This window comes from Pseudoduganella sp. (assembly GCF_041914865.1).
GTDB lineage: Bacteria > Pseudomonadota > Gammaproteobacteria > Burkholderiales > Burkholderiaceae_D > Rugamonas.
The window spans coordinates 1-53812 of record NZ_JAYSCO010000020.1 but is presented as its reverse complement, the minus strand read 5'-3'; the positions used below and the strand labels follow the sequence as shown (position 1 = coordinate 53812).

The 53812-nt window shown below is 68.1% G+C and carries 55 protein-coding genes (1 of these 55 cut by a window edge); 35 read left to right on the top strand and 20 right to left on the bottom strand.

Annotated features, from left to right (window positions below; translation table 11 throughout):
• The 3 genes in view from arsN2 to ACE3TQ_RS11830 are tightly spaced (each overlapping or abutting the next) and all read left to right on the top strand, a layout consistent with a single transcriptional unit that may run on beyond the window.
• Window positions 1-126 carry the 3' end of an arsenic resistance N-acetyltransferase ArsN2 gene (gene arsN2 / locus ACE3TQ_RS11840; protein ID WP_374582392.1) on the top strand. It extends 1767 nt beyond the left edge of the window, so only the last 126 of its 1893 coding nucleotides appear in the window; the start codon falls outside the window, past its left edge; the stop codon is at window positions 124-126.
• On the top strand, window positions 123-983 hold the full coding sequence (locus ACE3TQ_RS11835; RefSeq protein WP_374582391.1) for a sterol desaturase family protein: 861 nt from the start codon (window positions 123-125) through the stop codon (window positions 981-983). Before arsN2 ends, ACE3TQ_RS11835 begins: the two co-directional genes overlap by 4 nt.
• Window positions 980-2182 (top strand): MFS transporter, encoded by a 1203-nt coding sequence (locus ACE3TQ_RS11830; protein ID WP_374582390.1) that lies wholly within the window; start codon window positions 980-982, stop codon window positions 2180-2182. Before ACE3TQ_RS11835 ends, ACE3TQ_RS11830 begins: the two co-directional genes overlap by 4 nt.
• Here the strand turns inward: ACE3TQ_RS11830 and ACE3TQ_RS11825 are convergent.
• The 8 genes from ACE3TQ_RS11825 to ACE3TQ_RS11790 form a co-directional block, all read right to left on the bottom strand.
• Window positions 2122-2514 (bottom strand): bacteriohemerythrin, encoded by a 393-nt coding sequence (locus ACE3TQ_RS11825; protein ID WP_374582389.1) that lies wholly within the window; start codon window positions 2512-2514, stop codon window positions 2122-2124. The genes ACE3TQ_RS11830 and ACE3TQ_RS11825 overlap by 61 nt on opposite strands.
• A gap of 70 nt (window positions 2515-2584) precedes the next feature.
• Window positions 2585-3979 (bottom strand): sensor histidine kinase, encoded by a 1395-nt coding sequence (locus tag ACE3TQ_RS11820; protein WP_374582388.1) that lies wholly within the window; start codon window positions 3977-3979, stop codon window positions 2585-2587.
• A complete protein-coding gene (locus tag ACE3TQ_RS11815; RefSeq protein ID WP_374582386.1) occupies window positions 3976-4641 on the bottom strand; it encodes a response regulator transcription factor in 666 nt (221 codons plus the stop codon). Before ACE3TQ_RS11815 ends, ACE3TQ_RS11820 begins: the two co-directional genes overlap by 4 nt.
• Window positions 4642-4663: 22 nt before the next feature.
• On the bottom strand, window positions 4664-5302 hold the full coding sequence (locus tag ACE3TQ_RS11810; RefSeq protein WP_374582385.1) for a tetratricopeptide repeat protein: 639 nt from the start codon (window positions 5300-5302) through the stop codon (window positions 4664-4666).
• 19 nt (window positions 5303-5321) lie between these two features.
• Window positions 5322-6128, bottom strand: coding sequence for an SDR family oxidoreductase (locus tag ACE3TQ_RS11805; protein ID WP_374582384.1), 807 nt, complete (start codon window positions 6126-6128; stop codon window positions 5322-5324).
• Window position 6129: 1 nt separating this feature from the next.
• Window positions 6130-6804 carry a TenA family transcriptional regulator gene (locus ACE3TQ_RS11800; protein WP_374582383.1) on the bottom strand — a complete coding sequence of 225 codons (675 nt, stop codon included), beginning with the start codon at window positions 6802-6804 and terminating at the stop codon, window positions 6130-6132.
• Window positions 6801-8276 carry an AMP-binding protein gene (locus ACE3TQ_RS11795; RefSeq protein WP_374582381.1) on the bottom strand — a complete coding sequence of 492 codons (1476 nt, stop codon included), beginning with the start codon at window positions 8274-8276 and terminating at the stop codon, window positions 6801-6803. The genes ACE3TQ_RS11800 and ACE3TQ_RS11795 overlap by 4 nt, the downstream gene beginning before the upstream one ends.
• Complete coding sequence (locus tag ACE3TQ_RS11790; protein WP_374582380.1) at window positions 8254-8853, bottom strand: thermostable hemolysin; 600 nt, start codon at window positions 8851-8853, stop codon at window positions 8254-8256. The genes ACE3TQ_RS11795 and ACE3TQ_RS11790 overlap by 23 nt, the downstream gene beginning before the upstream one ends.
• 137 nt (window positions 8854-8990) lie before the next feature.
• On the opposite strand from ACE3TQ_RS11790, the gene ACE3TQ_RS11785 reads away from it, so the two are divergent.
• Window positions 8991-11525, top strand: coding sequence for a cation-translocating P-type ATPase (locus tag ACE3TQ_RS11785; RefSeq protein ID WP_374582379.1), 2535 nt, complete (start codon window positions 8991-8993; stop codon window positions 11523-11525).
• 11 nt (window positions 11526-11536) lie between these two features.
• Here the strand turns inward: ACE3TQ_RS11785 and ACE3TQ_RS11780 are convergent, their stop codons facing one another.
• On the bottom strand, window positions 11537-12883 hold the full coding sequence (locus tag ACE3TQ_RS11780; RefSeq protein ID WP_374582377.1) for a sensor histidine kinase: 1347 nt from the start codon (window positions 12881-12883) through the stop codon (window positions 11537-11539).
• An 8-nt stretch (window positions 12884-12891) separates the two neighbouring features.
• A complete protein-coding gene (locus ACE3TQ_RS11775; RefSeq protein ID WP_374582376.1) occupies window positions 12892-13545 on the bottom strand; it encodes a response regulator in 654 nt (217 codons plus the stop codon).
• Window positions 13546-13628: 83 nt separating this feature from the next.
• Between ACE3TQ_RS11775 and ACE3TQ_RS11770 the strand changes: the two genes are divergently transcribed.
• From ACE3TQ_RS11770 to ACE3TQ_RS11760, 3 genes are all read left to right on the top strand, one after another.
• Window positions 13629-14435: a hypothetical protein gene (locus ACE3TQ_RS11770; protein WP_374582374.1), complete on the top strand. Its 807-nt coding sequence runs from the start codon at window positions 13629-13631 to the stop codon at window positions 14433-14435.
• Window positions 14432-14812, top strand: coding sequence for a hypothetical protein (locus ACE3TQ_RS11765; protein WP_374582372.1), 381 nt, complete (start codon window positions 14432-14434; stop codon window positions 14810-14812). The genes ACE3TQ_RS11770 and ACE3TQ_RS11765 overlap by 4 nt, the downstream gene beginning before the upstream one ends.
• A 66-nt stretch (window positions 14813-14878) precedes the next feature.
• Window positions 14879-15406, top strand: coding sequence for an outer membrane beta-barrel protein (locus ACE3TQ_RS11760; RefSeq protein WP_374582371.1), 528 nt, complete (start codon window positions 14879-14881; stop codon window positions 15404-15406).
• On the opposite strand, the gene ACE3TQ_RS11755 is transcribed toward ACE3TQ_RS11760, so the two are convergent.
• Window positions 15378-17000 carry an FAD-dependent oxidoreductase gene (locus ACE3TQ_RS11755; protein ID WP_374582370.1) on the bottom strand — a complete coding sequence of 541 codons (1623 nt, stop codon included), beginning with the start codon at window positions 16998-17000 and terminating at the stop codon, window positions 15378-15380. The genes ACE3TQ_RS11760 and ACE3TQ_RS11755 overlap by 29 nt on opposite strands.
• The gene (locus ACE3TQ_RS11750; protein WP_374582369.1) at window positions 16997-18652 is read right to left on the bottom strand and encodes an acetolactate synthase large subunit; all 1656 of its coding nucleotides are present in this window, start codon (window positions 18650-18652) and stop codon (window positions 16997-16999) included. The genes ACE3TQ_RS11755 and ACE3TQ_RS11750 overlap by 4 nt, the downstream gene beginning before the upstream one ends.
• A gap of 114 nt (window positions 18653-18766) precedes the next feature.
• Between ACE3TQ_RS11750 and ACE3TQ_RS11745 the strand changes: the two genes are divergently transcribed.
• The 11 genes from ACE3TQ_RS11745 to ACE3TQ_RS11695 all read left to right on the top strand — a co-directional run bounded on the left by ACE3TQ_RS11745 (window position 18767) and on the right by ACE3TQ_RS11695 (window position 30264).
• Window positions 18767-19774, top strand: coding sequence for an AraC family transcriptional regulator (locus ACE3TQ_RS11745; RefSeq protein ID WP_374582368.1), 1008 nt, complete (start codon window positions 18767-18769; stop codon window positions 19772-19774).
• A gap of 139 nt (window positions 19775-19913) precedes the next feature.
• A complete protein-coding gene (locus tag ACE3TQ_RS11740) occupies window positions 19914-20567 on the top strand; it encodes a hypothetical protein (RefSeq protein WP_374582367.1) in 654 nt (217 codons plus the stop codon).
• 78 nt (window positions 20568-20645) lie between these two features.
• Window positions 20646-21872, top strand: a complete 1227-nt coding sequence (locus ACE3TQ_RS11735) for a SpoIIE family protein phosphatase (protein WP_374582428.1) — start codon at window positions 20646-20648, stop codon at window positions 21870-21872.
• 5 nt (window positions 21873-21877) lie between these two features.
• Window positions 21878-22441: a SiaB family protein kinase gene (locus ACE3TQ_RS11730; protein WP_374582366.1), complete on the top strand. Its 564-nt coding sequence runs from the start codon at window positions 21878-21880 to the stop codon at window positions 22439-22441.
• A 5-nt stretch (window positions 22442-22446) separates the two neighbouring features.
• Window positions 22447-22827, top strand: coding sequence for a DUF1987 domain-containing protein (locus tag ACE3TQ_RS11725; protein WP_374582364.1), 381 nt, complete (start codon window positions 22447-22449; stop codon window positions 22825-22827).
• On the top strand, window positions 22824-23528 hold the full coding sequence (locus ACE3TQ_RS11720; RefSeq protein WP_374582363.1) for a GGDEF domain-containing protein: 705 nt from the start codon (window positions 22824-22826) through the stop codon (window positions 23526-23528). Before ACE3TQ_RS11725 ends, ACE3TQ_RS11720 begins: the two co-directional genes overlap by 4 nt.
• Window positions 23529-23585: 57 nt before the next feature.
• Window positions 23586-23960, top strand: coding sequence for a hypothetical protein (locus ACE3TQ_RS11715; RefSeq protein WP_374582362.1), 375 nt, complete (start codon window positions 23586-23588; stop codon window positions 23958-23960).
• Window positions 23961-24038: 78 nt separating this feature from the next.
• Window positions 24039-25313, top strand: a complete 1275-nt coding sequence (locus ACE3TQ_RS11710) for a TolC family protein (protein WP_374582361.1) — start codon at window positions 24039-24041, stop codon at window positions 25311-25313.
• Window positions 25310-26788 carry an efflux RND transporter periplasmic adaptor subunit gene (locus ACE3TQ_RS11705; protein ID WP_374582360.1) on the top strand — a complete coding sequence of 493 codons (1479 nt, stop codon included), beginning with the start codon at window positions 25310-25312 and terminating at the stop codon, window positions 26786-26788. The genes ACE3TQ_RS11710 and ACE3TQ_RS11705 overlap by 4 nt, the downstream gene beginning before the upstream one ends.
• Complete coding sequence (locus ACE3TQ_RS11700) at window positions 26785-29907, top strand: efflux RND transporter permease subunit (protein WP_374582359.1); 3123 nt, start codon at window positions 26785-26787, stop codon at window positions 29905-29907. The genes ACE3TQ_RS11705 and ACE3TQ_RS11700 overlap by 4 nt, the downstream gene beginning before the upstream one ends.
• Before the next feature lie 30 nt (window positions 29908-29937).
• Window positions 29938-30264, top strand: coding sequence for a copper-binding protein (locus ACE3TQ_RS11695; protein WP_374582358.1), 327 nt, complete (start codon window positions 29938-29940; stop codon window positions 30262-30264).
• Between the two features lie 27 nt (window positions 30265-30291).
• Here the strand turns inward: ACE3TQ_RS11695 and ACE3TQ_RS11690 are convergent, their stop codons facing one another.
• Window positions 30292-30813 (bottom strand): Lrp/AsnC family transcriptional regulator, encoded by a 522-nt coding sequence (locus ACE3TQ_RS11690; RefSeq protein ID WP_374582357.1) that lies wholly within the window; start codon window positions 30811-30813, stop codon window positions 30292-30294.
• A 123-nt stretch (window positions 30814-30936) separates the two neighbouring features.
• Between ACE3TQ_RS11690 and hppD the strand changes: the two genes are divergently transcribed.
• On the top strand, window positions 30937-32004 hold the full coding sequence (gene hppD / locus ACE3TQ_RS11685; RefSeq protein WP_374582356.1) for a 4-hydroxyphenylpyruvate dioxygenase: 1068 nt from the start codon (window positions 30937-30939) through the stop codon (window positions 32002-32004).
• 5 nt (window positions 32005-32009) lie between these two features.
• Here hppD and ACE3TQ_RS11680 read toward each other — a convergent pair whose 3' ends face one another.
• Both ACE3TQ_RS11680 and ACE3TQ_RS11675 read right to left on the bottom strand, forming a co-directional pair.
• Window positions 32010-32378, bottom strand: coding sequence for a hypothetical protein (locus ACE3TQ_RS11680; RefSeq protein ID WP_374582355.1), 369 nt, complete (start codon window positions 32376-32378; stop codon window positions 32010-32012).
• A 93-nt stretch (window positions 32379-32471) separates the two neighbouring features.
• Window positions 32472-33308, bottom strand: coding sequence for a universal stress protein (locus ACE3TQ_RS11675; protein WP_374582353.1), 837 nt, complete (start codon window positions 33306-33308; stop codon window positions 32472-32474).
• A 131-nt stretch (window positions 33309-33439) separates the two neighbouring features.
• Here ACE3TQ_RS11675 and ACE3TQ_RS11670 point away from each other — a divergent pair, with 131 nt between their 5' ends.
• From ACE3TQ_RS11670 to ACE3TQ_RS11655, 4 genes are read left to right on the top strand one after another with little or no spacing between them, the layout of a single operon-like run.
• The gene (locus ACE3TQ_RS11670) at window positions 33440-33766 is read left to right on the top strand and encodes a hypothetical protein (RefSeq protein WP_374582352.1); all 327 of its coding nucleotides are present in this window, start codon (window positions 33440-33442) and stop codon (window positions 33764-33766) included.
• Window positions 33767-33820: 54 nt separating this feature from the next.
• Window positions 33821-35038, top strand: a complete 1218-nt coding sequence (locus tag ACE3TQ_RS11665) for a TolC family protein (RefSeq protein ID WP_374582351.1) — start codon at window positions 33821-33823, stop codon at window positions 35036-35038.
• Window positions 35035-36252, top strand: coding sequence for an efflux RND transporter periplasmic adaptor subunit (locus ACE3TQ_RS11660; protein WP_374582350.1), 1218 nt, complete (start codon window positions 35035-35037; stop codon window positions 36250-36252). Before ACE3TQ_RS11665 ends, ACE3TQ_RS11660 begins: the two co-directional genes overlap by 4 nt.
• A gap of 9 nt (window positions 36253-36261) precedes the next feature.
• Window positions 36262-39423, top strand: coding sequence for an efflux RND transporter permease subunit (locus ACE3TQ_RS11655; protein WP_374582349.1), 3162 nt, complete (start codon window positions 36262-36264; stop codon window positions 39421-39423).
• A gap of 80 nt (window positions 39424-39503) precedes the next feature.
• Here ACE3TQ_RS11655 and ACE3TQ_RS11650 read toward each other — a convergent pair whose 3' ends face one another.
• The gene (locus tag ACE3TQ_RS11650) at window positions 39504-42959 is read right to left on the bottom strand and encodes an indolepyruvate ferredoxin oxidoreductase family protein (RefSeq protein ID WP_374582348.1); all 3456 of its coding nucleotides are present in this window, start codon (window positions 42957-42959) and stop codon (window positions 39504-39506) included.
• Between the two features lie 124 nt (window positions 42960-43083).
• On the opposite strand from ACE3TQ_RS11650, the gene ACE3TQ_RS11645 reads away from it, so the two are divergent.
• Together ACE3TQ_RS11645 and ACE3TQ_RS11640 are read left to right on the top strand one after the other, a co-directional pair.
• Window positions 43084-43563: an Lrp/AsnC family transcriptional regulator gene (locus ACE3TQ_RS11645; RefSeq protein WP_374582347.1), complete on the top strand. Its 480-nt coding sequence runs from the start codon at window positions 43084-43086 to the stop codon at window positions 43561-43563.
• A gap of 117 nt (window positions 43564-43680) precedes the next feature.
• A complete protein-coding gene (locus ACE3TQ_RS11640; protein WP_374582346.1) occupies window positions 43681-44565 on the top strand; it encodes a hypothetical protein in 885 nt (294 codons plus the stop codon).
• A gap of 100 nt (window positions 44566-44665) precedes the next feature.
• Here ACE3TQ_RS11640 and ACE3TQ_RS11635 read toward each other — a convergent pair whose 3' ends face one another.
• On the bottom strand, window positions 44666-44995 hold the full coding sequence (locus ACE3TQ_RS11635) for a hypothetical protein (RefSeq protein ID WP_374582345.1): 330 nt from the start codon (window positions 44993-44995) through the stop codon (window positions 44666-44668).
• 76 nt (window positions 44996-45071) lie between these two features.
• Here ACE3TQ_RS11635 and ACE3TQ_RS11630 point away from each other — a divergent pair, with 76 nt between their 5' ends.
• Window positions 45072-45323, top strand: coding sequence for a hypothetical protein (locus ACE3TQ_RS11630; protein WP_374582344.1), 252 nt, complete (start codon window positions 45072-45074; stop codon window positions 45321-45323).
• 12 nt (window positions 45324-45335) lie between these two features.
• Window positions 45336-45713 (top strand): GFA family protein, encoded by a 378-nt coding sequence (locus tag ACE3TQ_RS11625; RefSeq protein WP_374582343.1) that lies wholly within the window; start codon window positions 45336-45338, stop codon window positions 45711-45713.
• A gap of 9 nt (window positions 45714-45722) precedes the next feature.
• Here ACE3TQ_RS11625 and ACE3TQ_RS11620 read toward each other — a convergent pair whose 3' ends face one another.
• Both ACE3TQ_RS11620 and ACE3TQ_RS11615 read right to left on the bottom strand, forming a co-directional pair.
• Window positions 45723-47189, bottom strand: a complete 1467-nt coding sequence (locus tag ACE3TQ_RS11620; RefSeq protein WP_374582342.1) for a DUF4832 domain-containing protein — start codon at window positions 47187-47189, stop codon at window positions 45723-45725.
• 62 nt (window positions 47190-47251) lie between these two features.
• Window positions 47252-48064 (bottom strand): ferritin-like domain-containing protein, encoded by an 813-nt coding sequence (locus ACE3TQ_RS11615; RefSeq protein ID WP_374582341.1) that lies wholly within the window; start codon window positions 48062-48064, stop codon window positions 47252-47254.
• Window positions 48065-48154: 90 nt separating this feature from the next.
• Between ACE3TQ_RS11615 and ACE3TQ_RS11610 the strand changes: the two genes are divergently transcribed.
• Complete coding sequence (locus ACE3TQ_RS11610; protein ID WP_374582340.1) at window positions 48155-48514, top strand: hypothetical protein; 360 nt, start codon at window positions 48155-48157, stop codon at window positions 48512-48514.
• Here the strand turns inward: ACE3TQ_RS11610 and ACE3TQ_RS11605 are convergent.
• Window positions 48511-48954: a DUF411 domain-containing protein gene (locus ACE3TQ_RS11605; RefSeq protein ID WP_374582339.1), complete on the bottom strand. Its 444-nt coding sequence runs from the start codon at window positions 48952-48954 to the stop codon at window positions 48511-48513. The two genes, ACE3TQ_RS11610 and ACE3TQ_RS11605, sit on opposite strands and share 4 nt — an antisense overlap.
• 85 nt (window positions 48955-49039) lie before the next feature.
• Here ACE3TQ_RS11605 and ACE3TQ_RS11600 point away from each other — a divergent pair, with 85 nt between their 5' ends.
• From ACE3TQ_RS11600 to ACE3TQ_RS11570, 7 genes are all read left to right on the top strand, one after another.
• Window positions 49040-49627: a TetR/AcrR family transcriptional regulator gene (locus tag ACE3TQ_RS11600; RefSeq protein ID WP_374582338.1), complete on the top strand. Its 588-nt coding sequence runs from the start codon at window positions 49040-49042 to the stop codon at window positions 49625-49627.
• Between the two features lie 89 nt (window positions 49628-49716).
• Window positions 49717-50757, top strand: coding sequence for an NADP-dependent oxidoreductase (locus ACE3TQ_RS11595; RefSeq protein WP_374582336.1), 1041 nt, complete (start codon window positions 49717-49719; stop codon window positions 50755-50757).
• 82 nt (window positions 50758-50839) lie between these two features.
• Complete coding sequence (locus ACE3TQ_RS11590; RefSeq protein ID WP_374582335.1) at window positions 50840-51193, top strand: hypothetical protein; 354 nt, start codon at window positions 50840-50842, stop codon at window positions 51191-51193.
• Window positions 51193-51732: a GNAT family N-acetyltransferase gene (locus tag ACE3TQ_RS11585; protein WP_374582333.1), complete on the top strand. Its 540-nt coding sequence runs from the start codon at window positions 51193-51195 to the stop codon at window positions 51730-51732. The genes ACE3TQ_RS11590 and ACE3TQ_RS11585 overlap by 1 nt, the downstream gene beginning before the upstream one ends.
• Window positions 51733-51748: 16 nt before the next feature.
• Entirely contained in the window at window positions 51749-52522 is a 774-nt protein-coding gene (gene xth, locus ACE3TQ_RS11580) for an exodeoxyribonuclease III (protein WP_374582331.1), read from the top strand.
• Between the two features lie 15 nt (window positions 52523-52537).
• Window positions 52538-53266, top strand: coding sequence for a sterol desaturase family protein (locus tag ACE3TQ_RS11575; protein ID WP_374582329.1), 729 nt, complete (start codon window positions 52538-52540; stop codon window positions 53264-53266).
• Between the two features lie 94 nt (window positions 53267-53360).
• Window positions 53361-53756, top strand: coding sequence for an ExbD/TolR family protein (locus tag ACE3TQ_RS11570; RefSeq protein WP_374582328.1), 396 nt, complete (start codon window positions 53361-53363; stop codon window positions 53754-53756).
• Window positions 53757-53812 lie beyond the last annotated feature (56 nt).

Sequence of the window (53812 nt, the reverse complement as noted above, 5' to 3'; positions counted from 1 at the left end):
GCGCCGGCCGCTGCCGATGCCTGCTGCGCGCTGGACCTGCAGGAGAAGGCCAAAGGTGCGGCCGGCTGCGCCGCCTCGCCTTCGTGCCAGCCGCGCCAGGCCGCCGCATCCGGGTGCTGCGCATGAGGGCCGCCGTGCGCCGCGCGTTCCTGCGCGGCTTCCTGCCGCTGGCGCTGCTGGCCAGCCTGGCGTCGTTCGCCTGGGCCCGCGCCAGCGGCGCCAACCTGGAACTGGCCGCCATCGCGCCCGCCGTGGCGACCCTGCTGGTGGCGCTGCTGGCCGAGCGCAGCATGCCGTACCGCGCGGAGTGGGCGCGCCCGCTGGGCGATGTCGGCACCGACCTGGCCAGCGCGCTGCTGCTGTTCGCCCTGGTCGACCCGCTGCTCAAATGGCTGGCGCCGATGGCGGGCGTGCTGCAGCTGTTCCCGGCCACGTGGCCCTTCGCGCTGCAGGTGGCGCTGGCGGCGCTGCTGGCGGAGTTTGGCAACTACTGGTCGCACCGGCTGCACCATGCCTGGCCGTCGCTGTGGTGGCTGCATGCGCTGCATCACGGCAGCGAACGGCTGTACGCGCTGAACAACTTCCGCATCCATCCGCTGAACTACGCGCTGAACTACCTGCTTGGCATGCTGCCGCTGTTCGCGATCGGTGTGCCGCAGGACGTGGTGCTGGGCTACCTGGCCCTGACCCTGCCGGTGCTGGTGACGCAGCACGCCAACCTGCCGTTGCAAAGCGGCTGGCTGAACTACGTGTTCAGCACCAACGAGGTGCACCGCTGGCACCATTCGGCGCGCGCCGGGGAGGGCGACAGCAACTTCGGCCGCGCGCTGGTGCTGTGGGACCAGGTGTTCGGCACCTTCCGCTACCGGCCGCAGCGCAACGACCCGGCCCGCATCGGCCTGTATGCGGGCAGCCGTTACCCGGCGCGCGCCCCGTTCGGCGCGCAGCTGTGGTCCATGTTCACGCCAGGGTGCTGCCGATGAAGAAGGCAACGTCAGCGGTGCTGGTGCTGGGCCTTACCCAGGTCATCTCCTGGGGCATCCTGTACTACGCCTTCGGCGTGATGGCGCCGGCCATCCAGGCCGACCTGCGGCTGGCGCCGGCCCAGTTGTACGGCGCCTTCTCATGGGCGGTGCTGGTGGCCGGGCTGGCCTCGGTGCCGGTCGGTATCGCCATCGACCGCCTCGGCGGCCGGCGCATCATGGCGGCCGGTTCGCTGGTCTCCGGCGCCGGCCTGCTGGCGCTGGCCGGGAGCCATGGCCTGGCGGGCTATTTCACCGCCTGGACCATCATGGGCCTGGGCATGGCGATGACCTTGTACGAGGCCGCCTTCGCCACCCTCAACCGCAGCCTGCGCGAGGCCGCGCGCAAGGCCATCTCCAATGTCACGCTGATGGGCGGGCTGGCCAGCACGGCGTTCTGGCCGCTCACCGCCTGGCTGCTGGGGCGCCATGACTGGCGCACAGTGTGCATCGCCTTCGCCGTTGCCCTGCTGGCAGTCTGCCTGCCGCTGCACCTGCTGCTGGAAGATGGCGCGGCGTACGCCGCGCCGGCGCGCCACCCGGACGCGCCGCAGCACTACTCGCTGCGCCAGGCGCTGGCGCAGCCGGTATTCTGGCTGCTGGCCGGCGTCTTCGCCGCGCATGCCTTCGTCTTTTCGGCGCTGTCGGTGCACATGGTGCCCCTGATCGGCAAGCTTGGCCACAGCGGGCAGCTGGCGGTCGCCTTGGCGGCGCTGATCGGCCCGATGCAGGTGGCGGGCCGGCTGCTGGAGCGCTCCCTGGCGGGGCGCGCCACGCCGCAGGCGGTGGGCGTGGCCACCTTCGCCGGCTTGCCGGCGGCGCTGCTGGTGCTCTACCTGCTGGGCGCCAATGCCTGGGCGGCGATCCTGTTCTGCGTGTTGTACGGCATGACCAACGGCGTGCTGACCATCCTGCGCGGCACCCTGCCGCAGGCGGTGTTCGGCCATACCCACTATGGCGCCATCGCCGGCGCCCTGGCCGCGCCGTCGCTGGCCGCCAAGGCCGGCGCCCCTTTGCTGCTGGCGCTGGTGCTCGAGGGCGGCGACTACCATGGCCTGCTGGCCGCGCTGTTCCTGCTCTCGCTGGCCTCGTTCGCGCTTTACGTGTTCGCCGTGCGCAGCCACGCCCGCAGCAGGTGGCGGTCCTGGGTGTCGATGTGAAACGGCAGCCATTCGCGCAAGGCTGCCAGCGCGCGCTGCGCCGGCACCGGGTCGTCCTGTTCCAGCGCGGCGGCGGCATGGTGCAGGCCGGCCAGCATGCGCGCGTGCTGCTCGCGGTGCAGGTGCGCGTCGGCGCACTCGAAGTTGTCCATCAGCCGTTCTTCGAAGCGGAAGTCCAGTTCGATGTTGGCAACCAGTTGCGCGTACGCGGATGGGAACTGGTCGGGCGGCAGGGCCAGCGCGCGCACGGCCATGTCGAGCAGCCGGTCGTGCAGCTGGTCCAGTGCCGTACCGCAGTCTTGCGCGGCACGGGATGGGTGGGTGAGGCGCATGCGGGTTTCCTTCGCGTCGGTGGTCCGCTTTCAGTCTGCGCTGGCGGCGGCGCCCAATCCATGACCTGGATCAAGTCCTGGCCAGCGGCAGGCGCACCCGCACCACCGTGCCCTGGCCATCGGGCTTGCGCGAAATTTCGACTTTCCCGTGGTGCAGGTCGACGATTTCCTGCACGATGGCCAGGCCCAGCCCGTGGCCGCCCGGCACCGCGCCCGGCAAGCGGTAGTAGGGCGTGAACAGCTTGTCGATTTCCTGCTCGGGTATCGGGGCGCCGTCGTTGGCCACCTCCAGCACCGCGCACTGGTCCCAGCGCGACAGCCGCACCTGGATCTCGCCGTGCGGCGCGCCGTGCTGCGAGGCGTTGTCGACCAGGTTCTGCAGCAGGCGCCGCAACTGGGTCGGCTCGCCCCAGACCTGGCAATCCTGCTCGGCATCCAGGCCGACGCCCTGGCCGCGCTTGTCCAGCAGCGGCTCCATGCTGCCGATCACGTCGCAGCACAAGGCCCGCATCGACAGGCTTTGCAGCTGCACCTGGTCGCCGCCGGCGGCGATCCGGCTCAGGGTCAGCAGCTGTTCCGCCAGCTTGCTGGTGCGGCGTGCGCCGGCCATGGCCTGCTCCAGCGAGGCTTCGCGCTGCTCGGGCGTGGCGGCGCGCATCGCATTTTCCAGGTGCAGCTGCAAGGCGGCGATCGGGGTGCGGATTTCATGCGCGGCGGCGTTCAGGAAGCGCTGCTCGCGCTCGAAGGCGGCGCGGATGCGGTCCAGCAGGTGGTTCAGTTCAGTGACGATGGGCGCCATTTCCAGCGGGGTTTCCGGCAGGGCCAGCGGCTCCAGCGATTCCGGCTCGCGCGCGGCAATGCGCGCCGCCAGTTCGGACAGCGGCCGCAGATTGTGCAGGATCAGGAAATTGACGGCGGCCAGCATCAGCACCCCGCCGATGGCCAGCGGCACCAGGATGGTCTTGCCGATATCGTCCGACATTTCCTGCCGCACTTCGTCCTTCTCGGCGGCCAGCACCCAGACCGCGCCGGAACGCAGGGCGAACACTTGCCAGTCGGCGCCGTCGGCATGGTTTTCCGAGTAGCCGGCGCTGAGCGGTGCCAGCGCCTGCGACGGGGCGCTGGCCGATTTGGCCAGCAGCACGCCGTCGTTGCGCCAGACCTGGAAGGCGATCTTGGTTTCGTAGCGGTGGCCGAACACTTCCGGCTCGTCGCTGGTGATGCTTTCCAGTTCGTGCGGCAGGGCGATGATGATGGGCTGGCTGACCGTGGCGTGCTCCAGCTGGCGCGCCACCAGGGCCTCCAGCACGCGCGCCGACGTCGCCAGGCGCGCGCTGAACAGTTCATCGGACTCATGCCGCGCCACGCCGCGCGCGCCAATGCCGATGCCGAGGAAGATCAGCAGCATGCAGATCAGGGTGGCCGCCACCAGGCGCCGGCGCGCCGAATACAGGTGGGTGCTCATGCGGCCAGGTCGCCCAGGCGGTAGCCGACGCCGCGGATGGTCTTGATGACGCTGGGCGTGATCTTGCGCCGCAAGTGGTGCACGTGCACGTCGATGGTGTTGCTCTCCGCCCCTTCGCCCCAGCCGTACAGCGATTCTTCAAGCTGGGCGCGGTTGAACACGCGCTGCGGGTTTTCCGCCAGTTGCAGCAGCAGCATGAACTCCAGCCGCTGCAGCTCGACCGGGCGGCCTTGCCAGGTGGCGCTCAGGCTTTCCGGGTTGAGCGACAGATCGCCCAGCGTCAGCTGGTTGACCTGGCGCCCGCTGCGGCGGCGCAGCAGCACGCGGATGCGCGCCAGCAGCTCGTCCAGTTCGAACGGCTTGGTCAGGTAGTCGTCGGCGCCCAGGTCCAGGCCCTGCACCCGGTCGCGCGTGGAGTCGCGCGCCGAGAGCACCAGCACCGGGATCGGGTTGTCGCGCGCGCGCAGGGCCTTCAGCACGGCGGTGCCGTCCAGCGTGGGCAGGCCCAGGTCCAGCACCAGCAGGTCGAACTCGGTCAGGGCCAGGGCCTGGATGGCGGCCGGGCCGTCGTCGACATGCTCCACCGTGTAGTTGGCGCGGCGCAGCGCAAGCTGCAGGCCGCTGGCCAGCGAGGGATCGTCTTCCACCAGCAATATTTTCAACGGCATCGCCTCCCATTTTCCATTACTTGCGCTTGGCGGCAATCTTCGCCAGCAGCTGTTCGATTTCCCCGCGCCGCCCTTCATCCGCCACCTTGCGGCCCGGACGCGGCGCCGCCTGCAGCGCCTTGTTCAGGGCGCGCTCCGCTTCGGCATAGTCGCCTTTGCGGAACAGGAAGTCGCCGTAGAAGTAGTTCGGGTCGATGCCGTCCGGGTTGATGGCCAGGCCTTTCTTCAGGTATTCCACTGCCTTCTTGTCGTCGCCGAAGCCGATCGGCCAGCCCGGCACCTGGTAGTACAGCGACCCCAGGCTGGTGTAGGCGGAACCGGACAGCGCGTCGGGGTTGATCGCAATCGCCTGCTCCAGCGTCTTCTTGGCGTTTTTCACGTGCGACAGCGCCCCCAGGCCGCCTTTCGCGCCGGCATAGGTCGACTCAATGATAGCGTACCAGATCAGCACGTCGGCGCTGCCGGGATTGGCGGCGGCGGTTTTCTGCGCTTCGGCCACCAGCTGTTCGTATTGCGCTTCCTGCGCCGGGGCCGGCGTCTTGTAGCGGATCTGCTCCCACTTCTGCTGCAGGGTGCTGACGTCCTCCGGTACGCCGGCGAAGGCGATGGAAGCGGGCAGCAGCAGGGCGGCGGCGAATTTGGCGAGGATGTTCATGGCTTGGTTCTCCTTGATGTTATCTGGGCAGGTATTGGCGGATCACGGCCAGCTGCTTGCGGATGGCGCCATCCGGCAGCGCTGGCAGCAGGCGGTTCAGCAGGACGAAGAGGCTCTCCTTGCGCCCCATGGTCGCTTGCCAGGCGCTGCCGGCCAGGAAGTCGGCGAAGGCGGCGGCCACGGTTTCCGGGCTGTCTTCCGCGGTGCCGAGCGCGCTGTTCATGGCGTTCACCTCGGTGCTGTTGATGGCGGTGCGGGTGGCGCGCGGCGCGAAGTAGCGCACGGTGATGGCGCTGTCGGACAGCTCGCGCCGCAGCGCCTGGGAGAAGCCTTTCAGGCCGGCCTTGCTGGCGCCGTAGGCGGCGAAGCCCGGGTAGCCGAGCAGGCCGAACACCGAGCCGATGTTGACCACCTGGGCGGCCGGCGCCTGGTGCAGCAGCGGCAGCAGGCGGCGCGTCAGCAGCATCGGCGCCAGCAGGTTGGTGTCGAGCATGGCGCGGATCGCCTCCGGCGCCTGCGTCTCGAAGCTGTGGAACTGGCTGATGCCGGCGTTGTTGACCAGCAGGTTGACGCCGCCCATGGCGCGCGCCGCCTGCTCGATGGCGTCCAGCGTGGTGGCGGCGGTCAGGTCGCCGCACACCACCTGCACCTTGCCGTCCAGCTCAGGATCCAGTTCGGCGCGCAGGGCGGCCAGCGGGGCCGGCTGGCGGCCCACCAGCAGCAGGGCGTCGGCCTGCGGCGCCAGGCGGCGCGCGATGGCCGAGCCGATGCCGCCGCCGGCGCCGGTCAGCACGGCGCGGTAGCGTTGCGAAGTGCGCGCACCCATCTCACGCCGCCTGTTCAAACAGGGCGCCGCCGTGCGGCAGGCTGCGGAACACGTCGCCGTACAGCTTGTACATCATGCGCGCCACGTGCAGCACGGCCTGTTGGTCCTCGGCGCGCTGCAGGCGGTTCACCAGGCCTTCGAAGAAGGCGACGTGGCCGATATCCAGGCTGCCGTGCGAGTTCAGGTAGCTGAACGCCTCCGGCGGCAGGCCGAGCGCGCCGCGCAGGGTGTCGGCGGCGTGCGTCGCCAGCGCCGTGCTGGTGCCTTCCAGCACGTGCACCATGCCGAAGAAGCCGACCGGGTTGCCGCGGTCGATCTGGTGGTAGGCGTAGGCCACCATCAGTTCGGTGCTGGCATGCGGCTGGCTGCGCCGCACCGCTTCCGCGTCGCCGCCGGCGGCGGCAATGTCGTTCAGGATCCATTCCTGGTGGCCCACTTCCTCCTCGATGTACTCGGCGATGGCCTCGCGCAGCCATTCGTAGTCGGGGCCGAGGCGGCTGCCGCAGGCCATCAGCAGCGGCACCGTGTGGCGCACGTGGTGGTAGGCCTGGCCCAGGAAGGCGAGGTACTGGCCGGTGGTGGCCTGGCCGCGCAGCGCGTCCTGGATGATGGGGATGGCAAACATTTGCTGGCGTTCAGCGTCGCTGCCAGCCTTCAGGGTGTCGAAAAAGCTCATGCGGGTTGCTCCTGGTGGTCATACAGTGAGGCGATCAGCGCGGCGTGCTGCTGCGCGATCACGGCGCGGCGCGGGCGGCCATTGGCCGTGGCCTGGCCGTTGGCCGGGGTGAAGGGCGGCACCAGCGTCCAGCGCCGGACCTGGGCGTAATCGGGCAGTTCCTGGTTGGCCAGGTCGACCGCCTGCTGCAGCTGGGCCAGCGTGATGGACGGCGCGGCTGGCACCAGCAGGGCCGCCAGCCAGGGCTGGCCGTCGCCCACCACCAGCGCCTGCGCCAGCAGGCCGCTGCCCAGCAGCGCCGCCTCCGGCCACTCGGGCGAGACGTTGCGGCCGTAGCCGGTGATCAGGATGTCCTTCTTGCGGCCGTCGATGTAGAGGTAGCCGTCCTGGTCCAGGTGGCCCAGGTCGCCGGTCGCCAGCCAGCCGCCGGCGCCGGCCTCCGGCTGCCCGAGGTAGTGCGCCAGCGCGCCACCCACCTCGATCTCGCCATCGGCGGCGATACGCACCGGGCGGTGCGGCAGCGGCTGGCCGACGCTGCCGGTGCGCTCGCGTCCCGGCAGGTTGAGCGCCACCACCGAGCAGCACTCGGACAGGCCATAGCCTTCGAACACCGGCAGGCCGCGCGCGCGGGCCGCCGCCAACAGGCGCGCCGGCACCTTGGCGCCGCCCACGGCGATGAAGCGCAGGCTGGCGGCGCGCTGGTCGCCGGGGCCGAGTGCGGCCAGCAGGGCCTGCAGCATCTGCGGCAGCACGATGACGCTGTGCGCCTGGTAGCGCGCAATGGCGTCCAGGCAGCGCTGCGGGTCGAACTGGCTGGCGCCGGCCAGGCCGACTTCGGCCAGCGGCGGGCAGATCGTGGTGGCGCCGCTCAGCATGGCGGTGTACGGACCGGCGATGTTTTCCAGCAGGACGGCAAAGGGCAGCAGGCACAGATGGCGCTCCAGCTGCAGCGGCGCCACGCCCTGCTGCAGGGCGCGCGCCAGCTGCCATTGCTGGTCGGTGGACAGGCAGACGCCTTTCGGCGCCGCCGTGGTGCCGGAGGTGAAGGTGATCTTCTGCGTGGCGCCGGGCGCGGGCGCGCTGGCCGGCTGGCTGGCCTGGTACAGCTGCAGCGGGCCGCCGCAGTCGAGCGGGTCGCCAAAGCCGAAGGCGGCCAGCGGCGCGCCGGGTGGCGCCAGCACGGCGCTGGCGCCGCTTTCCTTCAGCACATGGGCCCATTGCGGCGGCGTGAAGAAGAGCGGCAGCGGCACCAGGGTCAGGCCGAGCTGCTGGGTGGCCAGGTCGGCCGCCAGCCATTCGGGGCTGTTGTCGGCCAGGATGGCGACCGGCGCCTGCGGCCTGCGGCGCGCCTGCAGCACGGCGCACAGGCTGGCCACGCGCTGCGCCAGGGCGGCGGCGTCCAGGCTGTTGCTGCCATCTTCCAGCACGGCGCGGCCGGCCGGGAAAAGTTCAGGAAAGTTGAGTGTAACCATAATGGATATCGCCAAACATGACTTTGGGTTGGGTGTCGTAGTAGCTGCCCCAGCGCTGGCCGCCGTCGGGCAGGCGGGCCGGGTCGGCCGGCGCCAGCACGTGCGGCTGCAGCCGCAGGCGGCTGAAGGAATTGAGCAGGCTGACGGTGGCGGTAAACACCACCCAGCGCAGGCCCAGGCTGTTTAGCAGCTGGGTGGTGCTGATGATCAGGGCGCGCGCGGCGCCCGGGTGCAGCGCGGCCAGGTTGCCCACTTCGACCACGGCGCTGCGTTCGACCGGGCTGCGCGCGTGGGCGCCGATGGCCTGTTCCACCGGCGCGTCCAGGTAGTGCTCGAGGAACAGCGGCCCGAGCGCGGCCGGGGTGTAGCCGAGTGCCGCGACCCAGCGTCCGGCCTCGTCGCGCACGCCGAGCAGCATGTCGCAGAAATGGCTGACTTCCGCGCCGTAGCTGGCGCGGAACGAGTCGGCGATGAAGGCTTCCAGCTGGTCGCGGCCGGGTGCGCCGCGCGGGAACAATTCGGTGCGGCCGGCCGCGATCGGTCGGACAGCGGGTAATTCGGCATTGGCGCTGAGCATGGCATCCCTCGGTAAAGCTGCTGTTGGGATGACTGTATGCAAGCAACATTATCCCGGGATTAAGCGGAAAAATTTGATCGCGGTCATATGCGTTTGGCAACCCGGGCGCTAAGGTGGGGGGAACCAGGGAGATGCGCATGGCGGAAGAGGAATGGCAGGGTTTGTCGAGCGAACAGGCGCGGCAGCGCCTGGCCGAGGAGGGGCCCAATAGCCTGCCGGCGCCGGTGCGGCGCCTGCCGCAGCTGTTATGGCGTACCGCCAGCGAGCCGATGTTCCTGCTGCTGCTGGCGGCTGCCGGCCTGTACCTGCTGCTGGGCGACTGGCTGGAGGGCATGGTGCTGCTGGGCATGGTCGGCCTGACCATCGGCATCACCCTGTTCCAGGAAGGGAAGACCGAGCGCGCGCTGCAGGCGCTGCGCGAGCTGAGCAGCCCGCGCGCGCTGGTGCTGCGCGACGGCCAGGCGCAGCGCATCCCGGGCCCGGAGCTGGTGCGCGGCGACCTGCTGCTGCTGGCGGAAGGCGACCGCGTCGCGGCCGACGCCGTGCTGCTGCGTGCCAGCGGCCTGCGCGTCGACGAGTCGCTGCTGACCGGCGAAGCCTGGGCCGTGTCCAAGCAGGCGGCGGCCGGCGTGCCGGCGCCGGCCGCGCCGGGCGGCGACAACACGCCCTACCTGTGGTCCGGCACCCTGGTGCTGGAAGGCGAGGGCGTGGCGCGCGTCAGCGCCACCGGCGTGCGCACCGAGCTGGGCAAGATCGGGCGCAGCCTGCAGGGCATCGGCGCGGAACTGTCGCCGCTGCAGCGCCAGTCGCAGCGCATGATCCGCCTGCTGGCCGTGGGCGGCGTCACCGTCAGCCTGCTGGTGGGCCTGCTGTACGGCTGGCGCAGCGGGGCCTGGATGCCGGCCATCCTGGCCGGCATCGCACTCTCGATGTCGCTGCTGCCGGAGGAATTCCCGGTCATCTTGACCGTGTTCCCGGCCATTGGCGCCTGGCGCCTGGCGCGCGCCCAGGTGCTGACGCGGCGCCTGCCCGCGATCGAGGCGCTGGGCGCGATCAGCGTGCTGTGCACCGACAAGACCGGCACCCTGACGCAGAACCGCATGCGGGTCGAGCAGCTGTACGCGGACGGCGGCTTCATGGCGCCGCCGGCCGGCGCGCCGCTGCCGGCCGGCGCCTGCGCCGAGCTGGCGCGCTTTGCCGCGCTGGCCAGCAGGCAGCGCGCCAGCGACCCGATGGAGCAGGCCCTGCATGCCCTGGCCGGCCCCGCGCGGCAGGACAGCCCGCTGCGCGAGTACCCGCTGTCGCCGGCCCTGCGCGCCATGACCATGGTGTGGGACGACGGCACCCCGGCCGCGACGGTGGCCGCCAAGGGCGCGCCGGAAGCGATCGGCGCCCTGTGCCGCCTGCCGCCGGCGGACATGGCGCAGCTGCGCGCGGCGGCCGACCAGATGGCGGCGCAGGGGCTGCGCGTGCTCGCGGTGGCGCGCGCCGCGGCCCCGGCCGCGCAGCTGCCGGCGGCGCAGGACGGCTTTGCCTACACCTGGCTCGGACTGGTGGGCCTGGCCGACCCCTTGCGCCCGGAGGTGCCGGCCGCCGTCGCCCAATGCCAGCAGGCCGGCATCCGCGTGCTGATGATCACCGGCGACTACCCGCCCACCGCCGCCAGCATCGCGCGCCAGGCCGGCCTGCCGGGGCAGGGCGTGCTGAGCGGCGACACGCTCGACGCGCTGGACGAGGCCGCGCTGCGCCAGGCGCTGGCGACGGCCAGTGTGTGCGCGCGCATCAGCCCCATGCAGAAGCTGCGCATCGTGCAGGCGCTCAAGGCCAACGGCGAAGTGGTGGCCATGACCGGCGACGGCGTCAACGACGCGCCGGCGCTGAAGGCGGCCCACGTCGGCATCGCCATGGGCCAGCGCGGCACCGACGTGGCGCGCGAGGCGGCCGCGCTGGTGCTGCTGGACGATAATTTCGCCTCCATCGTGCGCGGCATCCGCCTGGGCCGACGCATTTTCGCCAATATGCGCAGCGCCATGTGCTACGTGCTGGCGATCCACGTGCCGATCGCCGGCATGGCCCTGCTGCCGGCGCTGCTGGGCTGGCCGGTGCTGCTGTACCCGATGCATATCGCCTTCCTGGAACTGATCATCGATCCAGCCTGCTCGCTGGCCTTCGAGAACGAAGGGTCGGACGCGCAAGCCATGCGGCGCCCGCCGCGCCGCGTCGGCGCAGCGCTGTTGGCCTGGCCGACGGTGCTGCGCGCCCTGCTGCAGGGCGGCGTGGCGCTGCTGGCGGCGGCGCTGGCCTATGCTTGGGCGCAGGCGGAGCTGCCAGCGGCAACGGCGCGCGCCACCGGCTTCTCGGTGCTGGTGCTGGCCAACTTGGTCCTGATTTTCTCCAGCCTGGCGCGGCGCCGCAGCGTGCTGGCGCAGTTCACGGCCAGCAACCGCCTGCCGCTGCTGGTGGCGGCGGTGGCGCTGGCCACCTTGCTGCTGGTGCTATACCTGCCGCCGCTGGCAGCCGCCTTCCAGTTCGGCGCGCTCGGCCTGCGCGAGCTGGGCGTGGTGCTGGCGTGCGGCGCGCTATGCCTGGCCGGCAACGAAGCAGTCAACCGTGCCGCTGCCCTGGTGCAGCGGCGAGAAGCGAAAGGGCATCATGAGCATCCGCAAGCGTGAATCCCTGCCGGCTAGGGCGCCAGCGTGACGTCGAAACGGCAGCCTTTGCCGCCGATGCCGGCGCCCAGCGCCACGCTGCCGCGCAGGCGGGCGGCGGCCTGGCGCACGATGGCCAGGCCCAGGCCGGCGCCCGGCTGGTCGTGCGTCTTGCCACGGTAGAAGCGTTCGAACACCAGCTCATGCTGCTCGGGCGGGATGCCGGGGCCGTCGTCGGCCACCGACAGCCGCAGCGCGCCGGCCTGCTGCTGCAGCTCGACCCGCACCTGGCCGCGTTCGTGCACATAAGCTAGGGCGTTGTTGACCAGGTTGTGCAGGATGCTCTGGAAGGCGCGGATATCGAGCCGGGCACGCGCCACGTCCGGCGCCTCCAGCGACAGCTCGATACTGCGCGCCTCGGCGGCCGGCACCATGGTGGCCAGCTCGCTGCGCAGGAACTGCGCCAGGTCGATTTCGCTGGCGGCGGCCGTTTGCCGGTTGTCGACCTCGGCCAGGTCCAGCAGCTGGCCGACCAGGTGCGAGGCGCGCGCGATGGCGTGCTGCATGCGCTGCGCGGCCAGGGCGCGCTGCCCGGCATCGCCGGACTGCGCCAGCACGTGGGCCTGGGTCGAGATGACCGCCATGGGCGTGCGCAGCTCGTGCGCGGCGTCCTGCACGAAACCGTGTTCGCGCGCCAGCTTCAAGCGCACCTGGGCCAGCATGTGTTCCAGCGCACCGGCCAGCGGTTGCAGTTCGGCGTGGCGCGCCTCGAAGTCGAGCGGCGCCAGGTCGCCCGGCGCGCGCGCCGCGATCAGGCTGGAGAGTTTTTGCAGCGGGCGCAGGCCGCCGCGCACCGCCAGCCAGACCGGCAGCAGCACGAAAGGGAAGGCGAACAGCATATCCATGGTCAGGCCGCCGCTCATGGCCTTCACGATCCACCAGGGGTCCTGCAGCGGCGCCGCGACCAGCAGCGTCCAGCGTTCGCCCTGGCCCTGGTAGACGCGGTAACGCCGCCCCTGCAGCAGGCCGTCGCGTACCAGGCCGGCGTAGCCATGCAGCGTGGCCTGGCCGCCTTCCGGCGAGAGGAACAGGCGCCGCCCCTCGCGGTCGCGCAGCTCCATCAGGACCGCGCCTTGCGCCTGGTTGCTGCGGTAGCCGTTGTTGACCAGGGTGGAGGTGGCGGCCACCACGGCGCGCGCTTCGGCGGCGTTCTCGAGGGTGGCGATGGATGCCAGCATGCTGTCGGCCAGCGCCTGCACATTGCGGTCGAAGTCCTGCTGGTCGGTGGCGGCGAGGAACTGGCGCGCCATCAGGGCCAGCCAGACCAGGCCGAAAGCGAGCAGGAGGGCCAGCAGCAGGCGCCGGGCCAGGGTAGGGCGCATGCGCGGCTTCATGGCGCGAACCGGTAGCCGATGCCGCGCACGGTGCGGATGCGCTCCGCGCCGATCTTGCGCCGCAGGTTGGAGATATGCACTTCCACCGCGCCGAAATCGAGCGCGTCGCCGAGCGGTTCCAGGCGCTGCGCCAGGGCGCCCTTGGGCACCACCACGCCCGGTTCGCGCGCCAGCTCCAGCATCAGGTGGAATTCGCGCGGCGACAGATCGAGCGGGGCGCCGTTCAGCCTGGCGACGTAGGCGCGCGGCTCGATCTGCAAGTCGCCCAGGGTCCAGATGTCGCTGGCCTGGCGCGCGTAGCGGCGCAGCACGGCGCGCATGCGCGATACCAATTCCGCCGTTTCGAACGGCTTGACCATGAAATCGTCGGCGCCGCCATCCAGCCCGGCCAGGCGGTCGGACAGGGCGGAGCGCGCGGTGATGATGATGATCGGGACTGCGACCCCGGCGCGGCGCCAGCGCAGCAGCAGCTCGAGGCCGGAGCCGTCCGGCAGCGAGAGGTCGAGCAGCACGCAATCAGCTTCCAGCGGGGCCGGCGGCGGCGCGTCGGACGCCTTGCGCAGCCATTGGCTGCTGACGCCCTCCAGTTTCAGGGATTGCTGCAGGGCGAAGCCCAGGTCGATGTCGTCTTCTATGAGCAGGATATGCATGGCCCGAGTATAGCGTGGCCAACCTTAAGCTTAGCCAAAGGTCGGCGCCGATAGAATGCGGGTCATACATAAGGAGGAAGCGGATGCGTGCAGTGGTAGCAGGTCTATGCTGGCTGGCGGCAAACGGTGCGCTGCTGGCCGCGCCGCCCGGCCAGGCGCAGGAGGAAGCGCTACCGGTGGTGCAGGTGGCAGGCCTGGCCGACCCGGATGAACAGACGTACAAGCGCCTGCTGAAAGGCGTGCAGGCTTTCGAGCAGCACCGCCAGCTGGCGCCGCAGGCGAGCTTGCGCTATCGCCTGGTGCCGCGCGTGGAGGGCGTGAAGCTGGCCGGCATCGAAGTGGCGCTCCAGGGCGAGGGCCGCAGGCAGCCGCTGGCGCTGGACGAGCGGCTGGCCTTTGACCTGCCGCGCGACGAGCGCGCCCTGCAGGAGGGCGCCAGGGTCGTCACCAACCGCAAGTCGCGCAGCTTCGCCTGGGTGCCGGAGGTGCGCACGCCGGGCCTGCCGCCGCAGACGCGCCGCCTGGGCGACTTGCGGCTGGAATGCCAGATCGACCGCGCCGCGTCGCTGCTGGTGGGGTACAAGCCGCCGGCTTACCTGGTGCTGGAACTGAGCATCGACGTCTGCAGCCAGGGCGGCGGCAACTGGCTGTACTACGCCGACCGGCCGCTGTTCAACGTGACCCTGGTCGACGGGGCGCGCCGCCAGCCCCTGTTCGCGCGCAATATGTACGGCAGCCCGATACCCGCGCCACTCCATATCTTCTACGACTTCCACCCGCTGCTGGTGGACCGTACCTACATCATCAAGCTTTCCGACACCAGCTGGCCCGACGACACGCTGGTCGAGCTGGAGTACATGGAAGACACGCCGCAGGAGCCAACGCCATGAAGCATGCAATCGTGATCCTGGCCTGTGCCATCGGCGCAGCCTGCACCCTGTGCGGCTGCGCCGCGCCCAAACCGTTGACGGCGGAGACGGCGCGCAAGGCGCTGACGATCGGCACCAGTACCAAGGCCGATGTGAAGGAAGCGATCGGCAGCGCATCGGTCAGCTCCTTCGCCAGCGGCTACGAAGTCTGGGTCTACAACTACAAGGCCGGCTTGCCGGCCTTCACCCAGCTCGTGCCGGTGCTCGGGGAAATCGCCAGCCTGACCGATGCGCTGGCGCGGGAACGCGAACTGGTCATCCTGTTCGACAAAGAAGGCATCGTGCGCAAGGTGCGCATGCGCGAGGGTGAATCGAAACTGGTTACAAACTTATTGTAAATTCAGCAATAAACAATTAGTATCTGCGCCTGACCCCTTTACCACTTTGAAAACAAGGAGTTTCACATGCAATTCATCCGTTCCATCGCCGCCGCCAGCCTGCTGCTGTTTGCCCTGCCTTCATTTGCCCAAACTCCGGCTGCGCAAGGGGTCTACCTGTCTGCGGACTTCGGCCGCGCGTCGGTTTCGTCCCGTTATGCGGACGATGGCAGCGACGTTGCGCTGAGCGGCGCCATCGGTTACCAGTACTCGTCCAGCCTGGGCTTCGAGCTGTACTCGCGCGGCCTGAGCCTGAATCCGTTCCGTGGCGCTTTCGACGAAGCCGGCTACTATCCGGACCGCCACTACGGCCTGGCCGCCATTGCCGGCACCAACGTCAGTGAAGCGGTGCGCCTGTTTGGCCGCGCCGGTGTTGGCCGCACCACCATGAAAGGCAACCGCACCCGCCTCGCCGACAAGCACGACACCGATCCGATCCTGGGCGTGGGCGCCAGCTACGCCTTGAGCCGCAACTGGTCGCTGAACGTGGAAGCGAGCTACCTGACCAAGAGTGAAGTAAGCCTGCTTACCCTGGGCGCGCGCGTCCAGTTCTGATGTGGCGCGCGGCCGACTTGGCCGTGAGGATACAGCCAGGCAGGAACGTGCCTTCCAGTGAACGCTTGCCGCAGGCGCCGCCGCCGCCAAAGCCTGCAGCTTCCCCCACCGAGTAAAGTCCTTCCAGCGCTGCGCCGTTCGGGCCCAGCACGCGGCTTTGCATATCCGTCACCAGGCCGCCCAGGCTCTTGCGCGTCACCAGCTGCATCTGGATCGCGATGTAAGGTCCGGCGCCGCGCTGCTGCAGCGGCGCGGGCTGGCAGGTGCGCAGGCGGTCCGGTCCCCATTGTCGCGCGTGCAGGATGCGGCGGATCTGGTCGTCGTTGTGCAGTTTGCTGCCGTTGGCGAAGTTGGCGTCGAATGCATCGGCGGTGGCCTGCAGCACCTCGGGCCGCACGTACTGGCCGCCGGCCAGCGTATTCATTTTCGCGGCCAGCCCGGCCAGCGTGTCGTCCACCAGGAAGTGCGGGCTTTCCTGCACCAGCTGGCGCACCAGGCGATGGTTGCCGAGCAGGGTCTCGGCCAGGAAGGGTAGCAGCTGGCGGTCGCGGATGCGCTGGTTATGCTCGGCGCCGGAAATGGCCAGCTCCCTGGCCGCGATGCGCCAGTTCAGCAGGTGCCAGGTCCACGGCTGCTCCTGCGCCGCCACGCGCCGGCACAGGTGGTGCGTGTCGAAGCCGGTCACCAGCGGTTCGGGGCCGATGCGGCGGCCGGTGTGGTCCAGCCACAAGGCCGATTTGCACGGAATCGCGGACAGGCCGTGGCCGTCGAAATGCGGCTGCGGGTGCGGGAAACCGGCGGCATAGTTCCACATCTCGCCCGCCGCCGTGAGGCGCGCGCCGAGTCCCTGCGCCAGCCGGTGCAGCTTGCCGTCCGAGTAGGGGTGGGCGCCGTTCAGCATGCGCGCCGGCAGCGGCGTGCCCGCCGGCCAGTTGGCGCGCACCTCGTCGTGGCCGCCGTTGATGCCGCCCATGGCCAGCACCACCACCGGCGCGGCGAAGCGTAGTTGCGCCCCGCTGTCCTCATCCACGCCGCTGGCGCCGGCCAGCATGCCGCCGGCGTGATCGAGGCCGGTGATGCGGGTGCGGCTGAACATCCTGAGCTTGCCGCCTGCGCCGGCGCGCTGCACGGCATCGATCATGGTGCTGGCCAGCAGGCGCGAGGTACCCCACAGCACGTGGTAGCGCGGCAGCGAGTTGCCTTCGCCGTGCAGGCCGCGCTCGACCCAGTTCACGGCGGGCAGGAATTTCAGGCCATGGCCGGCCAGCCAGTCATACACTTCGCTGCGCGAATGCTCCACGTAGTAGCGGGCCCAGGCCAGCGGCAGGGCGTCCGTCTCGCGCAGTTCGCCGAAGCGCACCCAGTCGGCCAGGGCGCGCTGCGGCGTGTCGGGGATCTTCATGCGCGCCTGCAGCGGCGTGCCCACCAGCGCCATGCCGCCGAAGGCCCAGCGCGCCAGGCCGCCCAGGCGTTCGCGTGTGTCGCGGTCGACCAGGGTCACGCTGAGGCCAGCCTGCAGGCATTCCAGCGCGGTCACCAGGCCCGCCAGGCCGCCGCCCACCACCAGCACATCGGAGGCGATGGCCTGGCTCATGGCGCGACCTTGCGTTTGAGGGCGCGCGCCACCGGCTGCGGCAGGTTTTCCAGGGAACGCAGCAGGTAGGGCAGCACGCGCAGCTTGAGGCCCGAGAACACGCTTGGCACCACCGCTTCGATCAGGTGCGGCCCCGGGCTGGCGAAAGCGCGCTCCAGCGCCGCCGTGAATTCCTCCGCCGTGTGGGCACGGGTGGCCGGCACACCCATGCCTTGCGCCAGCTGCACGAAATCCAGGCCCGGGCCATTCAGGTCCAGCTGCGACCTGGCCTTGGGGCCGGCCCTTTCGGCGCCGACGCGTTCCAGTTCGATGTTCAGGATGCCGTAGGAATGGTTGTTGAAGATCACCGACACCACGTTCAGCTTTTCGCGCGCCATGGTCCACAGGGCCTGGATGGTGTACATCGACGAGCCGTCGCCGACCAGGGCCAGCACCGGCCGCTGCGGGCAGGCCACGGCGGCGCCGACCGCCGCCGGCAGCCCCTGGCCGATGGCGCCGCCGGTCAGGGCCAGCACGTCGTGGCGCGGCGCGCCGGCGGTGAACATGGGCAGCATGGTGCCCGAGGTCTGGGCCTCGTCGACGATGATGGCGTTGTCCGGCAGCAGGTGGCCGACCGCCTTGCACACCTTCTCCGCGGTGAGCTTGCCGCGCGGGCGGCCCGGGCGCTTCTCCGCCTGCAGCTGCGGCGTGGCCTGGGCCGCGCCGACCGCCTGGCACAGGCGCTGCAGGCTGCCCACTGCGTCCTGCGTTGGCAGTGCCAGCTCGTGCACGGTGCAGCCGTCCGGCACCAGGTAGCTCTTCTTGCCGGGATAGGCGAAGAAGGAGACCGGCGCCTTGGCGTCGACCAGCACCAGGTTGTCCAGCCCGGCCAACTGCACCGAGGCCATCTCCGCCAGGTAGGCGATGCGCTCGGCATGCGGCAGGCCTGCGCCGCGTTCGAAGCGGGTCGGGAATACCTCCGCGTACAGCTTGACGCCGCACTGGGCCGCGATGCGGGCCGCCGCCAGCAGGCCCGGTTCGCGCAGCGCGCGCCCGCCCAGCAGGATGGCGTTCCTGCCGCCTTTTTTCAGCACGCTGGCAATGCGGTCGATCAGTGCGTCGTCCGCCAGCGGCGGCTGCACCGGCGCCGGCGCCGGCAGCGCTTCGGCGCCTTCGCCCCAGGACACGTCGGCCGGCAGGATCAGCGTCGCCACCTGGCCTTGCGGGCCTTTGGCCGCCGTCACCGCCTCCACCACATCCTGGCACAGCGCCTGGGTGCTGTGCGCTGTGCGCACCCAGCTCGAGACGTTGCGCGCCGCCGTTTCGATATCGGACTGCAGCTGGGCGTCGTACTTGGTGTGGTAGGTGGCATGGTCGCCCACGATATTCACCACCGGCACCCGGCCCTTGCGCGCATTGTGCAGGTTGGCCAGGCCGTTGCCCAGGCCGCAGCCCAGGTGCAGCAGGGTGGAGGCGGGCTTGCCCGCCATGCGCGCGTAGCCGTCGGCGGCGCCGGTGGCCACGCCTTCAAACAGGGTCAGCACCGCGCGCATTTCCGGCGCGGTATCGAGCGCCGCCACGAAGTGCATTTCCGAGGTGCCGGGGTTGGTGAAGCAGACTTCTACGCCTGCGTTGATCAGGGTGCGCAGCATTGCCTGGGCGCCGTTTGCCATGGGAGTCTCCTGTATTGGTATAGCAGGATCATGATCCCGCCAGGGCCACCCTGTATTGACATTTGGCGACAATAAGTTAACATTTGGCGACACCTTCATCCGACCCGTCCGCCCATGGCCGTCCTGGTCCGCTCCGCCACCCTGTCGACCTTCGAAGTCCTGGCTAAAGGCCTGGGGCTGGACGTGCCGACCTTGCTGGGCCGCTTCGGCATCCCGCCGCAGGCGCTGCACGACCCGGACCTGCTGATCCCCTACCAGGCCTTCATCAACCTGCTCGAGCATTCCGCCGCACTGGGACGCTGTCCCGACCTGGGCCTGCGCCTGGCGCAGGCGCGCGGCATCAGCATGCTGGGACCAGTGGCCGTGCTGCTGCGCCATGCCGACACGGTGGGCGACGCGCTGGCCCTGGCTTCGCGCTACATCTTCGTGCATAGCCCGGCGCTGAAGCTGGAGGCGCAGCTGGTGCCGGGCAGCCCGGAACTGGTGGACGTGGTGTTCAATATCGAGCACGCCAGCCTGACCGCGCGCCCGCAGGTCATCAGCCTGGCGCTGGGCATCGTTTGTCAGGGCTTGCAGCTGCTGACGGGCGGGCGCATCCAGCCGCAGCGGGTCACGCTGCCGCACGCCCCGGTTGCAACGGAGGACGCCTACCGCCAGGCCTACCACTGCCCGGTGGCCTTCCGCGCCACGGCGGCCACGGTGCGCCTGCGCGTCAGCGACCTGCAGGTGCCGGTGGCGCAGAACGATCCGCAGATGAAGGAGCTGGCGCTGGGCTTCCTGGAACAGCTGGACAGCAAACGGCATGCGCTGCTGGCCGACCGCGTGCGCCGCCTGGTGCGCAACTTCCTCAGCGCCGGCCATGCGCGCCATAGCGAGATTGCGCGCGCGCTGTCGGTCCATCCGCGCACGCTGCAGCGGCGCCTGGCGGCCGAAGGCGTGACCTTCGAGGCCCTGGTGGACGAGGTGCGCAAGGAGCAGTTCCTGCAGCTGGTCGCGCTGCCGATGGGGCCGGGCATGACGCAGATCGCCCACATCCTGGGCTATGCCGAAGTGTCGGTGCTGACCCGCAGCTGCAAGCGCTGGTTCGGCCGCACGCCGCGCCAGATGCGCAGCGCGCGCTAGTTGTTAACTGTTTCTGTGGAAAACTCTGTTAACAAGGCGCATGCGTTTTTCCTAAGTGGCTGATTCCATGCATAAAAATCTTGCTGCGCAAATTTTTAGCACTCAGGCATAATTGCTGGAAATTCAATGAGGAGGGGGTATGCGGAAGACCTGGCTGGGCATCCTGGCGCTGTGCTGCGCGCCGGCATGGGCGGTGGAAATCAAGGTGGGCGCCGAGCTGCCGCGCTTTGGCATGGTGAAGGAGGGCACCCACCACTGGCTGCGCTATGTGCGCAACGGCGAGGTGAATACGCCGCTCGATATCTGGACGCGCGAAGTGCGCTTCACGCCGGACGGCATGCAGGTGCGCCAGCGCTGGGACGGCGCCGCCAGCAGCGTGGTGCTGCTCGATTCCTGGTTCGACAAAGGCACCTTCAAGCCGCGCACCCACCAGCGCATCCGCGAAAAGGACGGCAAGCGCACAGTGGAGGATTACGTCTTCACGGAGCCGACCTTCAATTTCGAGACCGATATCGAATTCCTGCAAGCCTTGCCGCTGGCCGAGGGCTATGAGGCGACCATCATGTTCTACCACCCGGGTGGCCCGCCGCCGGCGCGCTATACCTGGAAAGTGGTGGGCAGCGAAACCATCCAGGGCCCGCAGGGCGCGGTCGACTGCTGGCTGCTGACCACCGATTACAACCGCCCGGGCAGCGTGGCCAAGTTCTGGCTGGCCAAAGCCACCCAGCTGCTGGTGCGCCAGGAGGCGGCCGGGCCGGATGGAAAAGTGATGGTAAAAACGCTACTCGATTAACAAAAAAACCACCAGGTCACGGGGGCGTCATAAAGCGCCGGTAGTATCACCAGCGCCCAAACAAACCCCGTGCCCACTGTGGAATTCAACGCTTCGCGCCGCCACCTGCCGCGCTTCCGCCAATCGACTGCCGCCGACCTGTGCGTGGCCACCGCCGCCGTGCCGTCCGACACCAGCAACGCCGCCGTGCTGCAGCTGTTCACCGAACGGCGCGACCTGATGAGCCTTCCCGTGCTGGAGGAGGGCCGCCCGATCGGGCTTATCAGCCGCAACATCTTCATGTCGCAGATGTCCAAGCCGTACTACAACGAGTTGTATGGCAAGAAGAGCTGCATCGCCTTCATGGACAAGGAACCGCTGATCGTGGAAGCCGATATCAGCATCGAAGACCTGACTTTCCGCGCCGTGGAATCGGGCGAGAAAGCGCTGGCGGACGGCTTCATCATCACGCGCGGCGGCGTGCTGGCCGGCGTCGGTTTCGGCCTGCAGCTGATGAACGTGGTGGCCAATATGCAGGCCGAGCGCAACCGCCAGGTCATGCACAGCATTGAATACGCCAGCGTGATCCAGCGTTCCCTGTTGCGCGGCTCGCGCGCGGCCCTGCTGGAGGCGATGGACGACGCCCACCTGGAATGGCAGCCGCGCGATATGGTGGGCGGCGATTTCTTCCACGTCGAACGCTATCCGGAAGGCTGGTTCGCCGCCCTTGCCGACTGCACCGGGCACGGCGTGCCGGGCGCCTTCATGACCCTGATCGCGTCCTCGGTGCTGACGCAGGCCTTGCAGCGCCTGGGTCCGCGCGACCCGGGCGCCCTGATGGGGGAGGTGAGCCGCGGCGTGAAAGCCATGCTGGGCCAGAGCGAAGACGCGCGCGGCCAGGCCGAGTCGGACGACGGCCTGGATGCCGCCTTCCTCTGGTTCGACGCGCGCGAACGCCACCTGCGCTTTGCCGGCGCGCGCATGACCTTGCACCTGGTGGCGCAGGGGCAGGGCGGCCTGCAGCTGTGCGAAGGCGAGCGCGCCGGGCTGGGCTACGTCGACACGCCGCACAGCCAGATCTGGCCCAACCACAGCATGCAGCTGGCGCCCGGCACCTTGCTGTTCGTCGCCAGCGACGGCCTGACCGACCAGATCGGCGGCCCGAAAGCCATCGCCTACGGCAAGCGCCGCCTGCGCGCGCAGCTGCAGCAGCACGCGGCCGAGCCGGCCGTGCTGCTGGCCTCGCGCCTGCTGGACGACCTAGCCGACTGGCAGGGCACCCAGCCGCGCCGCGACGACCTGACATTTTTCTGTTTCCGCCCATGAGGAGCATGCTTTTGCTGTACGAAGAGTTCGAGGATTTCTGGCAGGTTGCGCAAAAGCGCAACGTGATCTTTTTCTATGCGGGCTATATCTCCCAGCACGTGGTGGCCGCCATTTCGGAAACCATCCGCGCCCGCCTGGACACCGCCGGCGCGGCCGGCCCGACGCGGCGCCGCATCTTCTCGGCCTTCGTGGAAATGTCGCAGAACATCATGCACTACTCGTCCGAGACGCTGACGCCGGACGCCCAGCGCGACCAGCAGATCCGGCGCGGCTCGTTCTGCATCGGCACCCGCGGCGAGAGCTTCTACCTGTTGTCGGCCAACCCGGTGGAAAGCGCCAAGGTGGACGCCATCAAGGCGCGCCTGGACCCGCTGCGCAGCATGACGGTCGAGGAAATCAAGAGCGCCTACAAGAAGGCGCTGCGCGAAGCCGTGCCGGAGGACAGCAAGGGCGCCGGCCTCGGTTTCCTGACCATGGCGCGCGAAGCCAGCGAGCCGCTCGAATTCGAATTTGTGCCGGCGCCGAACAAGCCGGACACCACTATTTTCTGCATCAAAGCGATTATCTGAACCTTATGGAACCTTTGTTCATCGCCGCCTCGCCCACCTCGCCGGAAGTCGATTTCCGGTTCGGCGAGCATGCCTTGTCGCTCAAGGGCGAGTCCTATCCTGAAAATGCGGCCGCCTTCTACGGCCCCGTCATCGAGCGCCTGCGCGCCTACCTGGCCGCCTGCGACGGCGCCGCCATCACCGTGAACGTCTCGCTGGCCTACTTCAACAGCTCCAGCACCAAGATGCTGTTCACCCTGTTCGAGGCCCTGAACGACGCCGCCAGCGCCGGCAACAGCGTGCAACTGAACTGGTACCGCGACGAGGAAGACGACACCATCGAGGAATTCGGCGCCGAACTGCGCGACGACTTCCCGGCGCTGCAGTTCCACGACCGCCCCTTATGAGCGCCTTGCCGAAAATCGCCGTGGCCGAAGCGCCCGACCTGTTCGGCAGCGAGCAGGCGGCGCTGGCCGCCGCGCGCGCCGTGTTGGCCGGCGGCGGCGATTACCAGCGCGCCCTGGGCGAACTGGCCGGGCACTACGAACGCCTGCTGCGCGAATCGCGCCGCCTGGTGCAGCGCAGCGACCGCGCCGAGCGCAGCATGAACCAGCTGGCCAGCCAGCTGGCCTACCGCGCCAGCCACGACGCGCTGACCGGGGCCCTCAACCGCGCCGCCGTGATCGAGCAGGCCAACCGCTGCCTGGCCAAGCAGGACACGGTGCTGGTGGTGCTCGACATCGACCACTTCAAGCAGGTCAACGACAGCTTCGGCCACCCGGCCGGCGATGCCGTGATCCAGTGCGTGGTGCGCTGCCTGCGCCAGCTGCTCGGTGCGGAGGCCGTCATCGGGCGCGTCGGCGGCGAAGAGTTCTCCGTGGTGTGGTCGGGCATCGGCCTGGCGCAGGGCATGCAGCTGGGCGAGCGGATCCGCGCCGCCATCGCGGCCGAGGACTGCCCGGCGCCGCTGGGCCGCCCGGTGACCGTCAGCGTGGGCGTGAGCTGGAGCGCGCGCGGCAGCACCTTTGAACAGGCCTACAGCCGCGCCGACCAGGCCCTGTACCGCGCCAAGCGCGGCGGCCGCAACGCCGTGTGCGCGGCCGATTAATCGCCGCTTAAGCCGGGGTGGCTTGTGGCGGCGGCCGAACCGGGCTACCATTCGGGCATGAGACTCCGTCGTTCATCCCGCATCGTGGCCGCCATGGTGGCGCTGTTCAGCATGCTGTTCATGCAGCTTGCCGTGGCGTCCTATCGCTGTCCGGTGAACGACATTGCCGCTGCCATGGAAACGCCGTGCGAGTCCATGGACCCGAGCCAGCCCAGCCTGTGCAAGGCCAAGTCCACCGACCTGGTGGCCAAGCAGTCGCTCGACAAGCCTGCCGTGCCGCCCGTGCTGCCCTTCATTCCGTCCGACCTGGCCGGCCTGGTGCTGGCCGCCGACTGGACGCCATTGCCCGCCACGGCGGCAGCGGCACCGCCCTCGCTGGCGCGCAGCATAGCGCCGCCCATCGCCATAGAAAACTGCTGTTTCCGTCATTGACACCCCGCTTTGCCTGATGCCGCATCGCGCCTGCCCATGCCGGCACGCGTGCTGTTTCCCTAGCAATCCGGAGGTACCATGTTTCCCCCAAACTCCTGGCGGCGCAAAGCGCTCGCCTGTGCGCTGGCGCTGGCCGGCGGCCTGGCCATGGCCGCGCCGCTTGCCCCGCAAGCGCTGACGCTGCCCGATGCGGTGCAGCGCGCCGTTGAACGTTCGCGCCAGCTGGCCGCGCAATCCCACGCCGGCGACGCCGCCCGCGCCATGGCGGTGGCGGCGGCCCAATTGCCCGACCCGGTCCTGAAGGCCGGCATCGACAACCTTCCCGTCAGCGGCGCGGAGCGCTACCGCATCGGCGCCGACTCCATGACCATGCGCCGCATCGGCGTGATGCAGGAATTGACCAGCAGCGACAAGCGGCGCTGGCGCGCCGTGCGCTTTGAGCGCGAGGCGGAGCGCAGCCGCGCGGCCGCCGACGCCCTGGCGGCGGACATCCAGCGCGACACCGCCATCGCCTGGCTGGACCGCTTCTACCTGGAACGCATGGCGGCAGTGCTGGCCGCGCAGGCCGCGGTGGCGCGCGATGAAATCGCCGCCCTGGAAGCGGCCTACCGTGGCGGCCGCGCCAGCCAGGCGGCGTGGCTCGATGCGCAGGCGGCCTGGCTGGCGCTGCAGGACCGGGCCAGCGAACTTGGCCTGCAAAGCCGCAATGCCGGCATCGCGCTGGAGCGCTGGACCGGGTTGCCGGCCGCGATCGCGCTGGCCGGGACGCCCGATACCGCCGCCATCGGCATCGACGCGGCCGCACTGGAAGCGCTGCTTGAACACCATCCGCAGGTGGCGCTGCTGACGCGCCAGGCCGAGCTGGCGCAGGCGGAAGCCGGCCTGGCGCGCGCCAACCGCAGCAGCGACTGGAGTGTGGAAGTGGCGCTGCAGCAGCGCGGCCCCGGTTATCCGGGCATGGTGTCATTCGGGCTTTCGGTGCCGCTGCAGTGGGACCGCGCGCGGCGCCAGGAGCGCGAACTGGGCGCCCGTCTGGCAGCCGCCGACCAGGCCCTGGCCGAACGCGACGAAGCCTTGCGCGCGCACGTGGCCGAAGTGCGCGCGCAGCTGGCGGAATGGCAGGCGGGCCGCGAGCGCATTGCCCGCTACGAGAAGGAAGTGCTGCCCCTGGCGGCCCAGCGCACGGCGGCGCAGCTGGCAGCCTACCGTGGCGGCAAGGCGGCCCTGGCCGATGTGCTGGCCGCGCGCCGCGCGGAAAGCGAGATGCAGCTGCAGGCCTTGCAGCTGCAGCGCGAGCATGCCCGCGCCTGGGCGCGCCTGAACTATATCCAGCCGGTGAAGGAGCATCCATGAAGAAGAATGCAGCGATTGCCGCCGTCGCGGCGGCGGCCGCGCTGGCCGCGCTGGCGGGGTATGGCGGCTACCAGGCCGGCCTGCGCCACGGCGCGGCGCCGGCGCCAGCCACGCGGGATGCGCGCCAGCCCCTTTACTGGCACGACCCCATGGTGCCGGGCCAGCGCTTCGACAAACCGGGCAAGTCGCCATACATGGATATGCAGCTGGTGCCGGTCTACGCCGAGGAGGGCGCCGACAGCGGCACGGTGCGGATCAGCCCGCGCGTCCAGCAAAACCTTGGCGTGCGCACCGCCGTGGTGGCCAGCGCTCCTTTGCAGCTGGCACTGACGGCGGTCGGCAACGTCGCCTTCAACGAGGCCGATGTGGCCGTGGTGCAGGCACGCGCCAGCGGCTTTGTGGAGCGGGTGCTGGTGCGCACCACGCTGGAACCGGTGCGGCGCGGACAGCCGCTGGCGGAAGTCACCATGCCGGACTGGGTGGCGGCGCAGGAGGAATTCCTGGCCGTGCGGCGCATGCCGGGCGCCGGCGGCGGCTTGCTGGAGGCGGCGCGCCAGCGCATGCTGTTGGCCGGCATGAGCGAGCAGCAGGTGCGCCAGGTGGAAAGCGGCGGCCGCGTGCTGGCGCGCCAGGTGCTGCTGGCGCCGGCCGGCGGAGTGGTGACCGAGCTGGCGGCGCGCGAAGGCATGGCCGTAGCGGCGGGCACGCCGCTGTACCGCATCAATGGCCTGGATACGGTGTGGGTCATGGCGGAGTTGCCGGAAAACCTGGCGCCGCAGGTGGCGCCGGGCAATACCGTGCTGGCGCGCGCCGCGGCGCTGCCCGGGCTGGAGCTGCACGGCAAGGTGGCCGCCATCCTGCCGCAGGTGGACAGCGCCACGCGCACCGTGCGGGCTCGCATCGAGCTGGCCAATCCGGGGCGGCGCCTGGCGCCGGGCATGTTCGTCAACCTGTCGTTCGCCGCGCCGCAGCGCGCGCCGGCTTTGCTGGTGCCGTCGGAAGCGGTGATCCGTACCGGCACGCGCAGCGTGGTGATGCTGGAGCAGGAGCCGGGCAAATTCGTGCCGGTGCAGGTGGAGCTGGGCCAGGAAGCGGGCGGCCAGGTGGAGGTGCGCTCCGGCCTGCAGCCCGGGCAGAAGGTGGCCGTGTCCGGCCAGTTCCTGCTCGATTCGGAGGCCAGCCTGAAAGCCAGCGGCCAGCGCCTGGAAGGCGCGGCAGCCGCCGTGCACCGCGGCGAAGGCGTGGTGGAGGCCCTCGGGAAGGACGACATCACGCTGTCGCACGGGCCGATCGCCAGCATCAAATGGCCGGCCATGACCATGGCCTTCGGCCTGCCGCCCGGCGGACTGCCGGCCGGCGTCACGGCCGGTACGCGCGTTTCGTTTGAGTTTGTGCAGCAGGGCGAGGGCGAGTTCCGGCTCACGTCCATCGCCGTTGCGGGGGCAGCGCCGAAGCAGCATGGAGGCCATCCATGATCGCCCGGCTGATCCTGTGGTCCATCCGCAACCGTTTCCTAGTGCTGCTGGCATCCATCCTGCTGGCGGGGTGGGGCGCGTGGGCCTTGCTGCGCACGCCGCTGGACGCGATCCCCGACCTGTCCGACGTGCAGGTGATCATCCGCACCAGCTATCCCGGCCAGGCGCCGCAGATCGTGGAAAACCAGGTCACCTATCCGCTCACCACGCAGATGCTGTCGGTGCCCGGCGCGCGCACGGTGCGCGGCTACTCCTTCTTCGGCGACTCCTTCGTCTACGTACTGTTCGAGGACGGCACCGACCCTTACTGGGCCCGTTCGCGCGTGCTGGAATACCTGAACCAGGTGCAGTCACGCCTGCCGGCGCAAGCGCGCGCCGCGCTCGGTCCGGACGCCACCGGCGTCGGCTGGGTGTTCGAGTACGCGCTGGTGGACCGCAGCGGCAGGCACGACCTGGCGCAGCTGCGTGCGCTGCAGGACTGGTTCCTGAAGTACGAGCTGAAGGCGGTGCCCAACGTGGCCGAGGTGGCCAGCCTGGGCGGCATGGTCAGGCAGTACCAGGTGCTGCTCGACCCGGCCCGCCTGCGCGCCTACGGCATCACGCACGGCAAGGCCATCGACGCCATCCGGCGCGCCAACCAGGAAGCGGGCGGCTCGGTGCTGGAGCTGGCGGAAGCCGAATACATGGTGCGCGCTTCCGGCTACCTGCGCACACTGGAGGACTTCCGCCAGATCCCGCTGGCGGCCAGCGCTGGCGGTGTGGCGGTCAGGCTGGGCGACGTCGCCACCATCCAGCTCGGACCGGAAATGCGGCGCGGCATCGCGGACCTGGACGGCGAGGGCGAAGTGGCCGGCGGCGTGATCGTCATGCGCTCCGGGAAGAACGCGCTGCAGACCATCGATGCGGTGAAGGCGCGCCTGGCGGCCCTGAAAGCCAGCCTGCCGCGCGGCGTGGAGATCGTGCCAGTGTACGACCGCTCCCAGCTGATCCGCCGCGCCGTCGGCAACCTGGAGCGGAAGCTGGTGGAGGAATTCGTGGTGGTGGCGGTGGTCTGCGCCATTTTCCTGTTTCACCTGCGCTCGGCCCTGGTGGCGATCGTCTCGCTGCCGCTCGGCATACTGGCCGCCTACCTGGTCATGCACTACCAGGGCGTCAACGCCAACATCATGTCGCTGGGTGGGATCGCGATTGCCATCGGCGCCATGGTCGATGCGGCGGTGGTGATGATCGAGAACGCGCACAAGCATATCGAAGCGTGGCGCCACGCGCATCCCGGACAGGCGCTGGAGGGCGGGGAGCACTGGCAGGTGATCGGCAAGGCCGCCGCCGAAGTCGGGCCGGCGCTGTTCTTTTCGCTGCTGATCATTGTGCTGTCCTTCATCCCGGTGTTCACGCTGGAAGCGCAGGAAGGGCGCCTGTTTGCGCCGCTGGCCTTCACAAAGACCTATGCCATGGCAGCGGCGGCAGCCCTGTCCGTGACGCTGGTGCCGGTGCTGATGGGCTACATGATCCGCGGCCGCATTCCCGACGAAGCCGCCAATCCGCTCAACCGCTGGCTGGTGGCGCTGTACCGGCCCTTGCTGGAGCGTGTGCTGCGCTGGCCGCGCGCCACGCTGCTGCTGGCCGCCGTGGTGGCGCTGCTCTCGCTCTGGCCGCTGTCACGGCTGGGCGGCGAGTTCATGCCGCCGCTGGACGAGGGCGACCTGCTGTATATGCCGTCCGCCTTGCCCGGCCTGGGCGCCGGCAAGGTGCAGCAGCTGCTGCAGCAGACCGACCGCCTGATCAAGTCGGTGCCGGAAGTGCAGAGCGTGTTCGGCAAAGCCGGCCGCGCCGAATCCGCCACCGACCCGGCGCCGCTGGAAATGTTCGAGACCACCATCCAGTTCAAGCCGCGCGCGCAGTGGCGGCCCGGCATGACGCCGGACAAGCTGGTGGCGGAGCTGGACCGCGTGGTGCAGGTGCCGGGGCTGGCCAACATCTGGGTGCCACCGATCCGCAACCGCATCGACATGTTGGCCACCGGCATCAAGAGCCCGGTCGGCATCAAGGTGGCCGGCGCCAGCCTGCAGGAAATCGACCGCATTGCCGGCGAGATCGAGCGCGCGGTAAGGCCGGTGGCCGGCGTCTCGTCGGCGCTGGCCGAGCGCCTGAACGGCGGGCGCTATATCGACGTGGAGATCGACCGCGCTGCGGCCGGCCGCTACGGGCTGAATATCGACGAAGTGCAAAGCTTCATTGCCAGCGCGGTGGGCGGCGACAACGTGGGCGAAACCGTGGAAGGCCTGCAGCGCTTCCCGATCAATGTGCGCTACCCGCGCGAGCTGCGCGACTCGCTGGAAAGCCTGCGCACCCTGCCGCTGCTGACCGAGCGCGGCGCGCAGCTGCGGCTGGGCGATGTGGCGACCGTGCGCATCAGCGACGGGCCGCCCATGCTGCGCAGCGAAAACGCGCGCCTGTCCGGCTGGGTTTATGTCGACATCCACGGCCGCGACCTGCGTTCGGCGGTGCGGGAAATGCAGCAGGCGGTGGCGGCCAAGGTCACGCTGCCGGCCGGCTACGCCGTGTCCTGGTCGGGCCAGTTTGAATACCTGGAGCGGGCAACGGCGCGCCTGCAGGTGGTGGTGCCTGCTACGCTGCTGATCATCTTCGTGCTGCTCTACCTGACCTTCCGCCGCGCCGACGAGGCGGCCCTGATCATGGCCACCTTGCCCTTCGCCCTGGCGGGCGGCGTCTGGCTGCTGTGGGCCCTGGGCCACAACCTGTCGGTGGCAACCGGTGTCGGCTTCATCGCCCTGGCCGGGGTGGCGGCGGAATTCGGCGTCATCATGCTGCTCTACCTGAAGCACGCATGGGAAGCGCGCCAGGCGGCCGGGCAGGGCGGCGAGGCGGCCCTGCTGGAGGCGATCCGCGAAGGCGCCGTGCTGCGGGTGCGCCCGAAGGCCATGACGGTGACCGTGATCGTGGCCGGCCTGGTGCCGATCATGTGGGGCGCGGGCACCGGTTCGGAAATCATGCAGCGCATTGCTGCACCGATGGTGGGGGGAATGCTGTCGGCGCCCCTGCTGTCGCTGTTCGTCGTGCCGGCGGCGTATTTGATCATTCGGCGCCGCACGGTGTAAGCTGCGCCTGTACTTTTATTTGGAGACCTTATGAAAGCAATTCTTGCAACCCTGCTGGCGGCATCCTGCCTGGCCGCCGCGCCGGCGATGGCGCAGCATAGCGGCCACGATGCGCACGGCCAGCCTGCGGCCAGCGCGGCCAGCGACACCACCGACGGCGAAATCAAGAAAGTAGATAAGCCAAGCGGCAAGCTGACCATCAAGCACGGCGAACTGAAAAACCTGGGCATGGGCGCCATGACGATGGTGTTCAAGGTCAAAGACGCGGCCCTGCTGGACAAGGTGCAGGCTGGCGACAAGGTGCGCTTCACCGTGGATAAGACGATGACGGTCACCGCCATCGAAGCCGCCAAGTAAGCCGGCAAGTAAGCCGCCAAGTAAGCCTCAAGCCGTGCGGGCGAACTCGATGCGCTGTTTGCGCGGGTTCGGCCGCACGATATGCTCCAGCGGCAGCACGGTCGACTGCTTGATCTTCTTCAGCGCGATATTCGACTTCACATTCACCACGCCGGGCAGGAGCAGCAGCTCCTTCATCATCAGGTCCGCAAACGAGGCCAGGTCGTGCGACACCACGCGCGCCACATAGTCCGCCTCGCCCGTCACCGAAAAACACTCCATCACTTCCGGCACGTCGCGGATCGCCTGCTCGAACGCATCGCCGCGCTTTTCGCCGTGGCGGTCGAGCGTGATGTGGACGAAGGCCATCACATCCAGCCCCACCGTGCCCGGCTCCAGCACCGCTGCGTAGTGGTCGATAATGCCCGCTTCGCGCAGGCGCTGCACGCGGCGGCCGACCTGCGACACCGACAGGTGCAGGATGTCGGCCAGGGCGGCGTTGGTGGCTTCCCCGTTGCGCTGCAGTTCGTTGAGCAGCGAAAGGTCGTGGCGGTCGACGGTAATCATCATGAAATCCCTGTGTTATGCGCAAAATGCGCAAGATCGGCCTATGAAATAGCGCATTATGCGCAAAATATCCAGAATCGGTGCGTAGTATATCCGGTATCCATTTCATTTCCGGAGACAGCAAAAATGACCGAATCTTTGTGGGACAACCCCATGGGCACCGACGGCTTCGAATTCATCGAGTACGCCGCACCTGATCCAGTCGCCATGGGCAAGAAATTTGAAGCGATGGGCTTCACCGCCATCGCCCGCCACCGCAGCAAGGACGTGACCCTGTACCGCCAGGGCGAAATCAACTTCCTGCTGAACGCCGAGCGCGACTCCTTCGCCCAGCGCTTCGCCGAGCTGCACGGCCCGTCCGTGTGCGCCATCGCCTTCCGCGTGAAAGACGCCGCCTACGCCTACAAGCGCGCGCTGAAACTGGGCGCCTGGGGCTATGAGAGCAAGGTCGGCCCGATGGAGCTGAACCTGCCGGCCATCAAAGGCATCGGCGACTCGCTGATCTACTTCGTCGACCGCTGGAGCGGCAGCAGCGCCATCAGCATCTACGATGTGGACTTCGAGCCGATTCCAGGCGTGGACCAGAACCCGAAAGGCCACGGCCTGACCTACATCGACCACCTGACGCACAATGTGCACCGTGGCCGCATGGGCGAGTGGGCCGAGTTCTACGAGCGCCTGTTCAACTTCCGCGAAGTGCGCTACTTCGACATCGAAGGCCAGGTCACCGGCGTCAAGTCGAAAGCCATGACCAGCCCTTGCGGCAAGCTGCGCATCCCGATCAATGAGGAAGGCACCGACCGCGCCGGCCAGATCCAGGAATACCTGGACGCCTACCGCGGCGAAGGCATCCAGCACATCGCAATGGGCAGCGACGACCTGTTTTCGACCGTGGACAAGCTGCGCGCATCGGGCGTGAAGCTGCTCGACACCATCGACACTTATTACGAGCTGGTGGACCGCCGCATCCCTGGCCACGGCGAATCGGTGCAGGCGCTGCGCGACCGCAAGATCCTGATCGACGGCAAACCGGGCGACCTGCTGCTGCAGATCTTCTCCGAAAACCAGCTGGGCCCAGTGTTCTTCGAGTTCATCCAGCGCAAGGGCAACCAGGGCTTCGGCGAGGGCAACTTCAAGGCGCTGTTCGAGTCGATTGAACTGGACCAGATGCGCCGTGGCGTGCTGACTGCCTAAGACCGTCAGAACGGGCCGGCCATCCGGGCCATCATGCCCAGGATGGCCGTGCCGTAAGTCAGCGTGATGCCGATCAGCCAGCGGTTCATTTTCGCCTGCTCGCGGCGCAGCTCTTCGATGCTTTGCCGTAGCTCGGCAAAGCCGCGATCCGTGTGGTCCCTTAACTCCGCCAGCGCCCGGTTGTTGTCGGCGCGCAGCTCAGCCAGGCCACGGTCGGTATGGTCGCGCAGCTCAGCCAAGCCGCGGTCGGAATGTTCCCGCAGCTTCTCGAGCCCCTCATGCAGGCGCGTCAGCTCATGGTGCGTGAGCCGGAACAGTTCATCGTGTGCTTCCACTTTCGCCTCAAGACTTGCAATATGTTCTCCGTGATCCATGGTCGCCTCCGCGTGGTTGCAACTACTGTGCAGCAGCACGCAGAGAGCCGTTTTGATATTGGACAGGTCGGATGCGCGAAAGTTCCCGAAGATTTAGTGGGCCATCAGTACCGGCAGTGGTGACGTTGCCAGGACGGTACGGGTGGCGCCGCCCAGCATCATTTCGCGGAAGCGGCTGTGGCCATAGGCCCCCATCACCAGCAAGTCGGTTTCCAGTTCCTGGCCCAGCGCGATGATGGCCGCGCCAGGGTCGGCCGCCTCCGGCCGGCGCAGCACCTCGACCCGCACGCCATGGCGCGCCAGGTAGAGCGCGATGTCGGCACCCGGCTCCTCGCCCAGCACATCGGCGCTGCCGCCGAGGATGGCCAGCGTTACGCGCTCGGCGCTGCGCAGCAAGGGCAGGGCGGCGCTGACTGCTTTCGCCGCTTCCACGCTGCCGTTCCAGGCCACCAGCACGCGCTTGCCGATGGTGGGGAAGCGCCCTTCGCTCGGCACCAGGAGCACCGGACGGCCGCAATTCAGCACCACATAGTCGGGCAGGTCCGGCAGCAGGTTGCCTTCACCGCTGTCGCTCGGCCGCACCTGGCCCAGCACCACCAGGTCCGCATAGCGCGCCTGCAGGCACAGACCGGAATACTCCTCATCATTGCTGCTGCGGACCTCGCGCGAGGTAACGCCGTGGCGTTCCGCCAGCGTGTCGAAGCGGGCCAGGTCCTCCTGCACGCGTTGTTTGGCGCGCTGGAGATAATCAGCCATGAACAGGCCGCTGCCCTCGTAAGGCCGGCCCGCCAGCATGGTGCGCGGCATGCCTGTCATGGCGGCGCCGACAAGGTGCGCTTCCTCGCGCACGGCCAGGGCAGCCGCCAGGGCGATGCGCGCTTCAAGGTTGGCGGCGCGGTCGACATGGACCACGATAGTCCGGTAAGTCATGGTTTCCTCCTGCGTTGATGTTGGCACCAGTCTGCGCCAGGGGACGGCGGCCGATCCATGACCTGGATCAAGCGCGCCCGGATTGCCAGGCTTGCGCCGGATCGCGCACAGCTTGCTATAATTGTCGCGCTATGAATATCCGGCGCTTCCTTGTCATCCTGCTGCTCATGCTGCTTCCGGTCCAGGTCACCCTGGCGGCGGCCGATAGCTGCTGCCTGGCTGCCAAGGTGACGCAGGCCGCCGAACATGCCGTGGCAGCCGACGCCGACGCCGACGCAGGCGACGATGCTTCCTGCTGCACCAGCTGCGACTTCTGCCACCACTCGCATGCACCGTTTGTCGCGGTGCTGGACGAAGCCAGCCCGCAAGCCACCTCGATCGCCCCGGCGCAGCCGCCGGAGCCGACGATCCATTCCTTCATTCCGGACCTCCCTCCGCGTCCCAACTGGCTCCTGTGATTGATCCGGCTGCCGTGTGCAGCCGTTCCGTTTCAATCATCAAGGAGCAATATCGTGAAAAGAATTTGCATGCCCTTGCTGGCGGCCGTCTGCCTGGCCCCCGCATGGGCGCAACCACCCATGTCCCTGGCCGACGCGTTGCTCAAGGCGCGCCAGGGCAACCCTGAACTGAAAGCGCTGGAGCTGGAAGCCGGCGCCGTCGACGCGGCCGGGCGCCAGGCCGCGCTGCTGCCCAACCCTTCGCTGGAATACGTGCGAGAAGGCCGCGCCAGTGAAGGTGGCGCGTCCACGGTGCAGCTGGCAATCCCGCTGGAACTGGGCGGCAAGCGCGCCGCCCGCATGGAAGCTGCCCGCATCGGCAGCCGCGCCGCTGCGCTGGAACTGGCCGCCGGCCGCGCGCGCATCGAAGCCGACGTCGCCGCCGCCTTCCACGCCGCCTACCTGGCGCAAGAGCATGTGGCGCTGGCGGCGCAAGTGAGCGAAAGCGGGCGCCGTTCCAGCGATGCGGCGGCGCGCCGCGTCCAGGCCGGCAAGGTCTCGCCGGTGGAAGAGGCCAGGGCGCGCGTGGCGGAAGCCAACTGGCGCATCGAAGGCGTGGCCGCGCAGAAGGAGCTGGAGGAAGCGCGCAGCCAGCTGGCCAGCCTGCTTGGCAGCGAAGTGCGCGAGATCGGCCCGCTGGCCGCGCCCGGCGCACCGGAAGCCTCGGCGCTGCAGCTGGAAGCGCTGCTCGACGCCGCCCCCGCCATCGGCCGCGCCGCCGTCGAAGTGGAAGCCGGCAATGCCGCGCTGAAGCTGGAGCGCGCGCAGCGCGTGCCCGACGTGTCGCTGATCGTCGGCACCAAGCGCGAAGGCCCGGAGCGCGAACGGGTGCGGCAGAACATCGTCGGCATCTCCATGCCGCTGCCGCTTTTCAACCGCAACCAGGGCGCCATCCTGGCCGCCGAACGGCGCGCCGACAAAGCCCGCGCCGAGCTGGAAGCCACGCGCCTGCGCGTGCGCGCCGAAGTGCAGCAGGCGCACGCGCGCATGCAGGCCGCGCTGCAGCAGGAGCGCCTGGTGCGCGAAGACGTGCTGCCCGGCGCCCGCTATGCCGCCGAAGCCGCCCTGAAAGGCTTTGAAGCGGGCAAATTCAACTACGTGGAAGTGCTGGACGCCCAGCGCACCCTGGTGCAGGCGCAAGCCCAGCACCTGCGCGTGCTGTCCGACTTCTACCGCGCCAAGGCCGATCTTTCGCGCCTGGTTGGCAAGCCGGATACCAAGGAAATGAAATGAACAAGCGTCAAAAGACTACCATCGCGGCCATGGTGGCCGCGGCCGCCCTGTTCGCCGGCGGAGTGCTGGGCTGGGACCGTATTGGCGGTACCGGCGGCAAGGCAGGCGAAGCCCACGGCGAGGAACATGGAAAAGAGCACGGCAAAGAGCAGGGCAAGGAGCATGGCGCCGCCGGCGTCCACTCAGAAGCGATCCCGTTCACCGATGCGCAGATCGCCGCCGCCGACATCCAGCTGCGCACCGCCGGCGCCGCCCGCCTGGAAACGTTTGTCCGCCTGCCGGGTGAAGTCAAGCTGAACGAAGACCGCACCGCCCACGTCACCCCGCGCGTGGACGGCATCGTGCAGGAAGTGCAGGCCAACCTGGGCCAGCAAGTGCGCAAAGGCGAGCTGCTGGCCGTGGTCGCCAGCGCCGATGTCTCCGAACAGCGCAGCAGCCTGGCCGCCGCCGAAAAGCGCGCCGCACTGGCACGCGCGGTCTACGAGTCCGAGAAAAAGCTGTGGGAAGACAAAGTCTCCGCCCGCCAGGACTACCTGAAAGCCGAACAGGAATGGCAGGAAGCCGCCATCGCCGTGCAGAACGCCCGCCAGAAGCTGGTAGCGCTGGGCGCCACCGGATCGGGCCGCGGCCCCTTCAACCGGCTGGAAATCCGCGCCCCGTTCGACGGCCTGATCGTCGACAAGCACATCGCCGTCGGCGAAGCGGTCGGCGCCGAGACCAAGGTGTTCACCGTCTCCGACCTGCGCCAGGTCTGGGCCGAAGTCGTGGTGCCCGCCAAGGACCTCGACATCGTGCGGGTCGACACCGAAGCCGTGCTGCACTCGGCCGCCTCCGATGCCGCCGTCAAAGGCAAAGTCAGTTTCGTCAGCGCCCTGATCGGCGAGCAAACCCGCGCCGCGCGCGCCCGCGTGGTGCTGGACAACCCCAAGCTGGCCTGGCGCCCCGGCCTGTTCGTCGACGTCGACATCGTCACCGGCTCGGCCGAAGTGCCGGTCGCCGTGGAAAAGGAAGCGCTGCAAGTGCTGAACGGCACCCAGGTCGTGTTCCAGCGCGTCAAAGACGGCTTCCAGCCGATGCCGGTCACGGTCGGCCGTTCCGACGGCAAGCTGGTGGAGATCACCTCCGGCCTGCGCAAAGACGCCCAATACGCCGCCGCCCACAGCTTCACCATCAAGGCGGAGCAGGGCAAAGGCGCCGCCGCGCATGAAGACTGAGGAGCGCGCATGCTGAGCAAAATCATCCAGGCCTGCATAGGCCACCGCTGGCTCGTCATGTTCGCCGTCGCCGCCATGGCCGTGCTGGGCGCCGTCAGCTACAAGAAGCTGCCGATCGACGCCGTACCCGACATCACCAACGTCCAGGTGCAGATCAACACCGCCGCCCCCGGCTACTCGCCGCTGGAAGTAGAGCAGCGCATCACCTTCCCGATCGAATCGCTGATGGCCGGCCTGCCCAAGCTGGAGCAAACGCGCTCCCTGTCGCGCTACGGCCTGTCGCAGATCACCGTCGTCTTCAAGGACGGCACCGACATCCACTTCGCACGCCAGCTGGTCAGCCAGCGCATCCAGGACGCGCGCGGCCAGCTGCCGCCCGGCCTGACGCCGACCATGAGCCCCATCGCCACCGGCCTGTCCGAGATTTACCTGTGGACGGTGGACGCCAAGCCCGACGCCCGCAAACCGGACGGCACACCCTACACCCCGACCGACCTGCGCGAGATCCAGGACTGGATCATCAAACCGCAGCTGCGCAACGTACCCGGCGTCACCGAGATCAACTCGATCGGCGGCTACGACAAGGAATACCTGGTCGCCCCCACGCCCGCCAAGCTGGCATCATACGGCCTGAATTTGTCCGACGTGGTAGGCGCGCTGGAACGCAACAACGGCAACGTCGGCGCCGGCTATATCGAGAAAGAAGGCGAACAGTACCTGCTGCGCGCCCCCGGCCAAGTGAAATCGGTGGCCGACATCGGCAATATCGTGGTCGCCACGATCGACGGCGTCGCCGTGCGCATCACCGACGTCGCCACGGTCGGCATCGGCGCCGAACTGCGCACCGGCGCCGCCACCCGCAACGGCCGCGAAGTCGTGCTGGGCACCGTCTTCATGCTGATCGGCGAGAACAGCCGCGCCGTCGCGCAAGCGGTCGACGCCAAGATGGTCGAGATCAACCGCAGCCTGCCGCCCGGCGTCAGCGCCACGCCGGTCTACAACCGCACCGTGCTGGTGGAAAAAGCCATCGACACCGTCAAGCGCAACCTGCTGGAAGGCGCCGTGCTCGTGATCGGCGTGCTGTTCCTCTTCCTCGGCAACCTGCGCGCCGCCCTGATCACCGCCATGGTGATCCCGCTCTCGATGCTGTTCACCTTCACCGGCATGGTCGCCAACAACGTCAGCGCCAACCTGCTCAGCCTGGGCGCGCTCGACTTCGGCATCATCGTCGACGGCGCCGTAGTGATCGTCGAGAACTGCGTACGGCGCCTGGCGCACGCCCAGCAACTGGCCGGCCGCCCGCTCACGCGCCAGGAACGCTTCGCCGAAGTCTTCGCCGCCGCCCACGAAGCGCGCAGGCCGCTGCTGTTCGGGCAACTGATCATCATGATCGTCTACCTGCCGATCTTCGTCCTGTCCGGCATCGAAGGCAAGATGTTCCACCCCATGGCCTTCACCGTGGTGGCAGCCCTGCTGGGCGCCATGCTGCTCTCGATCACCTTCGTCCCCGCCGCCGTCGCCCTGTTCATGACCGGCACCGTACGCGAAGGGGAAGGGCGCCTGATGCACGCCATCAAACAGCGCTACGCCGCCTGCCTCGACTACGTCATGGCCAACCGACCGGTGGTGTTCACCGCCGCCGGCCTGGTGCTCGCGCTGTCCGCACTGCTCGCCACCCGCCTCGGCACAGAGTTCGTACCCAACCTGAACGAAGGCGACTTCGCCGTGCTGACCGTACGCATCCCCGGCACCGGCTTAGCGCAATCGGTGCAGATGCAGCAGCAGATCGAAAAGACCCTGCTCGCCAAATTCCCCGAAATCGCCACCGTCTTCGCCCGCACCGGCACCGCCGAAATCGCCTCCGACCCCATGCCGCCCAGCATATCGGACGGCTACATCATGCTGAAAGCGGAGAAGGACTGGCCCAAGCCCAGGCGCAGCCGCGAGCAGCTGCTGGCCGCCATCCGCACCACGCTGGAACAGCTGCCCGGCAACAGCTACGAATTCAGCCAGCCGATCCAGCTGCGCGTGAACGAGCTGATATCCGGCGTGCGCAGCGACGTCGCCGTGAAGGTGTTCGGCGACGACCTCGAGGTGCTGGACGCCAAAGCCGCCGAGATAGGCGCCATCCTGGAAAAGATCCCCGGCGCCAGCGGCGTCAAGGTCGAGCAGACCACAGGCCTGCCGATGCTGCAGATCCAGGTCGACCGCGAACGCGCCGCCCGCCTGGGCCTTAACATCGCCGAAGTGCAGGAACTGATCGCCACCGCCACCGCCGGGCGCGAAGCAGGCGCCATGTTCGAAGGCGACCGCCGCTTCGACATCGTGGTGCGGTTGCCGGAAGCGCTGCGCTCCGACATCGAACTGCTCAAGCGCCTGCCGGTGCCGCTGCCCAAGCGCGAAGGTGCGCGGCCCAGTTTCGTCACGCTCGCCGAAATCGCCAGTTTCGACACCACGCCCGGCCCCAACCAGTTAAGCCGCGAACAAGGCAAACGGCGCGTGGTGGTCACGGTCAACATGCAGGACCGCGACATCGGCTCCTTCGTCGCCGAAGCGCAGCAAGCCATTTTGAAAGGCGTAAAACTGCCGGCCGGCTACTGGCTGGCCTGGGGTGGACAGTTCGAAAACCTGCAGAATGCCGCGCAGCGGCTGAAGGTCGTGGTGCCCGCATCGCTTGCGCTGGTGTTCGCGCTGCTGTTCCTGATGTTCAACAACGCCAAGGATGGCGCGCTGGTCTTCACCGGCATCCCCTTCGCCTTGACGGGCGGGATATTCGCCTTGTGGCTGCGCGACATACCGATGTCGATCTCGGCAGCGGTAGGCTTCATCGCGCTATCCGGCGTGGCTGTGCTGAACGGGCTGGTGATGATCTCCTTCATCCGCAGCCTGCGCGAGCAGGGAATGTCGCTGGCAGACGCCGTGCGCAACGGCGCCCTGGTGCGCCTGCGCCCGGTGCTGATGACAGCGCTGGTCGCCTCACTCGGCTTCGTCCCGATGGCGATTGCCACCGGCACCGGCGCCGAAGTGCAGCGCCCGCTGGCGACGGTCGTGATCGGCGGCGTCCTCTCCTCCACCGCCCTGACCCTGCTGCTATTGCCGCTGCTCTACCAGCTCGCATACGCCAAAACCGGTGCCAGGTCTGTCATTCGGACAGCCGACGCACACCTTTGACCTGCCTCAAACCAGGGCGATAAAAACCCTGGTAGCAGCTAGGCTCAAAAAAGAAAGTCCGCATCTAGCGGACTTTCTTCTTATGCGCATTGAGAATTATCAAACGAACGGTTTGGCTGTCCGAATGACAGACCTGGCACCGGTTTTTGCCATTGCTCGAGCTTGGCTTGGTAGGCTTGCATGGCTTGCTGTTTGACCGGGCCGTAGCCGCGCACTTCCTGCGGCATGCGGGCCAGTTCGAGGGCGTGTTGGTAGCGGGTGGCGTCGAGGGCGGCGCATTCCTGTTCGATCAGTTGCGTGAACTGGGCGATCATGGCGCGTTCGCTGCGGCGTTCTTCGGTGTAGCCGAAGACGTCGAGGGCGCTGCCGCGCAGGACTTTGCCGCGCGCCAGCAGGCGCATGGCGCTGAAAATCCAGGGGCCGAATTTGCGCTTGCGCGGGCGGCCGGTGGCGGGGTCTGTGCGCGATAGCAGCGGTGGGGCGAGCCAGAGCGAGACTTTGCCGTGGCCGGAGAATTGGGCGGCCAGGCTGGCGCGGAATTCGTCGCTGCCGTACAGGCGGGCGACTTCGTATTCGTCTTTGTAGGCCATCAGGCGGTAGGCGCTGATGGCGACCTGGCGGGCGAATTCCTGCTGGCCGGGGGCGGCGCGCTGTTCGGCTTCGGCGGCGCGGGCGACCAGGGCGCGGTAGCGCTCTGCGTACGCGGCGTCCTGGTAGGCGGTGAGGTCGGTGATGCGGCTTGCTACCAGTTCGTCGAGGCTCAGCGCTTCCATGGCGACCGGCGCTGGGGCGGCGCGGACGCGTTCCAGCAGGCCGGGGTTGCAGGCGGCGATGCGGCCCCATTTGAAGGCGCTCAGGTTGAGGGGGACGGCGGCGCCGTTCAGTTCGATCGTGCGCTGGATGGCTTCCAGCGACAGCGGTACCAGGCCGTGCTGCCAGGCGAAGCCGAGCATCAGGGTGTGTACTACCACCGTGTCGCCGAACAGGGCTTGCGCGAGGGCGTTGGCGTGGATGGTGTGGAAGCGGCCTTCCTGGCAGCGTTGTTTGATGCGGGCGCGCATCAGCGATACGGGCTGGATGGCGTCGCGCTGGCGTACGATCTGCGCGGTCGGGGTTTCGTCGAGGTTGAGCACGGCGGCGCTGCGCTGCGGCGACAGGCGGGCGGCGTTGTCGGCGGCGGCTGCGACTACCATGTCGGCGCCGAGCAGCAGGTCGGCGGCGCCTTGGCCGATGCGGACGGCGCCGATCTGGCTGGCTTCGCGGGCCAGGCGTACCTGGCTGACGACGGCGCCGTTCTTTTGCGCGAGGCCGGTGAAGTCGAGCACGGTGGAGGCTTTGCCTTCGACGTGGGCGGCGCCGCCCAGCACGGCGCCGGTGGTCAGTACGCCGGTGCCGCCAATGCCGGCGACGACGACGTTGAAGGGGCCGTCCAGCGCTGGCACTTGCGGCGCTACCAGGGCGGCGGACAGTTCGGCTTCCAGCGCTTGCAGGCGTTCGGTTTCGGGCTTGCGCAGGCGCGGGCCTTCGATGTCGACGAAGCTTGGGCAGAAGCCGCTGACGCAGGAGAAGTCTTTGTTGCAGGCGTTCTGGTTGATCTTGCGCTTGCGGCCGTAGGCGGTTTCCAGCGGTTCGACCGAGATGCAGTTCGATTGCACGGAGCAGTCGCCGCAGCCTTCGCATACGCGTTCGTTGATGAACAGGCGGCGGTCGGGGTCGGGCATGGCTTTGCGCTTGCGGCGGCGGCGTTTCTCTGCGGCGCAGGTCTGTTCGTAGACGATGGCGGTGACGCCGGGTACGTCGCGCAGCATGCGCTGTACGGCATCGAGCTCGCTGCGGTCGTGGATGTCGGTGCCTGGGGCCAGGCCGTTGTCGCTTGCGTTGCGCCAGCGCGCGGGGTCGTCGGATACCAGCACGATGCGTTGTACGCCTTCGGCGTGCAGCTGGCGGGTGATGCGGGCCGGGTCGATCACGCCTTCGGCGGCCTGGCCGCCGGTCATGGCGACGGCGTCGTTGTACAGGATCTTGTAGGTGATGTTGGTCTTGGCGGCGACGGCGGCGCGGATGGCGAGCAGGCCTGAGTGCTGGTAGGTGCCGTCGCCCAGGTTCTGGAAGATGTGGCCGGTGCCGGAGAACGGTGCGGCGCCAACCCATTGCAGGCCTTCGCCGCCCATCTGCGAGAAGGTGCCGGTCTTCAGTTCGGGCTGGGCCAGCGACATGACGTGGCAGCCGATGCCGCCGCCGGCGATCGAGCCTTCCGGTGTCTTGGTGGAGCTGTTGTGCGGGCAGCCGGAGCAGAAGTAGGGTGCGCGCACGGGGATCACGGCGGCGGGCACGGGGACGGCGGCGGCGTCCAGCGCGGCCAGGCGTTCGGCCAGCATGGGCAGGGCGGCGCCGAAGCGGCGGGCGACGGCGCGCGCGACGAGCAGCGGGGTGAACTCGGATATCTCGGGCAGCAGCACGGCGCCGGTGTCGTCGGTCTTGCCGGTGATGCGGGGGCGTATGGCCAGGCCGTACAGGGCGTCTTTCAGCTGGGTTTCGACGTTGGCGCGCTTTTCTTCGATCACCAGCACTTCTTCGTGGCCGGCGGCGAAGGCGGTGGCGCCGTCCGTTTCCAGCGGCCAGCTCATGGCGACTTTGTAGAGGGAGATGCCCATGCCGGCCAGGTCGTCGCGCGTGAGCTGCATGTCGTCCAGCGCTTGCATGAAGTCCTGGTGCGCTTTGCCGACGGTGATGATGCCGAAGCGGCGCTGCGGTGCGGCGATGATGGTGCGGTCGATGCCGTTGGCGCGCGCCCAGGCGCGGGCGGCGGGCAGGCGTTCTTCAATCAGGCGCCGTTCCAGTTCGGCGCGCTGGGCGGGCCAGGCCAGCTTCGGGTCCCAGTTCAGGCCATGCGGCGGCAGCGCCAGGCCGGGCGTGCGCCAGTTGGGCATGGCGTCGAGCGTGACGGTGGCGGCGGTTTCAATCACTTCGGCGATGGTCTTCAGGCCGACCCACAGGCCGCAGTAGCGCGACATGGCGATGCCGGCCAGGCCCAGTTCCATCACTTCGCGCACATTGGCCGGTTGCAGCACGGGGATGGAGGCGGCGTGGAAGATGCCGTCGGTCTGGTGCGGGTACATCGACGATTGCGCGGCGTGGTCGTCGCCGGACACGGCCAGCACGCCGCCCAGGGCGGAGGTGCCGATGATGTTGGCGGTGCGGAACACGTCGCCGGTGCGGTCGACGCCGGGGCCTTTGCCGTACCAGATGCCGAATACGCCGTCGACCTTGGTGTCGCCGTAGGCTTTGTGCATCTGCGCGCCCCACAGGGCGGTGGCGGCCAGGTCTTCATTCAGGCCGGGCTGGAACACGATGTCGTGTTCGGCCAGCTGTTTGGCGGCTTTCCACAGTTGCTGGTCGTAGGCGCCGAGCGGCGAGCCGCGGTAGCCGGAAACCAGGCCGGCGGTGTTCAGGCCGGCGGCGCGGTCGCGGCGGCGTTGCAGCATGGGTAGCTGGACCAGGGCCTGGATCCCGCTCAGGAACATCGTGTCTTGCATGTGGGTGTCTCGTCATGTTTTTTTAATAGCGCTGATGGTAAGGCAAGGCGGTGAGCGAATGTCGCTGAAATTGCCAGCGTTTTATGCGATCATTAGTTGAAATTAACTAAGAAAACGAAGAATCATGGTGGAATTAACTACTTCGGCTGGGCCGGATAAAACCGACCGCAAAATCATGCAGCTGCTGGCGCGCGATGGCCGCATGGCCTGGAGCGAGCTGGCGGAGAAAATCGGCCTGTCGCTGACGCCGACCTTGCGCCGCGTGCGCCAGCTGGAGGAGGGCGGTTATATCAAGGGCTATGTGGCGCAGCTGGATGAGGGGCGGCTGGCGGGCAAGGTCAGCGTGTTCGTGGCGGTGACGCTGGTGAACCAGTCGGAGGAGGTGATCCAGCGCTTCGAGGAGCAGATCGCGCTCTCGCCGGAGGTGATGAGCTGCTTCCTGATGACGGGCGACGCTGATTACACCCTGCGCGTGGTGGTGCCGGACCTGGATGGCTACCAGCATTTCCTGACCCGTACGCTGACCCGCATCCCCGGCGTGGCGCACATCAAATCGAGTATTGCACTAAAGCAAGTATTGATGCGACCTTCACCACTTCTGTAATCATATGTATAACCCTTAGTTACATTCCCTTACAATCCCAAACATGCGCACGCTTGAGTTATCATGTGCGGATGCAGCAAACTCTCGGGGCTTCATAGTTTCAGTGAGGGAGGCCACATGCAAATTGAGCGAGTTCCATCTTTATTGCAAGACGTGGCCGAAATCAGGAACTGGCTGGTCCAGCATGTTCCGCTGTCGGGTTCGATGGTGGGGTATGACCTCTTCCTGAAGATTGGCAACGATTGTTTCAACGACAAGTCATTAACGCTGAGCGAACTCTGCAAGGGTTTGCCGCATTCTGAATCCGACGTCCGCCAAAGTGTCAGCGCCCTGGTCCAGGCCGGCCTGCTGGAGGCTATGGCCGATAGCGCCAGCGACAGCGTGCGCATTGTGCCGACACAGCGCTTCATGGACCTGCTGAAGCAGTACCAGTCCAAGTTTGAGAGCGTGTTCATTCCGCGCAAGGATTTGCGTGTGCGCCAGCTGTACACGGACGTGCACGACCAGCGTCTGCATCACCTGGTGGAAACGATGTACGACCATTTCCACGATATCGGCTGGGTGCACCTGCACAAATACGGCGCGGTGTGCTTCCTTATGGCGTCGCTGGTCAAACGCATCGCCACGGCTTATGGCTTCAAGGCGCGCGTGGAGTTTTGCCATGCCACGATCGCGACCCGGGAATTCAATTTCAACCTCGGCACGCCCGGCTATGCGGCACCCGGCCAGATCGAGGGCCACGCTGTCTGCATCGTCGATGAGGCGGTGCTGGTGGACTTTGCCCTGAGCTCCGTGCGGCGCCAGCTGCGCCGCGATTTCTACTGGGGCCTGGCGGCGGAGTATGCGCCGCACGATGTGGTGATGGCGCAGGTCGACCTGCCGGAGGGCGGCCAGGTGGCCTGGAAGAACGATTGGCAAACGCCGGATGGTCCGGGCGAGATCGCCAAGTACGAAATGCTGGTGGAAGAACTGTTCAAGGAATTCGTGGCCCGCTTCGGCTGAAGTTGTTAACGGTTTCTGTGGAAAAGTCTGTTAACAAGGAATTCCACTGCGCGCTAAGCTGCTGATTTGACGGGAAATAATTGCGCTGCACAATTTTCGGTCAACTCAGCCTGCCGAAGGTGAGGAAGATCCAGGCGGCGGCAATCACCACCATGCCGGCCATGGTCAGGCAGGACCAGGTGAAGAAATAGGCCGACACCATGGTGGCCTGCAGCGCGCGCTCGAACAGGAAGCCAAGGCCGAAGTCGAAGGTGGCCATCACCGTCCAGCGCCGGAAGTAGATCGGCAGGTAGCGGCTCATATATTTGTTGTGCTGCAGCGCCGCGTGGCGTTCGATCACATTGCGCGCTGCGCTCACATCCTTGAACAGCCAGTCGAAGAAGATAAAGCGGTAGAGCAGGGTGCGGAACGGCAGCGCGTCGGTGGCCATGTGCGTCTCCCAGGGGTGGTGGAGTACATGATATATAATTTCCGCCTTCCACGAAATCGCAGCACCGCAACTCCCCATGAAACCGCAGCCGACCTCCTTCCAGGAATTCCTTTCCATCCTGCGCCAGACCTGGCGCGCAACGGGCGTCTTCTTCGCCAGCATTGAGGTATGGTTGATGCTGCTGATGGCGGTGCTGGCGGTGGCCGGCGTCTGGCTCAGTTTCGGCGGCGAGCTGCTTGGCCCGGCCATGCTGGCGACGGTGCTGGCGTATATGGTGGCGCGTCCGGTGCTGCACATCAAAGGCATCCTGGGCTGGCCTTTCATTTGAGGGGATTCAAGCATGGCGGAGTATTTGCGCGGCAGCTGCCTGTGCGGCGGCGTGGCCTACAAGGCGGATAAACAAACACTGCGTGGCGCCAGCCATTGCTACTGCCATATGTGCCAGAAGCAGCATGGCGCGGCCTCTGGCACTTATGCCAATGTTGCCAGCGCGGGCTTCAGTTACGAACGCGGCGCGGACCTGGTGCAGGAGTACCATTCGTCCGACCACGGCCGGCGTGGCTTCTGCAAGGTGTGCGGCTCCACGCTGACCTGGCGCAGCACCGAATCGCCGGACCGCATCGCCATCACCCTCGGCACGCTGGAGCCGGAATACGATGGCCCGGTGCAGCATGAGCTGCATCCGGAATCCAAGCCGCGCTGGCTGCCGAAGGCGTAAGCGCCAGCCCTAGCGGCGCTTCAGCGTCGCCACCGCCAGCGTGCCGTCGGCGGCGCGTTCATGGATCGTCCATTTCAGCGGTGCGCGCGGCGAGGCGCTGCCGTCGCGCGCCGCCAGGCGCAGCGTGTAATCGCCAACCGGCAGCGCTGGCAGCGTCCAGCTGTTTTGCCAGGCCGCGCTGGTGCCGCCGCCGGCCAGCGATTTCAGGTTGGCCGCCGTCGGTGCGCTCCATACCACGGCGCCTGCGCTGTTCACCAGTTCCGCATTGACCGTCCACGCCTCGTAGGCCGGCGCGCTGCCGTCGTTGCGCAGTTGCGTGGTCAAGGTCAGCACGCCGGCACTGGTGAGGTTGACCGTGCTGCTGGCCACCGCATAGCGGTAGCCCGATTCGCGCCCCAGCATCAGCAAGTCGTTCTGTTCGGCCGCCGTCAGGCCCGGCCAGCGCTGCGCGTCGGGCAGCTGGGTCTGGAAGTTGCCGTTGCTGACCAGCGAAACGTGGAACAGGGCTGCCTGCTGGCGTGCGGTGGCCGGGTTGTCCTGCGGGTCGCCGCTGGTGAAGGGGCAGAACTCCGACACCACCGGCGCCTTCTGCCACTGGCTGGCGAAGGCCGCCCATTCGGCCGGGCGGTTGGTCCACTGGTCGAAGTAGCCGTAGCGGCTCAGGCAATCGGCGCGCAGGCCGACCGGCTTGCTGGTGATGGTTTGCTCCAGCATGCCGTAGGTCATCGCGTCCTTGTTGGAGTAGGGGATGAACATCACGTGCTGCTGGTTGGGGAAGGCGTCGAAGTGCATTCTCGCGAATTCGCGCTTGCTGGCGTTGCTGGCCGGCGTGATGCCGGCCGGCGGGCTGGCATAGGCGCTGGAACGCACCGCCCATTCGCCGTACTGGCCGTACATGCCGACGTCGATCCAGGCGATGTCCGGGTTGTCCGGCCCCAGCGCGGCGGCCAGCGCGGCCAGCATGGCGCGCGCCCGCTGCTGCAGCCAGGCGTCGTTCCAGTCGGGGATGAAGGTCAGGCCGGCCGTGGCGGCGTCGGTGTCGGCCCAGAAGCCGCAGCCGGCGGTGCAGCTGGCGTGGTTGACGATATAGGCCGGGGCGTACAGCTGGTTGTCGTCGTAGCCCGCCATCATGCGCAGGCGGAAGGCGAACTTGCGGCCCTGGCTTTTGGCGGCGGCCAGGTCGTTCAGGATGGCGCTGAAATTGTACTGGCCTTGCGCCGTTTCCACGTCTTTCCAGTAATAGCGGCGGTAGGCGTCCCTGGCCGGCCCCGCTTGCGGCACCAGCTCCTGGTTCTGCCAGCGGTAGTAGCCGCGCAGCGGGTTGATGGTGTCGTCGCTGGCGAGCGGGATCGCGCTGTAGCTGCGGCTGGCGTTGAGGGCGGTCCAGCCGGCGCTGGTGAGGGACTTCGGCGCTGCCAGCGCTGGCGCGTTGGCGGCCAGCAGGGCGGCGGCGAGCAGGATGTTCAGGCGCGGCATGGGTGGCTCCCGTGATGTTGGTGTACGGAAACTATAGTGCGCACGCCTGGCGCCGGCAATACTTACTTAATGTAGTAAAACAAGGCTTGCATTTCTGCTTCGCTGAAGCCGGCCTGGCGCCGCGCTTCGATATTGAACGGGCCGCGCACCGTGGCCTTGTATTGCACCACCAGCTGGTCGTAGGTGGCGATCGGGTCCAGGCCGCGCTGCCCGCACAGGTAGCCGTACCAGCGGTTGCCGATTTCCACATGGCCGATCTCGTCGCGCAGGATGATGTCGAGGATGGCCGCTGCCGCTTCGTCGCCGGCCTGCGCCAGCTTGGCGCGCAGCGGCGGGATCGCGTCCAGCCCGCGCGCTTCCAGCGTGCGCGGCACCAGGGCCATGCGCGCCATGGCGTCGCCGGTGGTCTTGGCCACCATTTCCCACAGGCTGCCGTGGGCGCTGTAGTCGCCGTAGGCGCTGCCCAGGGTGGCCAGGTGCGCCGCCAGCAGCGAGTAGTGGTAAGCCTCTTCCTTTGCCACGCGTAGCCAGTCGCTGTAGTACTGGGCGGGCAGGCCGGGGAAGCGCCACATGGCGTCCAGCGCCAGGTTGACGGCGTTGAACTCGATATGGGCCAGCGCATGCACCAGCATGGCGCGGCCCTCCAGCGTGGCCATGGAGCGGCGTCCGACCAGGCGCGGCGCCACCAGTTCCGGGCGCGCCGGGCGGCCGGGGATGGCTGCTTCCTGCGCCTGCAACTGGGTGGTGGTGTCGAGCGCCAGTGCGCCATCGGCCCAGGCGGCGGCCATGGCTGCCACGGCGGCGGTCTTGGCGGCGGGATCGGGTTCGACCAGGCATTGCAGCGCCAGGCTGCGGAGTTCGGGCTTTGCTTGCATTTCTCGGTTCCGGGCAGGGGCCGACAGTATAGTGCAGGTGGGTGTGGCAACGCACCGTCCGCGCGCGCCGCCGGGGCGCAGAATGGCGGCATGGATACCCAGACCATCCTGTTTTCCGCCTGCGTACTGCTCGGCCTGGCCGCTGCTGGCGGCATTGTGATGGCCCTGCTGCGCGTCGGCGCGCGCACCAATCCGCCGCACTGGATCGCGCTGCTGCACGGCTTTATCGCAGCGGCCGGCCTGACTTTGCTGGCTTATGTGACGATCTTCGCGCACGTGCCCGATCTGGCCGAAATCGGCCTGCTGGCCTTTGTGTTGGCCGCCGCCGGCGGCGTGTGGCTGAACCTGGCCCGGCACCAGAAGGGCCAGCTCATCCCCAATAGCATCATGCTGGTCCACGCCGCGGTGGCGCTGGCCGGTTTCGCCTTGCTGCTGCTGGCGGTGCTTTAGTTGTAGTGCTGGTAGACGCGGGTGGAGCCGTCCGGCAGCACCAGCAGCACGTCGTATGGGTCCTTGCGCGGCCCCTCCATGCCCGGCGAACCAAGCGGCATGGCCGGCACCGCCAGGCCTTTGGCTTTCGGCTTGGCCGCCAGCAGGCGTTTGATCTCGGCCGCCGGCACGTGGCCCTCGATCGCGTAGCCTTCCACCACGGCGGTATGGCAGGAGCCCAGGCGGTCCGGGATGCCCATCTTTTCGCGCGTGTCGGACGGGTTTTCCACGTTGTGCGCATCGACCTTGAAGCCGGCTGCGCGCAGATGCTTGACCCAGGCTTCGCAGCAGCCGCAGGTCGCGCTCTTGTAGACGTTGATCACAGGCGCGGCCGCCATGGCCAGCACCGGCATGGCCAGCAGCGCGGCCAGGAGTGTTTTACGGATCTTCATGGTGCGCATGGTGCCATAGCCGGCGGCGGAACGGGAATGACCTGGATCAAAATAGTTCTAGACGACCGGTCTAATCCGGGTTAGGCTGTGCCGCATGACTTCATCCAACTATGCAGACGTACGGCAGGGCATCATCGATGTCGCGTTGCCGCTGTTCCGCGACAAGGGCTTTACCGGTGTCGGGCTGACCGAAATCCTGGCGGCGGCGCGCGTGCCCAAGGGCTCCTTCTACCATTACTTCGGTTCCAAGGAGGCATTCGGCGCGGCCGTCATCGACAGCTATTTCGACAGCACCCTGGCGCATATCGACCAGCTGATGGCGCAGGCGCCCGATGGCCGCGCGGCCTTGCTGGCCTATTTCGGCGACTGGCTCGAGTGCCAGCTGAGCGAGGACGGCCAGTGCCTGGCGGTGAAACTGGGCGCGGAAGTGTCGGACCTGTCCGAAGCCATGCGCGCCGCGCTGCACCGAGGCACCAGCGGCATCCTGGCGCGCCTTGAAGCGAGCATTGAGCGCGGCGCGGCGGACGGCTCGCTGGCGCAGGGGCTGGATGCCAGAGTGCTGGCGGTGGCGCTGTACCAGAGCTGGGTCGGCGCCAGCCTGCTGGCCAAGATCAACCATGACCGCGCGCCGCTCGACACGGCGATGGCGGGCACCCGGCAAGTGCTGGACTTGAAGCAGTAACCGGATCGGGCGGGGCGCCATCGTGGCCTCCCGCCTTTTTTGTAGCTCAAAACTAGACGACTGGTCTAATACTGAAAAGGAGAAGCATCATGACCCAATCCGCCACCCTCAACCGCCGCATCGTCCTGGCCGCACGTCCGCAGGGCGCGCCCACGCCGGGCGACTTCCGCCTGGAGCAAACGCCGGTGCCGGAACCGGCAGCCGGGCAGGTGCTGCTGCGCACCCTTTACCTCTCGCTCGACCCGTACATGCGCGAACTGATGAACGAAACCGGGCCGGCCTACGCACCGCGCGTGGAGCTGGGCGCGCCGATGGTGGGCGGCACGGTCAACCGCGTGGTGGCCTCGCGCCACCCCGGCTTCCAGCCCGGCGAGATCGTGCTGGGCAACGCGGGCTGGCAGGACTACGCGCTGTCGGACGGCAGCGACTTGCGGCCCCTGGGCGATATGCCGCAGCCGTCGCTGGCGCTGGGCGGCCTGGGCATGCCGGCCTTCACGGCCTACGTCGGCCTGCTCGATATCGGCCAGCCCAAGCCGGGCGACACGGTGGTGGTGGCCGCCGCCACCGGCGCGGTGGGCGCCATCGTCGGCCAGCTGGCGCGCCTGAAGGGCGCGCGCGTGATCGGCATCGCCGGCGGCGCCGACAAGGTGCGCTTCGCGCGGGAGCAGCTGGGCTTCGATGTCGCGCTCGACCGGCACGACCCGCAACTGGCGCAGCAGCTGGCGCAGGCCGCGCCGCAGGGCATCGACGTCTATTTCGAGAACGTGGGCGGCGCCGTGTTCGACGCCGTGCTGCCGCTGCTGAACGTGGGCGCGCGCGTGCCGGTGATCGGCGTCATCGCGCACTACAACCAGCAGGGCGCGGCGCAGGCGCCAGGGCAGGACCGGCTGCCGAAAGTCATGTCCACCATCCTGCAGAAGCGCATCCGCATGCAGGGCCTGGTGATCCTCGACCACTACGCAACGCGCCATGAGGACTTCCTGCGCGAGATGACAGCCTGGGTGCGGGAGGGCAAGATCCGCGTGGTGGAGGACGTGCTGGACGGCTTGCCGCAAGCGCCGCAGGGCCTGATCGGGCTGCTGCAAGGCAGCAATTTCGGCAAGCTGGTGGTGCGCGTCGCCGGGGATTAAATTTGTTGCAAGATAGTGCTATCCGAGCTTGTTGCCTCATGGCATAATTGGTTTAGTTCTTAATAATATAAATAAATTATTCATGAATGCAATTAAGTTTGTGGCCGCCGTATTGGCCCTGGCGGCCGGCGCGGTCGCGGCAGCACCGCAGCCAGCCGGCATGTGGGACACCCTGGTCGGCGTCAAGTACGCCAAGGCCCGTAAAGAAGTGATCGACGCCGGCTGGCGTCCCGACCACCGCAACGCCGCTTCCGAATGGGAGCGCCAGCTGCAAGGCCAGTTCCCCGAGCTGCGCTCCTGCGAAGCGGCCAGCGGCCACTGCACCCATTACTTCGTCTCGTACGACGGCAACTGCCTGAAGGTCGTGACCGAAGGCGACACCGTGGCTTCCTTCCGCGTGCGCAGCGTAGCCCAGGCTTGCCCGAAACAGCAGTAATGTCCTACACCCTGCGCCTGGCCGTGGCGGGCGACATGGCCGAAATCATGCGCCTGGAGCGGGCCGGCTTTGCCGCCGCCATCCAGGAAACCGAGCACACCTTCGCCGAGCGCCTGCGCGCCGCGCCGGAAGGCTGCTGGGTGCTGGCCGGCGAAGCAGGGCGTTTGTACGGCTACCTGTGCGCCGAGTTCTGGCCGCTGCAAACCGGTGTCGATCCGGCCCGTTTCGCGCGCGACCACGCCGCCGCCGAGACGCACGACGCCAACGGCGAGGAAGTCTATATCTCATCCATGGTGGTCGATCCCGCCACGCGCGGCACCGGCTGGGGGCGCCGCCTGTTCAGCGACGCCCTGGCCGCCATGTTCGCGCGCCAGCCGCGCCTGCGCAGCGCCATACTGATCGTCAATCCTGAGTGGCAAGCCGCGCGCCGCATCTACCAGGCCGAAGGCTTCCGCGAGATCGGCGAGATCGCCGGCTACTTTGCCGCCGGCGACGGCGCACGCCTGCCCGCAATCGTGATGCGCCGCCCGCAAACTTGAGCGCATAATGGTCGCCATGCGAGTTGCGACCTTCAACATCAACGGAATCGGCGCGCGCCTGCCCGCGCTGCTGCAATGGCTGGATGAAACCCAGCCGGACGTCGCCTGCCTGCAGGAACTGAAGTCGCCCCACGAAAAATTCCCGGAAGCGGCCATCAACGACGCCGGCTACGGCGCCGTATGGCACGGCCAGAAAAGCTGGAACGGCGTCGCCATCCTGGCGCGCGGCAGCACCCCGCAGGAGCTGGGACGCAGCCTGCCGGGCGACCCGGAAGACGTGCAAAGCCGCTACATCGAAGCCATGGTGGGCGGGCTGATGGTGTGCTGCCTGTACCTCCCCAACGGCAACCCCGCGCCCGGCCCCAAGTTCGATTACAAACTCAAATGGTTCGACCGCCTGATCGCGCGCGGCGCCGAACTGGTGGCATCGAAAACGCCGGTGATCATGGCTGGCGACTACAACGTCATGCCGACCGAGCTCGATGTCTACAAGCCGGAGCGCTGGCTGGATGACGCCCTGTTCCGCCCCGAGACGCGCGCCGCCTTCGCCCGCCTGCAGGCGCAGGGCTGGACCGACGCGCTGCGCGCCATGCATCCCGGCGAAACGATTTATACCTTTTGGGATTACTTCCGCAACGCCTTCGGGCGCGACGCCGGCCTGCGCATCGACCACCTGCTGCTGAACCGCACGCTGGCGCCGGCACTGCGCAAGGCCGAAGTCGACCGCATGGTGCGCGGCCGCGAAAAGCCGAGCGACCACGCGCCCACCTGGGTCGAGCTGGACCTGTAGTGCTATCATCCGGCGATGGAATTGTATGCCTACCCCTTTCTCGCCCTCCTGTTTGTCGGCCTGTTCAGCCGCGAAGTGATTGCCCCCGCATCGCGCAACCAATGCGACAAGCGCTGGCAGATCCTGGCCCTGTCGCTGGGCGCCGCGACCATCGTCGTCACGCTCGCCGTCGGCTATTTTTTCGCCGCATCGATCGAGCGCTTCGCCTGGTTCCGCGCCGGCGCCGTGATGCCCGATTGGGTGGTCGGCCTGGCCAGCTTCCTGCTCACCAGCTTCGTGTTCTACTGGTGGCACCGCGCCACGCACGCCTCCGATTTCCTGTGGCGCCTGACGCACCAGCTGCACCACAGCGCGCTGCGCGTCGAGTCGCTGACCGCGTTCTACGCGCACCCGCTCGATACCGCCGCCGCCGTCATCATCAGCGCGTTTTCCAGCTACCTGGTGCTGGGCGCCAGCCCCATCGCCGCCGCCATCGCGCTGCTGCTGACCGGCGCCTTCGACCTGTTCCTGCACAGCGATATGCGCACGCCGCGCTGGCTCGGCTACATCGTGCAGCGCCCGGAAATGCACACCGTGCACCACGCCTACGAACACCACGCGCAGAACTACGGCCTGCCGCTGTGGGACATGCTGTTCGGCACGTGGGACAACCCCGCCGAACGCCGCGTGCAGCTTGGCTTCGACGCCGACAAATCGGCCCGCATCACCGACATGCTGCTGTTCCGCGACGTGCACAAGAATTAGAGAACCACCTCTAATCTTTGCGCTGCGGCATCAAACGCGTTGTATATTGGCCTCACTCCGGAGTTCATTCACTTGACTAACTAGAGGAGGCTGTATGCGTTTTCAACGCGAGCAAGAAGCAGAGCCGCTGAACCAGCTGAATATGACGCCGCTGATCGACGTCATGCTGGTCCTGATCATCATGCTGATCATCACCATCCCCAAGGCGAACCACGCGATCGGCATGGACATGCCGCGCGGCGGCGCAGCAACGCAGTCGGTCGCGCAGACACTGGAGATTGATTTTGACGGCACGCTCTGGTGGAACGGCGCCCAGCTGGCCAGTCGCGCCGCGCTGGAGGAAAAGCTGTCCACCCTGGCCAGCGACGACAGCGTGCAGCTGCGCTCCAACGGCCTTGCACCGTACCAGGTAGTGGTCGGCGTCCTCTCCACCGCCCAGCGCCACGGCATCCGCAACATCGCCCTCATCGGCAACGAGCGTTTCCAATAGAAATTCGGGGTCAGGTCTGACAATCGGACAAAGTATGCGCTTCGCGCATACTTTGT

Coding starts and splice junctions, on each gene's coding strand:
- ACE3TQ_RS11835 (WP_374582391.1), top strand. CDS start 123: ATGAGGGCCGCCGTGCGCCGCGCGTTCCTGCGCGGCTTCCTGCCGCTG.
- ACE3TQ_RS11830 (WP_374582390.1), top strand. CDS start 980: ATGAAGAAGGCAACGTCAGCGGTGCTGGTGCTGGGCCTTACCCAGGTC.
- ACE3TQ_RS11825 (WP_374582389.1), bottom strand. CDS start 2,514: ATGCGCCTCACCCACCCATCCCGTGCCGCGCAAGACTGCGGTACGGCA.
- ACE3TQ_RS11820 (WP_374582388.1), bottom strand. CDS start 3,979: ATGAGCACCCACCTGTATTCGGCGCGCCGGCGCCTGGTGGCGGCCACC.
- ACE3TQ_RS11810 (WP_374582385.1), bottom strand. CDS start 5,302: ATGAACATCCTCGCCAAATTCGCCGCCGCCCTGCTGCTGCCCGCTTCC.
- ACE3TQ_RS11805 (WP_374582384.1), bottom strand. CDS start 6,128: ATGGGTGCGCGCACTTCGCAACGCTACCGCGCCGTGCTGACCGGCGCC.
- ACE3TQ_RS11800 (WP_374582383.1), bottom strand. CDS start 6,804: ATGAGCTTTTTCGACACCCTGAAGGCTGGCAGCGACGCTGAACGCCAG.
- ACE3TQ_RS11795 (WP_374582381.1), bottom strand. CDS start 8,276: ATGGTTACACTCAACTTTCCTGAACTTTTCCCGGCCGGCCGCGCCGTG.
- ACE3TQ_RS11790 (WP_374582380.1), bottom strand. CDS start 8,853: ATGCTCAGCGCCAATGCCGAATTACCCGCTGTCCGACCGATCGCGGCC.
- ACE3TQ_RS11785 (WP_374582379.1), top strand. CDS start 8,991: ATGGCGGAAGAGGAATGGCAGGGTTTGTCGAGCGAACAGGCGCGGCAG.
- ACE3TQ_RS11780 (WP_374582377.1), bottom strand. CDS start 12,883: ATGCGCCCTACCCTGGCCCGGCGCCTGCTGCTGGCCCTCCTGCTCGCT.
- ACE3TQ_RS11775 (WP_374582376.1), bottom strand. CDS start 13,545: ATGCATATCCTGCTCATAGAAGACGACATCGACCTGGGCTTCGCCCTG.
- ACE3TQ_RS11770 (WP_374582374.1), top strand. CDS start 13,629: ATGCGTGCAGTGGTAGCAGGTCTATGCTGGCTGGCGGCAAACGGTGCG.
- ACE3TQ_RS11765 (WP_374582372.1), top strand. CDS start 14,432: ATGAAGCATGCAATCGTGATCCTGGCCTGTGCCATCGGCGCAGCCTGC.
- ACE3TQ_RS11760 (WP_374582371.1), top strand. CDS start 14,879: ATGCAATTCATCCGTTCCATCGCCGCCGCCAGCCTGCTGCTGTTTGCC.
- ACE3TQ_RS11755 (WP_374582370.1), bottom strand. CDS start 17,000: ATGAGCCAGGCCATCGCCTCCGATGTGCTGGTGGTGGGCGGCGGCCTG.
- ACE3TQ_RS11750 (WP_374582369.1), bottom strand. CDS start 18,652: ATGGCAAACGGCGCCCAGGCAATGCTGCGCACCCTGATCAACGCAGGC.
- ACE3TQ_RS11745 (WP_374582368.1), top strand. CDS start 18,767: ATGGCCGTCCTGGTCCGCTCCGCCACCCTGTCGACCTTCGAAGTCCTG.
- ACE3TQ_RS11740 (WP_374582367.1), top strand. CDS start 19,914: ATGCGGAAGACCTGGCTGGGCATCCTGGCGCTGTGCTGCGCGCCGGCA.
- ACE3TQ_RS11730 (WP_374582366.1), top strand. CDS start 21,878: ATGCTTTTGCTGTACGAAGAGTTCGAGGATTTCTGGCAGGTTGCGCAA.
- ACE3TQ_RS11725 (WP_374582364.1), top strand. CDS start 22,447: ATGGAACCTTTGTTCATCGCCGCCTCGCCCACCTCGCCGGAAGTCGAT.
- ACE3TQ_RS11720 (WP_374582363.1), top strand. CDS start 22,824: ATGAGCGCCTTGCCGAAAATCGCCGTGGCCGAAGCGCCCGACCTGTTC.
- ACE3TQ_RS11715 (WP_374582362.1), top strand. CDS start 23,586: ATGAGACTCCGTCGTTCATCCCGCATCGTGGCCGCCATGGTGGCGCTG.
- ACE3TQ_RS11710 (WP_374582361.1), top strand. CDS start 24,039: ATGTTTCCCCCAAACTCCTGGCGGCGCAAAGCGCTCGCCTGTGCGCTG.
- ACE3TQ_RS11705 (WP_374582360.1), top strand. CDS start 25,310: ATGAAGAAGAATGCAGCGATTGCCGCCGTCGCGGCGGCGGCCGCGCTG.
- ACE3TQ_RS11700 (WP_374582359.1), top strand. CDS start 26,785: ATGATCGCCCGGCTGATCCTGTGGTCCATCCGCAACCGTTTCCTAGTG.
- ACE3TQ_RS11695 (WP_374582358.1), top strand. CDS start 29,938: ATGAAAGCAATTCTTGCAACCCTGCTGGCGGCATCCTGCCTGGCCGCC.
- ACE3TQ_RS11690 (WP_374582357.1), bottom strand. CDS start 30,813: ATGATGATTACCGTCGACCGCCACGACCTTTCGCTGCTCAACGAACTG.
- hppD (WP_374582356.1), top strand. CDS start 30,937: ATGACCGAATCTTTGTGGGACAACCCCATGGGCACCGACGGCTTCGAA.
- ACE3TQ_RS11680 (WP_374582355.1), bottom strand. CDS start 32,378: ATGGATCACGGAGAACATATTGCAAGTCTTGAGGCGAAAGTGGAAGCA.
- ACE3TQ_RS11675 (WP_374582353.1), bottom strand. CDS start 33,308: ATGACTTACCGGACTATCGTGGTCCATGTCGACCGCGCCGCCAACCTT.
- ACE3TQ_RS11670 (WP_374582352.1), top strand. CDS start 33,440: ATGAATATCCGGCGCTTCCTTGTCATCCTGCTGCTCATGCTGCTTCCG.
- ACE3TQ_RS11660 (WP_374582350.1), top strand. CDS start 35,035: ATGAACAAGCGTCAAAAGACTACCATCGCGGCCATGGTGGCCGCGGCC.
- ACE3TQ_RS11655 (WP_374582349.1), top strand. CDS start 36,262: ATGCTGAGCAAAATCATCCAGGCCTGCATAGGCCACCGCTGGCTCGTC.
- ACE3TQ_RS11650 (WP_374582348.1), bottom strand. CDS start 42,959: ATGCAAGACACGATGTTCCTGAGCGGGATCCAGGCCCTGGTCCAGCTA.
- ACE3TQ_RS11645 (WP_374582347.1), top strand. CDS start 43,084: ATGGTGGAATTAACTACTTCGGCTGGGCCGGATAAAACCGACCGCAAA.
- ACE3TQ_RS11640 (WP_374582346.1), top strand. CDS start 43,681: ATGCAAATTGAGCGAGTTCCATCTTTATTGCAAGACGTGGCCGAAATC.
- ACE3TQ_RS11635 (WP_374582345.1), bottom strand. CDS start 44,995: ATGGCCACCGACGCGCTGCCGTTCCGCACCCTGCTCTACCGCTTTATC.
- ACE3TQ_RS11630 (WP_374582344.1), top strand. CDS start 45,072: ATGAAACCGCAGCCGACCTCCTTCCAGGAATTCCTTTCCATCCTGCGC.
- ACE3TQ_RS11625 (WP_374582343.1), top strand. CDS start 45,336: ATGGCGGAGTATTTGCGCGGCAGCTGCCTGTGCGGCGGCGTGGCCTAC.
- ACE3TQ_RS11620 (WP_374582342.1), bottom strand. CDS start 47,189: ATGCCGCGCCTGAACATCCTGCTCGCCGCCGCCCTGCTGGCCGCCAAC.
- ACE3TQ_RS11615 (WP_374582341.1), bottom strand. CDS start 48,064: ATGCAAGCAAAGCCCGAACTCCGCAGCCTGGCGCTGCAATGCCTGGTC.
- ACE3TQ_RS11610 (WP_374582340.1), top strand. CDS start 48,155: ATGGATACCCAGACCATCCTGTTTTCCGCCTGCGTACTGCTCGGCCTG.
- ACE3TQ_RS11605 (WP_374582339.1), bottom strand. CDS start 48,954: ATGCGCACCATGAAGATCCGTAAAACACTCCTGGCCGCGCTGCTGGCC.
- ACE3TQ_RS11600 (WP_374582338.1), top strand. CDS start 49,040: ATGACTTCATCCAACTATGCAGACGTACGGCAGGGCATCATCGATGTC.
- ACE3TQ_RS11595 (WP_374582336.1), top strand. CDS start 49,717: ATGACCCAATCCGCCACCCTCAACCGCCGCATCGTCCTGGCCGCACGT.
- ACE3TQ_RS11590 (WP_374582335.1), top strand. CDS start 50,840: ATGAATGCAATTAAGTTTGTGGCCGCCGTATTGGCCCTGGCGGCCGGC.
- ACE3TQ_RS11585 (WP_374582333.1), top strand. CDS start 51,193: ATGTCCTACACCCTGCGCCTGGCCGTGGCGGGCGACATGGCCGAAATC.
- xth (WP_374582331.1), top strand. CDS start 51,749: ATGCGAGTTGCGACCTTCAACATCAACGGAATCGGCGCGCGCCTGCCC.
- ACE3TQ_RS11575 (WP_374582329.1), top strand. CDS start 52,538: ATGGAATTGTATGCCTACCCCTTTCTCGCCCTCCTGTTTGTCGGCCTG.
- ACE3TQ_RS11570 (WP_374582328.1), top strand. CDS start 53,361: ATGCGTTTTCAACGCGAGCAAGAAGCAGAGCCGCTGAACCAGCTGAAT.